Annotated in this window: 65 protein-coding genes and 1 tRNA gene (2 of these 66 running past the window's edge); 32 read left to right on the top strand and 34 right to left on the bottom strand. The window is 61.3% G+C overall.

The window, feature by feature from the left end; all coding sequences use genetic code 11:
- Positions 1-1,130 carry the 3' portion of an acetate--CoA ligase gene (gene acs / locus KBY83_RS00885; RefSeq protein WP_255017843.1) on the top strand. 853 nt of this gene lie to the left of the window's left edge, so only the last 1,130 of its 1,983 coding nucleotides appear in the window; its start codon lies beyond the left edge, outside the window; the stop codon is at positions 1,128-1,130.
- Here the strand turns inward: acs and KBY83_RS00880 are convergent.
- Together KBY83_RS00880 and KBY83_RS00875 are read right to left on the bottom strand one after the other, a co-directional pair.
- The gene (locus KBY83_RS00880; RefSeq protein WP_255017842.1) at positions 1,127-2,857 is read right to left on the bottom strand and encodes a bifunctional diguanylate cyclase/phosphodiesterase; all 1,731 of its coding nucleotides are present in this window, start codon (positions 2,855-2,857) and stop codon (positions 1,127-1,129) included. The two genes, acs and KBY83_RS00880, sit on opposite strands and share 4 nt — an antisense overlap.
- Positions 2,857-3,873, bottom strand: coding sequence for an FIST N-terminal domain-containing protein (locus KBY83_RS00875; protein ID WP_255017903.1), 1,017 nt, complete (start codon positions 3,871-3,873; stop codon positions 2,857-2,859). Before KBY83_RS00875 ends, KBY83_RS00880 begins: the two co-directional genes overlap by 1 nt.
- Here KBY83_RS00875 and KBY83_RS00870 point away from each other — a divergent pair.
- Positions 3,841-3,981 (top strand): hypothetical protein, encoded by a 141-nt coding sequence (locus KBY83_RS00870; RefSeq protein ID WP_255017911.1) that lies wholly within the window; start codon positions 3,841-3,843, stop codon positions 3,979-3,981. The two genes, KBY83_RS00875 and KBY83_RS00870, sit on opposite strands and share 33 nt — an antisense overlap.
- Positions 3,982-4,108: 127 nt before the next feature.
- Here the strand turns inward: KBY83_RS00870 and KBY83_RS00865 are convergent, their stop codons facing one another.
- On the bottom strand, positions 4,109-4,843 hold the full coding sequence (locus KBY83_RS00865) for a DUF1350 family protein (protein ID WP_255017841.1): 735 nt from the start codon (positions 4,841-4,843) through the stop codon (positions 4,109-4,111).
- A 2-nt stretch (positions 4,844-4,845) separates the two neighbouring features.
- Entirely contained in the window at positions 4,846-5,301 is a 456-nt protein-coding gene (locus tag KBY83_RS00860; protein WP_255017840.1) for a peroxiredoxin, read from the bottom strand.
- 124 nt (positions 5,302-5,425) lie between these two features.
- Between KBY83_RS00860 and KBY83_RS00855 the strand changes: the two genes are divergently transcribed.
- Both KBY83_RS00855 and KBY83_RS00850 read left to right on the top strand, forming a co-directional pair.
- Positions 5,426-6,280, top strand: a complete 855-nt coding sequence (locus KBY83_RS00855) for a 3'-5' exonuclease (protein ID WP_255017839.1) — start codon at positions 5,426-5,428, stop codon at positions 6,278-6,280.
- A gap of 118 nt (positions 6,281-6,398) precedes the next feature.
- Entirely contained in the window at positions 6,399-6,623 is a 225-nt protein-coding gene (locus KBY83_RS00850; RefSeq protein ID WP_106501879.1) for a hypothetical protein, read from the top strand.
- 104 nt (positions 6,624-6,727) lie between these two features.
- Here the strand turns inward: KBY83_RS00850 and KBY83_RS00845 are convergent.
- The 7 genes from KBY83_RS00845 to KBY83_RS00815 all read right to left on the bottom strand — a co-directional run bounded on the left by KBY83_RS00845 (position 6,728) and on the right by KBY83_RS00815 (position 10,534).
- Positions 6,728-6,801 (bottom strand) — tRNA-Pro (locus KBY83_RS00845).
- An 11-nt stretch (positions 6,802-6,812) separates the two neighbouring features.
- The gene (locus KBY83_RS00840; RefSeq protein ID WP_254931489.1) at positions 6,813-7,154 is read right to left on the bottom strand and encodes a hypothetical protein; all 342 of its coding nucleotides are present in this window, start codon (positions 7,152-7,154) and stop codon (positions 6,813-6,815) included.
- Positions 7,151-7,345, bottom strand: a complete 195-nt coding sequence (locus tag KBY83_RS00835; RefSeq protein ID WP_106501878.1) for a hypothetical protein — start codon at positions 7,343-7,345, stop codon at positions 7,151-7,153. The genes KBY83_RS00840 and KBY83_RS00835 overlap by 4 nt, the downstream gene beginning before the upstream one ends.
- A gap of 13 nt (positions 7,346-7,358) precedes the next feature.
- The gene (locus KBY83_RS00830; RefSeq protein ID WP_255017838.1) at positions 7,359-7,649 is read right to left on the bottom strand and encodes a hypothetical protein; all 291 of its coding nucleotides are present in this window, start codon (positions 7,647-7,649) and stop codon (positions 7,359-7,361) included.
- 8 nt (positions 7,650-7,657) lie between these two features.
- Entirely contained in the window at positions 7,658-8,356 is a 699-nt protein-coding gene (gene msrA / locus KBY83_RS00825) for a peptide-methionine (S)-S-oxide reductase MsrA (protein ID WP_255017837.1), read from the bottom strand.
- A 26-nt stretch (positions 8,357-8,382) separates the two neighbouring features.
- Entirely contained in the window at positions 8,383-8,661 is a 279-nt protein-coding gene (locus tag KBY83_RS00820; protein ID WP_254961114.1) for a hypothetical protein, read from the bottom strand.
- A 91-nt stretch (positions 8,662-8,752) separates the two neighbouring features.
- A complete protein-coding gene (locus KBY83_RS00815) occupies positions 8,753-10,534 on the bottom strand; it encodes an ABC transporter ATP-binding protein (protein WP_255017836.1) in 1,782 nt (593 codons plus the stop codon).
- 76 nt (positions 10,535-10,610) lie between these two features.
- Here KBY83_RS00815 and KBY83_RS00810 point away from each other — a divergent pair, with 76 nt between their 5' ends.
- From KBY83_RS00810 to KBY83_RS00770, 9 genes are all read left to right on the top strand, one after another.
- Positions 10,611-10,943: a DUF3288 family protein gene (locus KBY83_RS00810; protein WP_255017835.1), complete on the top strand. Its 333-nt coding sequence runs from the start codon at positions 10,611-10,613 to the stop codon at positions 10,941-10,943.
- A 105-nt stretch (positions 10,944-11,048) separates the two neighbouring features.
- Entirely contained in the window at positions 11,049-12,119 is a 1,071-nt protein-coding gene (trpD, locus tag KBY83_RS00805; RefSeq protein ID WP_255017834.1) for an anthranilate phosphoribosyltransferase, read from the top strand.
- Positions 12,116-13,252, top strand: a complete 1,137-nt coding sequence (gene carA / locus KBY83_RS00800; protein ID WP_255017833.1) for a glutamine-hydrolyzing carbamoyl-phosphate synthase small subunit — start codon at positions 12,116-12,118, stop codon at positions 13,250-13,252. Before trpD ends, carA begins: the two co-directional genes overlap by 4 nt.
- Positions 13,253-13,347: 95 nt before the next feature.
- Positions 13,348-13,692, top strand: a complete 345-nt coding sequence (locus tag KBY83_RS00795) for an STAS domain-containing protein (RefSeq protein WP_255017832.1) — start codon at positions 13,348-13,350, stop codon at positions 13,690-13,692.
- A 16-nt stretch (positions 13,693-13,708) separates the two neighbouring features.
- Positions 13,709-14,116 carry a ribonuclease III domain-containing protein gene (locus tag KBY83_RS00790; RefSeq protein WP_255017902.1) on the top strand — a complete coding sequence of 136 codons (408 nt, stop codon included), beginning with the start codon at positions 13,709-13,711 and terminating at the stop codon, positions 14,114-14,116.
- A gap of 15 nt (positions 14,117-14,131) precedes the next feature.
- Complete coding sequence (gene rlmB / locus KBY83_RS00785; RefSeq protein ID WP_255017831.1) at positions 14,132-15,817, top strand: 23S rRNA (guanosine(2251)-2'-O)-methyltransferase RlmB; 1,686 nt, start codon at positions 14,132-14,134, stop codon at positions 15,815-15,817.
- Positions 15,818-15,878: 61 nt separating this feature from the next.
- Positions 15,879-16,118: a DUF1816 domain-containing protein gene (locus tag KBY83_RS00780; RefSeq protein ID WP_106501869.1), complete on the top strand. Its 240-nt coding sequence runs from the start codon at positions 15,879-15,881 to the stop codon at positions 16,116-16,118.
- Positions 16,119-16,175: 57 nt separating this feature from the next.
- Positions 16,176-17,660, top strand: a complete 1,485-nt coding sequence (gatA, locus tag KBY83_RS00775) for an Asp-tRNA(Asn)/Glu-tRNA(Gln) amidotransferase subunit GatA (RefSeq protein ID WP_255017830.1) — start codon at positions 16,176-16,178, stop codon at positions 17,658-17,660.
- Positions 17,661-17,773: 113 nt separating this feature from the next.
- Complete coding sequence (locus KBY83_RS00770; protein WP_255017829.1) at positions 17,774-21,316, top strand: DNA polymerase III subunit alpha; 3,543 nt, start codon at positions 17,774-17,776, stop codon at positions 21,314-21,316.
- Here the strand turns inward: KBY83_RS00770 and KBY83_RS00765 are convergent.
- From KBY83_RS00765 to ruvA, 3 genes are all read right to left on the bottom strand, one after another.
- Positions 21,296-21,727 carry a PAM68 family protein gene (locus tag KBY83_RS00765; protein WP_255017828.1) on the bottom strand — a complete coding sequence of 144 codons (432 nt, stop codon included), beginning with the start codon at positions 21,725-21,727 and terminating at the stop codon, positions 21,296-21,298. The genes KBY83_RS00770 and KBY83_RS00765 overlap by 21 nt on opposite strands.
- 11 nt (positions 21,728-21,738) lie before the next feature.
- Positions 21,739-22,008 carry a 30S ribosomal protein S15 gene (rpsO, locus tag KBY83_RS00760; RefSeq protein WP_106501986.1) on the bottom strand — a complete coding sequence of 90 codons (270 nt, stop codon included), beginning with the start codon at positions 22,006-22,008 and terminating at the stop codon, positions 21,739-21,741.
- A 91-nt stretch (positions 22,009-22,099) separates the two neighbouring features.
- Positions 22,100-22,747: a Holliday junction branch migration protein RuvA gene (gene ruvA / locus KBY83_RS00755; protein WP_106501864.1), complete on the bottom strand. Its 648-nt coding sequence runs from the start codon at positions 22,745-22,747 to the stop codon at positions 22,100-22,102.
- Positions 22,748-22,846: 99 nt separating this feature from the next.
- On the opposite strand from ruvA, the gene KBY83_RS00750 reads away from it, so the two are divergent.
- Together KBY83_RS00750 and KBY83_RS00745 are read left to right on the top strand one after the other, a co-directional pair.
- Complete coding sequence (locus tag KBY83_RS00750; RefSeq protein ID WP_396093159.1) at positions 22,847-23,248, top strand: hypothetical protein; 402 nt, start codon at positions 22,847-22,849, stop codon at positions 23,246-23,248.
- 17 nt (positions 23,249-23,265) lie between these two features.
- Complete coding sequence (locus tag KBY83_RS00745; protein WP_255017826.1) at positions 23,266-23,712, top strand: hypothetical protein; 447 nt, start codon at positions 23,266-23,268, stop codon at positions 23,710-23,712.
- Here KBY83_RS00745 and KBY83_RS00740 read toward each other — a convergent pair.
- Positions 23,681-24,532, bottom strand: a complete 852-nt coding sequence (locus KBY83_RS00740; RefSeq protein WP_315858906.1) for a DMT family transporter — start codon at positions 24,530-24,532, stop codon at positions 23,681-23,683. The two genes, KBY83_RS00745 and KBY83_RS00740, sit on opposite strands and share 32 nt — an antisense overlap.
- A 62-nt stretch (positions 24,533-24,594) precedes the next feature.
- Here KBY83_RS00740 and dnaG point away from each other — a divergent pair, with 62 nt between their 5' ends.
- Together dnaG and KBY83_RS00730 are read left to right on the top strand one after the other, a co-directional pair.
- The gene (dnaG, locus tag KBY83_RS00735; RefSeq protein WP_255017825.1) at positions 24,595-26,688 is read left to right on the top strand and encodes a DNA primase; all 2,094 of its coding nucleotides are present in this window, start codon (positions 24,595-24,597) and stop codon (positions 26,686-26,688) included.
- A gap of 65 nt (positions 26,689-26,753) precedes the next feature.
- Positions 26,754-27,053: a hypothetical protein gene (locus KBY83_RS00730; protein WP_254942457.1), complete on the top strand. Its 300-nt coding sequence runs from the start codon at positions 26,754-26,756 to the stop codon at positions 27,051-27,053.
- 2 nt (positions 27,054-27,055) lie between these two features.
- Here KBY83_RS00730 and KBY83_RS00725 read toward each other — a convergent pair whose 3' ends face one another.
- Positions 27,056-27,688: an isoprenylcysteine carboxylmethyltransferase family protein gene (locus KBY83_RS00725; protein ID WP_255017824.1), complete on the bottom strand. Its 633-nt coding sequence runs from the start codon at positions 27,686-27,688 to the stop codon at positions 27,056-27,058.
- 85 nt (positions 27,689-27,773) lie between these two features.
- Between KBY83_RS00725 and KBY83_RS00720 the strand changes: the two genes are divergently transcribed.
- Complete coding sequence (locus KBY83_RS00720; protein WP_255017823.1) at positions 27,774-28,037, top strand: hypothetical protein; 264 nt, start codon at positions 27,774-27,776, stop codon at positions 28,035-28,037.
- 15 nt (positions 28,038-28,052) lie between these two features.
- On the opposite strand, the gene KBY83_RS00715 is transcribed toward KBY83_RS00720, so the two are convergent.
- From KBY83_RS00715 to KBY83_RS00680, 8 genes are all read right to left on the bottom strand, one after another.
- Positions 28,053-29,357: a Y-family DNA polymerase gene (locus KBY83_RS00715; protein WP_254959913.1), complete on the bottom strand. Its 1,305-nt coding sequence runs from the start codon at positions 29,355-29,357 to the stop codon at positions 28,053-28,055.
- Between the two features lie 6 nt (positions 29,358-29,363).
- Positions 29,364-29,705 (bottom strand): LexA family protein, encoded by a 342-nt coding sequence (locus KBY83_RS00710; protein WP_396093129.1) that lies wholly within the window; start codon positions 29,703-29,705, stop codon positions 29,364-29,366.
- Positions 29,706-29,789: 84 nt separating this feature from the next.
- Positions 29,790-30,023, bottom strand: a complete 234-nt coding sequence (locus KBY83_RS00705; RefSeq protein ID WP_254936852.1) for a hypothetical protein — start codon at positions 30,021-30,023, stop codon at positions 29,790-29,792.
- On the bottom strand, positions 30,020-30,397 hold the full coding sequence (locus KBY83_RS00700; RefSeq protein WP_255017822.1) for a hypothetical protein: 378 nt from the start codon (positions 30,395-30,397) through the stop codon (positions 30,020-30,022). Before KBY83_RS00700 ends, KBY83_RS00705 begins: the two co-directional genes overlap by 4 nt.
- An 86-nt stretch (positions 30,398-30,483) precedes the next feature.
- Positions 30,484-31,485 (bottom strand): type I glyceraldehyde-3-phosphate dehydrogenase, encoded by a 1,002-nt coding sequence (gap, locus tag KBY83_RS00695; RefSeq protein ID WP_255017821.1) that lies wholly within the window; start codon positions 31,483-31,485, stop codon positions 30,484-30,486.
- Between the two features lie 56 nt (positions 31,486-31,541).
- Positions 31,542-32,204, bottom strand: coding sequence for a TMEM165/GDT1 family protein (locus KBY83_RS00690; protein ID WP_255017820.1), 663 nt, complete (start codon positions 32,202-32,204; stop codon positions 31,542-31,544).
- The gene (locus KBY83_RS00685) at positions 32,204-32,620 is read right to left on the bottom strand and encodes a hypothetical protein (protein ID WP_106501854.1); all 417 of its coding nucleotides are present in this window, start codon (positions 32,618-32,620) and stop codon (positions 32,204-32,206) included. Before KBY83_RS00685 ends, KBY83_RS00690 begins: the two co-directional genes overlap by 1 nt.
- A gap of 9 nt (positions 32,621-32,629) precedes the next feature.
- Positions 32,630-33,049, bottom strand: coding sequence for a pentapeptide repeat-containing protein (locus tag KBY83_RS00680; RefSeq protein WP_255017900.1), 420 nt, complete (start codon positions 33,047-33,049; stop codon positions 32,630-32,632).
- 207 nt (positions 33,050-33,256) lie between these two features.
- On the opposite strand from KBY83_RS00680, the gene KBY83_RS00675 reads away from it, so the two are divergent.
- Complete coding sequence (locus KBY83_RS00675) at positions 33,257-33,622, top strand: YraN family protein (RefSeq protein WP_255017819.1); 366 nt, start codon at positions 33,257-33,259, stop codon at positions 33,620-33,622.
- Here KBY83_RS00675 and KBY83_RS00670 read toward each other — a convergent pair.
- The gene (locus KBY83_RS00670; protein ID WP_255017818.1) at positions 33,616-33,903 is read right to left on the bottom strand and encodes a hypothetical protein; all 288 of its coding nucleotides are present in this window, start codon (positions 33,901-33,903) and stop codon (positions 33,616-33,618) included. The genes KBY83_RS00675 and KBY83_RS00670 overlap by 7 nt on opposite strands.
- Positions 33,904-33,926: 23 nt before the next feature.
- Here KBY83_RS00670 and rsmA point away from each other — a divergent pair, with 23 nt between their 5' ends.
- From rsmA to secF, 6 genes are all read left to right on the top strand, one after another.
- Positions 33,927-34,766: a 16S rRNA (adenine(1518)-N(6)/adenine(1519)-N(6))-dimethyltransferase RsmA gene (gene rsmA, locus KBY83_RS00665; RefSeq protein WP_255017817.1), complete on the top strand. Its 840-nt coding sequence runs from the start codon at positions 33,927-33,929 to the stop codon at positions 34,764-34,766.
- A complete protein-coding gene (gene ispE / locus KBY83_RS00660; protein ID WP_255017816.1) occupies positions 34,759-35,694 on the top strand; it encodes a 4-(cytidine 5'-diphospho)-2-C-methyl-D-erythritol kinase in 936 nt (311 codons plus the stop codon). The genes rsmA and ispE overlap by 8 nt, the downstream gene beginning before the upstream one ends.
- Positions 35,691-36,026: a DUF3082 domain-containing protein gene (locus tag KBY83_RS00655; RefSeq protein ID WP_255017815.1), complete on the top strand. Its 336-nt coding sequence runs from the start codon at positions 35,691-35,693 to the stop codon at positions 36,024-36,026. The genes ispE and KBY83_RS00655 overlap by 4 nt, the downstream gene beginning before the upstream one ends.
- A gap of 139 nt (positions 36,027-36,165) precedes the next feature.
- Positions 36,166-37,149 carry a pyruvate dehydrogenase complex E1 component subunit beta gene (locus KBY83_RS00650; RefSeq protein WP_255017814.1) on the top strand — a complete coding sequence of 328 codons (984 nt, stop codon included), beginning with the start codon at positions 36,166-36,168 and terminating at the stop codon, positions 37,147-37,149.
- Between the two features lie 2 nt (positions 37,150-37,151).
- Positions 37,152-38,654, top strand: coding sequence for a protein translocase subunit SecD (gene secD / locus KBY83_RS00645; RefSeq protein ID WP_255017813.1), 1,503 nt, complete (start codon positions 37,152-37,154; stop codon positions 38,652-38,654).
- A complete protein-coding gene (gene secF, locus KBY83_RS00640) occupies positions 38,654-39,631 on the top strand; it encodes a protein translocase subunit SecF (protein WP_255017812.1) in 978 nt (325 codons plus the stop codon). The genes secD and secF overlap by 1 nt, the downstream gene beginning before the upstream one ends.
- A 270-nt stretch (positions 39,632-39,901) precedes the next feature.
- Here secF and KBY83_RS00630 read toward each other — a convergent pair whose 3' ends face one another.
- From KBY83_RS00630 to mnmH, 4 genes are read right to left on the bottom strand one after another with little or no spacing between them, the layout of a single operon-like run.
- Positions 39,902-40,903, bottom strand: coding sequence for an AI-2E family transporter (locus KBY83_RS00630; RefSeq protein ID WP_255017811.1), 1,002 nt, complete (start codon positions 40,901-40,903; stop codon positions 39,902-39,904).
- A gap of 4 nt (positions 40,904-40,907) precedes the next feature.
- Entirely contained in the window at positions 40,908-41,996 is a 1,089-nt protein-coding gene (locus tag KBY83_RS00625; protein WP_255017810.1) for an AI-2E family transporter, read from the bottom strand.
- A gap of 4 nt (positions 41,997-42,000) precedes the next feature.
- The gene (gene psb28, locus KBY83_RS00620; protein WP_106501844.1) at positions 42,001-42,372 is read right to left on the bottom strand and encodes a photosystem II reaction center protein Psb28; all 372 of its coding nucleotides are present in this window, start codon (positions 42,370-42,372) and stop codon (positions 42,001-42,003) included.
- Positions 42,373-42,396: 24 nt separating this feature from the next.
- Positions 42,397-43,464, bottom strand: coding sequence for a tRNA 2-selenouridine(34) synthase MnmH (gene mnmH / locus KBY83_RS00615; RefSeq protein WP_255017809.1), 1,068 nt, complete (start codon positions 43,462-43,464; stop codon positions 42,397-42,399).
- Between the two features lie 68 nt (positions 43,465-43,532).
- Here mnmH and KBY83_RS00610 point away from each other — a divergent pair, with 68 nt between their 5' ends.
- Together KBY83_RS00610 and KBY83_RS00605 are read left to right on the top strand one after the other, a co-directional pair.
- Complete coding sequence (locus KBY83_RS00610) at positions 43,533-44,261, top strand: GUN4 domain-containing protein (protein ID WP_255017808.1); 729 nt, start codon at positions 43,533-43,535, stop codon at positions 44,259-44,261.
- Between the two features lie 55 nt (positions 44,262-44,316).
- Positions 44,317-44,766, top strand: a complete 450-nt coding sequence (locus KBY83_RS00605) for an ATP-binding protein (protein WP_255017807.1) — start codon at positions 44,317-44,319, stop codon at positions 44,764-44,766.
- Here the strand turns inward: KBY83_RS00605 and KBY83_RS00600 are convergent.
- Entirely contained in the window at positions 44,693-44,965 is a 273-nt protein-coding gene (locus tag KBY83_RS00600) for a DUF6439 family protein (protein WP_315858912.1), read from the bottom strand. The genes KBY83_RS00605 and KBY83_RS00600 overlap by 74 nt on opposite strands.
- Before the next feature lie 115 nt (positions 44,966-45,080).
- Here KBY83_RS00600 and KBY83_RS00595 point away from each other — a divergent pair, with 115 nt between their 5' ends.
- Positions 45,081-45,350: a hypothetical protein gene (locus KBY83_RS00595; protein WP_255017805.1), complete on the top strand. Its 270-nt coding sequence runs from the start codon at positions 45,081-45,083 to the stop codon at positions 45,348-45,350.
- On the opposite strand, the gene KBY83_RS00590 is transcribed toward KBY83_RS00595, so the two are convergent.
- A complete protein-coding gene (locus tag KBY83_RS00590) occupies positions 45,347-46,405 on the bottom strand; it encodes a class I SAM-dependent methyltransferase (protein ID WP_255017804.1) in 1,059 nt (352 codons plus the stop codon). The two genes, KBY83_RS00595 and KBY83_RS00590, sit on opposite strands and share 4 nt — an antisense overlap.
- A gap of 139 nt (positions 46,406-46,544) precedes the next feature.
- Between KBY83_RS00590 and KBY83_RS00585 the strand changes: the two genes are divergently transcribed.
- Complete coding sequence (locus KBY83_RS00585; RefSeq protein WP_255017803.1) at positions 46,545-46,787, top strand: hypothetical protein; 243 nt, start codon at positions 46,545-46,547, stop codon at positions 46,785-46,787.
- A gap of 28 nt (positions 46,788-46,815) precedes the next feature.
- On the opposite strand, the gene glnA is transcribed toward KBY83_RS00585, so the two are convergent.
- Entirely contained in the window at positions 46,816-48,234 is a 1,419-nt protein-coding gene (gene glnA, locus KBY83_RS00580; protein ID WP_255017802.1) for a type I glutamate--ammonia ligase, read from the bottom strand.
- 208 nt (positions 48,235-48,442) lie between these two features.
- On the opposite strand from glnA, the gene KBY83_RS00575 reads away from it, so the two are divergent.
- Complete coding sequence (locus tag KBY83_RS00575; RefSeq protein ID WP_255017801.1) at positions 48,443-48,961, top strand: allophycocyanin subunit beta; 519 nt, start codon at positions 48,443-48,445, stop codon at positions 48,959-48,961.
- Positions 48,962-49,008: 47 nt separating this feature from the next.
- The gene (locus tag KBY83_RS00570) at positions 49,009-50,202 is read left to right on the top strand and encodes a pyridoxal-phosphate-dependent aminotransferase family protein (protein ID WP_396093120.1); all 1,194 of its coding nucleotides are present in this window, start codon (positions 49,009-49,011) and stop codon (positions 50,200-50,202) included.
- On the opposite strand, the gene KBY83_RS00565 is transcribed toward KBY83_RS00570, so the two are convergent.
- Positions 50,165-50,653 (bottom strand): nucleoside deaminase, encoded by a 489-nt coding sequence (locus KBY83_RS00565; protein WP_255017800.1) that lies wholly within the window; start codon positions 50,651-50,653, stop codon positions 50,165-50,167. The genes KBY83_RS00570 and KBY83_RS00565 overlap by 38 nt on opposite strands.
- A gap of 94 nt (positions 50,654-50,747) precedes the next feature.
- On the opposite strand from KBY83_RS00565, the gene KBY83_RS00560 reads away from it, so the two are divergent.
- Entirely contained in the window at positions 50,748-52,163 is a 1,416-nt protein-coding gene (locus KBY83_RS00560) for an aminotransferase class V-fold PLP-dependent enzyme (RefSeq protein ID WP_255017799.1), read from the top strand.
- Positions 52,164-52,345: 182 nt separating this feature from the next.
- Here KBY83_RS00560 and KBY83_RS00555 read toward each other — a convergent pair whose 3' ends face one another.
- Positions 52,346-52,653: the 3' end of a DUF697 domain-containing protein gene (locus tag KBY83_RS00555; protein ID WP_396093118.1), read on the bottom strand. The gene runs 1,240 nt beyond the window's last position; the window shows 308 of its 1,548 coding nt (coding positions 1,241-1,548); the start codon falls outside the window, past its right edge; its stop codon occupies positions 52,346-52,348.

Raw genomic sequence — 52,653 nt, 5'->3', positions numbered from 1 at the left:
AGGGGGTGGTGCACACCACTGCCGGCTACAACCTCTGGGCCCACCTCACCTTCCAGTGGATCTTCGACATCCGTGACGACGACATCCACTGGTGCACCGCCGATGTGGGCTGGATCACCGGCCATAGCTACATCGTGTACGGGCCCCTCTCCAATGGCGCCACCACGGTGATGTACGAGGGTGCACCGCGGCCCTCCAAACCCGGCGCCTTCTGGGAGGTGATTCAGAAGCATCGCTGCACGATCTTCTACACCGCCCCCACGGCGATCCGGGCCTTCATGAAGAGCGGCCGCGCCGTGCCCGATCAATACGACATGAGCTCGCTGCGAATCCTCGGCAGCGTTGGTGAGCCGATCAATCCCGAGGCCTGGATGTGGTATCGCGACGTGATCGGCCATAACCGCTGCCCGGTGGTGGACACCTGGTGGCAGACCGAGACCGGCGGCGTGATGATCAGCCCCCTGCCCGGCGCCACCCCCACCAAACCGGGCTCCTGCACCCTGCCCCTGCCGGGAATCGCGGCCGACATCGTTGACATGGACGGCGTTTCCCAGCCGGCTGATGCCGGTGGCTATCTGGCGGTGCGTAGGCCTTGGCCAGGGATGATGCGCACCGTGCATGGCGATCCGGAGCGCTTCCGCAAGAGCTACTGGGAGGAGATCAGACCCGCAGATGGCTCCTACTTGTATTTCGCCGGTGATGGCGCCCGCCGGGACGCCGACGGTTATTTCTGGGTAATGGGCCGCGTTGATGACGTGATCAACGTGAGTGGTCACCGACTCGGCACGATGGAAATTGAGAGTGCTCTTGTGAGCCATCCCGCGGTGGCTGAGGCGGCGGTGGTGGGCCGGCCCGATGATCTCAAGGGTGAGGGGATCGTGGCCTTTGTGACCTTGGAGGCGGGTCGCAGCGGCGACGACGCCCTGATTGCCGATTTGCGGGCCCATGTGGGCAAAGAGATCGGACCGATTGCCAAGCCCGATGAAATTCGTTTCACCGATTCCCTGCCCAAAACCCGTAGCGGCAAAATCATGCGCCGCATCCTGCGGGCCCTGGCCTCTGGCCAGGAAGTGACTGGTGACACCTCCACCTTGGAGGACCGTTCCGTACTCGATGCCCTAAGGGTTTAGGGGGTTAAGGGGGCCAGGCGAAGCGGTTCGATGAAGGCGACGTCCGTTGACTCAATGGTGATGGGACGTCCAAACCAATATCCCTGGCCGTAAGCACAACCCAATTCGCGCATCCGATTCATCTGGGCCTCCCTTTCCACTCCTTCAGCCACTACCTCCAGTTCGAGAGCCTTGGCGAGAGTAAGAATTGTGGTTGCAATCACCTCATCTTCTGGATTCTTTCCCAATCCGCTCACAAATGAGCGATCAATTTTAAGAACCCCTACCGGGAAGCGCTTTAGGTATAGCAATGACGAATACCCCGTGCCGAAATCATCAATTGCCAGTCGTAGGCCAAGATCTTGCAGTGCGTTGATAGTGGCTTTTGTCGATTCAATGTCATCAACAAGGGTTGTTTCTGTAATCTCTAGGTAAACACTAACCGGATTGATTCCTGTTGATTCTAGTATTTCTTTGATGCGTACCTTCACCCGTGGGTCGGCAAGACTGCGGGCAGACAGGTTTGAAGACAGCCTCAGATTAGCTAGGCCGTGAATCTGCTGCCACCTGCCGATAGTAGCGCAGGCACTCGCAAACACACACATGTCGATCTCCTGGATCAGGCCACTTTCCTCGGCTTGTTCCAGAAAGGCGGCGGGCATCAGCAGTCCTAGTTGGGGATGTTCCCAGCGAGCCAGGGCTTCAAAGCCCGTGAGGGTATCGTCAACGAGGCGGAAGATGGGTTGTAAAAAGGGTTTGATTTCCCCGTTTTGCACCGCATTGCCGATGGACTTCTCTAGCGAGAGACGTTGTTGGGCTTGCAGACGCATGGTCGAATGAAAGGTTGAGTGGCGACCACGCCCTAAGGCCTTTGCCTGATACATAGCCATGTCCGCATTTTCCAGCAGAGTTGATGGGCTATCTCCTATTTGGGCAAAGCTGATGCCGATCGACACGGTGTGGCTGAGTTCTGAGCCAGCAACCTTTAGGGGCTGGCGGATTTCCGCGATAATCCGGCTGGCCAATTGACTGGCATCATCTCGGTTGCTTGTATGGGTGATAACGATAAATTCATCTCCCGATAGACGACCGACTAGATCATCATGGCGAACCACTTGTTTTAGGACACGACTGACGTGAATTAGAAGCTGGTCGCCGGCGCTGTGTCCATAGGCATCGTTGATCCACTTGAAGCGATCAATATCGATAAAAAGCACCGCGGTCAAAAGGGAGGCGTCTGCTGACAGATGATCAATCGCCGCCTGCAGGCGGTCCAGCACCATGCGCCGATTGGGCAGTCCAGTAAGGGCGTCATGAGTTGCTTGAAGAAGGGCGTCCTTACGTGCCTCTCTCTCCGATGTAACAGCCCTAAGCATTTTTATACTTAGTTCGATACTACGAGCCATAGCCCGAAGCAGGGAACGTTCCTCCAAGTCAAAGCGTTCGCCAAGGCGGCCCACAAACAGCAGGTCCATCGGCCCCATAGGAGCCCAACAGGTGCGTAAAATACCTGATCGTATAGTGATATCGCTGGGTTGGTTGTTTAATTCCTCCAGAAGTAGTTGCTGGTCATCTTCTGATAGCCCGATGCACCAGTCAATCGATCGATTGCAGATGATTGCAGCCACTTCGGCATCAACGGATTCTGCCACCCGGTTGAGCACATTGCGGAGATTATCTGGATCCTCCGTGGAGAAAGCTGAGAGGATCTCCGAAAGCATGTGCAGGGACCAGGAGGTGGTCTCCATTAGCCGATCGCCAGAGTTACAAGAGTTTGGTTATGAAAACCTCCTGCGCCTTTTGTGCGTGCAATTTCCCCATAGGTATAAAACCCTGCCATCGGTATGGCCCCGCAACTACTGGTGATTAAATCAGTTTCTTCATGTACTCGCTCTTCTGTAAATACTGCCCTTCGTGAGACGCAGTCGAACAGCAGTAAGCCAGCCGGCGGGAACCCGTTTAGGGCATCCACAGCCGTAATGCAGGACTGGGCCGCAGCATTAAGTACCGAGTCGAAATTGCCTTCAGTGAGGAAAGCCAAGGCTCCCTGGGGAACCTCTGCCACCAAGATCAGTTCTCGCCTATCGGGGTTGAAGCCGGTGACGTGACGCATCTCGATTTTATCGCGCCGGCGTATTCCAATGGGGTGAGTTGCGGCAAAATTGGCAAACGCGGTGGGATCGGTCCGAACAATATCTTCCGGATTGAAGAAATCGAGGTATACATCAAGTGCTGGCTTATCTTCCAAAGTCGATAGAATTTTTCCCTTGCTGCCAGTGACCATCATAGGGTCACTGGCTGGGGTCCAGCCGTGGCTTACGCCGATGCCTAAGGGGCGGTCGGAACTAACTGCTGCTGCCACCACTGCCTGAGTCTTAACCCTACGGCCATGGATCTGCCGGGTTCGGCTCATCGCTAGATAGTCGCCGGTGCAGCCTCCCACCAGGGGAACGTCTATTCCAGCTACGTCGTAGGCGCCGCGTACCACATCCATTTGATCACCGCAAAGGCCATCGGAGAGCACGATCAAGACCGTATTGGCCCGTTGCTCAAGATGGTCCAGGCAGTGGGCGGCCTCGGTTGCAGCCTTGCGTAGGCCGTGCGCATCACCCTGGCCGGAACCCGTACTTACCTCGATTGCTGAACCTCCCAGTGCCCACAGCACCAGGGAATTGGCCACCGCACCGTCTGGGGTGATTTCACCAGATGTTGTGCAACCAATCACCTGCGTATGGGGAAAGGTCCCATGGAGCTGCTCGGCTATCGCCGCCAGATCAAAAATTGGCGCAAGCAGAGCCACGATCAGCTTGGGATCCTGGGGGCATTGCAGAGCCTGCAGTGCCTGCTCAAGGGCCTGGCCGGTGTCGTTTAACGAGGAGGCGCCTACCTTGACCCAGCTCTCAGCAACCATCGAAGTGACCATTGAGGCTGGCTCCTGCGTCGGTGCAAATCCCCGACTAACACCCACAATTGTCAAGCCCCGTAGGATCGACTCAAATCTAGGACCCGCTGGCCCAAGCATCAACCGCGGCTGCGATGCCATCTAGGGATCTTTTTTTAGCAGGATCGTCGGCCCACTGGCCCAGCAGGCTCTGTCGCAGCCCCGCACTAGCGGGGGCGAGATGATCGCCCGGGAATTCCTTCAGCAGGCTGGCATCTCCACTACGACCTTGCAGCACCCCCAGCAGCCGCTGGCTTTGGTCGATCTGATCCCGGTTGAAGCGCACCAATAAGTTGCGGGGTTGGAGGTAGGTGCGAGCCACCTGCTGCAATGTTTCCTCCGGTGAGGGGCTGAACTCGCTGCGAAAGTTGAACTGCTGACCGAGCTCCGCCAACAGTGGGATCGAGCGCTCGGCTGAGAAGTTGTTGAAGCTCAAGGCCACTAGGCCGGCGCCCCCCCGCCCCCCATCAGGTGCCAGCAGGTGCAGTTTGCAGCCCAGGCTGTGGCCAAGTCGCAGCATCAGCCTGCTGGAGTCGCCCCCTTCACCATCCGCATCACGCAGCTGACGGAACCGCCGCCAGGCGGTATTGGCCTGATCCTGGTGGTCGAAGCCAGGCACATAGGTCCAGGCCCGAATCCGCCAGCCTCTAGCCGCCAGTGCTTCCAGAAGCCGGCGGTAGCTGAGCTGGGGGGTCGCCGCCAGGTAACTGCCGCCGATGAATTCGACCGTGCCGCGGCTGGGTCGCTCGGCCTCCAGTTGCCAGATATCGCCGCGCTGCCGCCAGAGCGTCATGGTCAGAGGGGAAGGCGTTGCAAGGCCGCCCGCGCTTCGTTGCGATGGGCTGCGCCATCAAGGAGGTTGTTAAACACATGGCGGATTACGCCTTCGCGGTCGATCACGTAGGTGACCCGGCCTGGCAGCAACCCCAGCACATTCGGCACTCCGAAGGCTTTGCGTAGGGCGTTGCCTTGGTCCACCAGAAGCGGGAAGGGCAGGTCGTGACGACTGGCAAAGCGCTGGTGGCTGGCCTGGTCGTCGCCGCTGACACCCCACACCTCAGCTCCCAGGGACTGAAGGTCGGCGTAGCTGTCACGGAAGGCACAGGCTTCAGCGGTGCAGCCTGGGGTGTCGTCCTTTGGATAGAAGAACAGCACCAAAGCCTTGCCGGCTAGCTGATCGCTACGGCGCCCCTCACCGTTTTGATCATTAAGGGCGACGAGGGGGGCTCGATCTCCGGCGGCAAGTGCCATCTAAATCAAATTGGGCAACCGTTTTCACCCTAGGCAGCTGTCCTGGTTGCCGTAGTCGTAGTCCAAGTCGTAGCTGTTTTTCTAGCGGTGGGCTGGGACGATGGGTTGAGCGACGCAGGCAGATGTGACTGGCCCGATTGAGGAACAGCCAAGCCTCTGGCAGCAGAGCGACCTGCTGAGCCTGGTGAGTGCAACCCCGGCCTTGAGCCCAGCGGCCCAGCCCAAGCAGGTTGTGGCTCGTGATCCCAGCCCTTCCAACCGCTATCCACAACCGCGATCAACACCTAGCAACCTGCTGATCCTGGACACGGAGACCACGGGTCTGGAGCCGGTTTCAGCCCAGTGCATCGAGGTAGGAGCAGTTCTGTTTCATGTACCCAGTAGGTCGGTATTGAGCCAGGTTTCCTTTCTTTTGCCAGCTGCTGCCAACCCGGCGGAGCATGTCAATGGCATTGCTGCTGAAGTGACCAGACTCCCCCAGCCCTGGCAGGCGGGCCTCCAGCATTTCCTTGCCCTGCTCGCCGGGGCCGATGCGGTGCTCGCCCACAACGCAGCCTTTGATGCCAAGTGGTTTGGGCTTGGACCGCTGCCGGCTATTGACAAGCCATGGATCTGCTCGATGGACGATATCGAGTGGCCGCCTGAGCGACACCTGAGGACGTCCCCTTCGGTGCGCGATCTGGCCTTGGCCTACGGGGTGCCGGTGTGGGCTGCCCATCGGGCCCTTGCCGATTGCACTTATCTAGTTCAAGTATTGGAGCGTTGCGCCAACCTCGAAGACCTCTTAAAAGCAGCTATGGAGCCGAAGCTGCTCTATCGGGCCAATCTTCCCTATGCCGAACGGCATAAGGCCAAACAGGCAGGCTTTCGCTGGAATGAACCGGTGCGAGGCGCCTGGAGTCGTCGACTAAGCGAGCGCCAGGCCCTAGCCCTGGCTTTTGAGGTGCAGAGGGTGGAGGCCGATTCACAAGTGGCCTGAACTCCCGGAACTGGTGCCCATACGTCATGGTTTTTCTTCCAATCTCCGAAGCCGAACGGCGCGTTATCGCCATTTGGCCGTGGCTGCCACAGGCTGAGTTGGTAGTTGCCATGGATCCATGGCTGGTCGGATGCCGCGGCAGCGGCTGCTCCGCTGGCAGGCCGTGCGCACTTGGGCGCGGCTGATCCGCGAAGCCGAGGGGCTTTGGCGGGTCGATGTGCGCGATCTGCGCAGGGTCGGCGCCCATGAGCTGGGTCAGCTGCTGCAGGAGGTGCCGCCCCGGCTGCGACGTCGCGTCAATCTCTGGTTGGAACGCCTAAAAGTGAGCACCAGGTTGCCCTGATTGCCTGCATGCCCTTATTGGCAAGCGGCGGAGCGGCATAAAAAAACCGGCTGGGGAAGCCGGCATGGAAGAAGGTCACCTTGGCAATCGGTGAATTGTCGAAATCGGAGCGACAGGATTTGAACCTGCGACCCCCACTACCCCAAAGTGGTGCGCTACCAAGCTGCGCTACGCCCCGGCAGTTCGAAGTTACCACAGCGCTTTGCGCTGTTTCAGCCGGCGTATCAGCCGTTCTGTGAGTCGCTCCCGTCCCAAAACTGCATACCCAGGAACCCGCAGGCGACGGGCTAGTTGCCGCAGTTCACCGACCCCCAGGCCTGCCAGCCGCAATTCGGGCAAGCGGCTCCATACGGCTGAGGCCGCAGGCAGGTCCGACCCTTTGCGATTGGCTGAGAAGCTCAGCAGGGCGCCCCCAGCCATCCACTCAGGCACCAGCACAAACAACACGGCCAGCAACCCATAGAGCTCCACAAGCCCCTTAGGCAGAGGATGCAGGGGGCGGTTGCGTGGCCTGGGCTCGAGCTTGCTCACAGCAGGGGGGCCTTGGGGTCGTTCAACCTGCCGGATGGCTGACCGGTCGGCTGACCGGAGGGCCTATCGCGCCATTGCAGCTGGGGTTCGGGCTTCGGGTTCAGTTTGACGCTCCAGAAGATCAGGGCAAAGCAGAGCCCCAGGGTGATAAGCAACCAAAGAATCACCAGGCGATCCGGTAAGGGGTTCACAGCTCTGTCCTGCTCATACCTGGTCCGTGCGCAGGCACTCCAACCTTCTGAATTGCTGCTCCATAGTCAGCACATCGCCCTTGAGCACCAAGGTCAGTTGCTCGTTCCGATAACGGATGCCTGGTAGGTATGAGGCCTCGCGAAACATGGTGGAGCGGAAGCGTCCGGTGAGCAGGGAGGCTTGGGCGTCATTGCGCTCCAGGGTGACCCGGCTCTGATCGGGGCAGATGAATTGTTCGGTGATGCCGTAGTCCTCCCACCAGGGCGACCCCATTGAGAGCAAGGCGAGGGCAAGCAGCGGCATGGACATGCTCAGGCCAGCTGAATTGGGGCATTCTCTCCCCGCAACACGCAGTGGGCCACCGTCCAGTCATAGGAAGACCACACCCGTGGATCGAGCTTGTAGGCCGAGCCCGCAAATTCACCGAGCCTTTGGCCGCTTGGCTGGGCCGAGCAGTAAGGCCGGCTGCCGGGTTTGGCTAGGTATTGCTGGTGATATGGCTCCGCGTACCAAAGGGTTTGGTTGCTGCGCAGCTCAGTGGTGATCTCCCCAAAGCCAGCGCTGCTCAACAGGGCCTGGTAGGCGTCGCGGCTGGCTTCTGCTAGGGCCACCAGACCAGGATCATCCGCATAGATCACCGAGCGGTACTGGCTGCCCCGATCATTGCCCTGGCGATTCCCCTGGGTGGGGTCGTGGCATTCCCAGAACAGCTTCAGCAAATCGCTGAAATCGATCAGGGCCGTATCCCATACCACCCGCAAAACCTCGCTGTGGCCCGTGCGTCCAGAGCAGACCTGGTCGTAGCTGGGTTGCTGGATTGAGCCACCGGCGTAGCCCACGGCTGTTGTAACCACGCCAGGCAGGCGCCAAAAGCCCTTTTCGGCTCCCCAAAAGCAGCCGCAACCGAAAACCACCTCCGACTGGCCGCCCTTTATGGCCGCATCAATTGGGGTGCCCAGTACAACGTGGGGAGCTTGAGCCTGAGGGGTGCCCTGAAACAGGCCGAACACGCTGCTAATTGCAATTAAATCGGAGCCTAGAGAGTCCCTTTAGTTGCCGCGTCGGGCTCAAAGGCAATGTGATTAAGGAGAGTGGTGGTGAAGGCGAACAGCAGGAACGGCAGGGAAAGCACCAGGATCAGGCCCACACCCACAAGGGCAAAGATCGGCTTGCTGGCCCCCATCAAGGCCAAGCCAGCCGCCAGGCTGGCGAAGATCACCAGCATCCAGATCAAAATCTGCCCGTAGATGTCGCCAAAGGTCAGGGTGCAGCGCAGCCGGTAGGGCAAGCCGGTAATCGGGGCAACTGGCTCCATGGATGCTCCTAGGCGTGGTACGCAAAAGGCGACACCATCCACCTAAGCCCCATCTAGGTCACTTGGCTGAACAGCTCAACAAGTATTGAGATCAGCCGGCCGCCCTCAGCTGTTCCGTTGCCTGCTCCCTATCCCAAAGGCGACGGTAGGTGCCGCGCTCAGCCACAAGCTCGCTGTGGTGGCCCTGCTGCACAAGCCGGCCCTCTTCGAGCACCAGCACTCGATCACAGGCGGCAGCCGCCGACAACTGATGGCTGATCATCAATACGGTGCGACCCAGACCTTGGTCATTTGACTGGACATTGGCCTGCTCACTGCGAATCGTGCGCAGGATCTCGGCAGCGGTGGTGTTATCTACGCTGGCTAGGGCGTCATCAAGCACCAATAGGGGGGTGCGAACCAGTAGGGCCCGCCCCAGGGCTGTGCGTTGTCGCTGGCCGCCGCTAAGGGTGATTCCTCTCTCCCCCACCAGGGTCTGGTAGCCGTCGGGAAATCCCTTGATGTCGCCCTCAAGCCTGGCCTGGCGAGCTGCTGCCTCGACCCGCTCAAACGGCGCATCCGGCTCGCCATAACGCAGGTTGTCGGCCAGGCTCGCGGTAAACAGATAGCCCTCTTGGGGTACTAAGCCCACCTGGCCCCGCAGTTCAGCCAAATCCAGAGCGGTGATGTCGACCCCATCGAGCCAAAGTTGACCGGGATCGACCTCGACCATGCGCCCCAGGGCACGGGCCAGGGTGGTTTTGCCGCAGCCCACGGGCCCCACCACTGCCACAAGCTCGCCGGGGTGGAGCTCAAAACTGACGTCCACCAGGGCTGGTCGAGGCGCGTTGGGATACCGCACGGTGAGGCCGCGGGCCACCACAGCCCCCCGAGCGGGCTTGGCTGGGGGAGTTGGTGAAGCTGAAGAAACGATCAAGGGCCGCCGTCGCAGCAGCTCCTCTACCCGCTCCAGGCTCACCTGGCCGGTTTGGAAGGTGTTGAGGGTGAACCCAAGCAGGGCAGTGGGGAACACCAGCCGCTCCACAAACAGAATCAGGGCGACCAGGTCGCCGATGCTGAGGCGGCCACTTTCAAGTTGGCCACTGCCCAAGGCGAGTAGCAGCAGCAGGCTGATGGACGAGATGCCCTCCAGCAGCGGGAACAGGGTGCTGCGGGTGCGGGCCAGATTCAGGGCTGCATCCCGGTAGATGCGGTTGCGACCGGCGAAGGCGGTCTGCTCGGTGCTCTCCTGGCCGTAGATCTTGATGGCGCTGATGCCGGAGAGGTCCTCCTGGATCAGGTCGCTTAAGGAGGCCAAGGCCTCCTGCTGGCGGCGTTGCTGGCGCATCATGCGACCGCCAAACAGGCGCACCACCATCAACATCAGGGGGTAGAGCCCCACCGCCGCCACGGTCAACCAGCCGTCGATGGAAAGCATCGCTGGCAAGGTGAGCGCGTAGGCCAGCACGGTGTTCGTGAGGCTCAGCACGGCGAAGCCCAGGAGCCTGCGCACGTTTTCGACGTCGGAGGTGGCTCGGCTGATCACCTCGCCGCTGCCTGTGGTCTGCACCCAGCCGGGTTCCTGCTTGAGCAGGTGATCAAAAATCTGTTGTTTGAGCTCGGCCTCCACCTGCCGGCCTACCCCGAACACCAGCATGCGTGAGTAGAGCCGCACCGCCCCCATCACCGTTGCCAGGGCGACGATCAGCGCCGCCTGAGCCAGCACGTCTTGAAGAGCGAAACCATCCTGCAGGTCGTCGATTACCCGCCGCACCAAAAGGGGAATGGAGACGCTCAGCAGGTTCACCACCACAAGGGCGGCGACGCCGATTAACACCACCTTGCGATGGGGCCGCAGGTAGCGACGGATCAGATCCAGCCGTATGGCTCCCATCAGGGGCCGTTTTCACAGGTCCCACCAACCTAGGCAGCTGCTTTTCCGGCAGGCTGGCCTCAGCAACAGCTGAGCCATGGCTTCCGATCCTTCCCAATCCGGCAGCAATGATCAAAGCCATCCCCTTTACGCCACGGATCGCGAGGTAGTGGATCGGCTGCTTGCCGCTGAGGTGCCAGCCGACCACCACCTGGTTGATGCCGCCCGTTTGTTGATGCGCTACGAGGCCTTTCCCGGTGCCCGTGATCTCAGCTCAGATTTGGCCAAGACCCTGCGCCTGTGGGGAATTAGCCGTGAAGATCTGCACAGCCGCACCCAGGCAATCTGGGCAAAGGGTTTTCGGCCCGCACCAGCGGCGAGTGAGGCGGTGGGCTCCAGCTTTGACACCGCTGACCAGGAGCAGACCTGACACTTTGCCAAGGCAGTCATCGCCATTTACCCCTTCTTCGGGTGATAGTGGATAGGTCCCCATCACCCGGCCCGGAGTGCTTTGCACCCGGGCTTTTTACTAGCTATGCCCACTGTTCAGTCCTGGCCTGCCCTGTTGGACCAGCTGCTCAATGGCGAGTCGCTGTCGGCCCAACAGGCCACCGCGCTGATGCAGGGCTGGCTAAGCGAACAGATCGATCCAGTGCTTACCGGAGGGTTGCTGGCCGCCTTGCGAGCCAAGGGAGTTAATGGCGAGGAGCTTGCAGCCATGGCTGAGGTCTTGCGAGAAGCTTGTCCCCTGCCGGCTTCCCGCCCTTCTATCGCGCTTGTCGATACCTGTGGCACCGGTGGCGATGGGGCCGACAGCTTCAATATTTCAACGGCTGTGGCGTTTGTGGCTGCCGCCTGTGGCGCCCACGTGGCCAAGCACGGCAACCGCAGTGCCAGTGGTCGGGTGGGATCAGCCGATGTGCTGGAGGCAGTGGGCATTCACTTGCAGGCCCCCCAGGAGCAGGTGATTGGTGCCTTACCAAGTGCGGGGGTGACTTTTTTGTTTGCTCCTGGTTGGCATCCGGCACTGGTGGGGCTGGCCCCCCTGCGCCGCAGCCTGGGGGTGCGGACTGTTTTCAATCTGCTGGGCCCATTGGTAAATCCCCTGCGTCCCGAGGCCCAGGTGCTCGGGGTGGCCCGGCCTGATCTGCTCGATCCGATGGCTGAGGCTCTGGCCCGGCTAGGGCTACGCAGGGCTGTGGTTGTGCATGGTCAGGGCGGCCTTGATGAGGCCTCCCTTGCTGGAGTTAATTCGCTGCGACTGGTGAAATCTGGAGTTGTGAGCAGTGACCAGCTCGACCCTGAGGCCTTGGGCTTGCAGCTTGCCCCGATCGCCGATCTGGCGGGCGGAGATCTCGCCACCAACCAAGCCATCCTCGAAGCCGTGCTCCAGGGCCGAGCTAGCCGCGCCCAGGCTGATGTGGTGGCCCTCAACGCAGCGCTGGTGCTATGGGCCGCTGGTTTGACCGACTCAGTCGCCGCTGGCCTGAGCTTGGCCCAGCAGGCCATTGCCAATGGAGCTGGCTGGCAAGTCCTAGAGCGGCTGCGCGCCGCCCTGCCAGCCCCCCGTTGCGGGATGATCAAAGCAACTGCCCTGAACCCGTGAGCGAGCCCGCTGCCACTGCCTTGCTGGTGTTGGCCGACGGCACCGTGCTGAGGGGTGAGTCCTTCGGGGCCCGGGGCACGGCCATCGGAGAAGTGGTGTTCAACACCGGCATGACCGGCTATCAGGAGGTCATGACCGACCCGAGTTACTCCGGGCAGTTGGTCACCTTTACCTACCCCGAACTGGGCAATACCGGGATCAACGCCGCCGATCAGGAGGCGGATCGCCCCCACGTGCGTGGGGTGATTGCGCGCCAGCTTTCACCTTGTACCAGTAGCTGGCGCTCAGAGGGTGATCTAGATGGCTGGCTTCTACGCCATGGAGTAGTTGGAATTCGAGCAATTGATACGCGAGCTCTGGTGCGTCATTTACGTGATGGCGGCGCGATCAACGGCGCAATTTGCAGTGATGGCACCTCGGCTTCGGCCCTGCTTGATCAAGTCCGCTCGGCCCCTTCGATGCAGGGCCTAAACCTGGCGTCATCAGTTACTACCCCTAATCCTTATCACTGGGATCAACCCTGTGGGGTCGCTTTTGATGCCCGTATGCAATCCCAGCCCGATCGCCCTTACCGGGTGGTGGCCATTGATTTCGGCATCAAGCGGGCGATCCTCGAGCGTCTTGCGGCCCACGGCTGCGAGGTGACCGTGCTTCCAGCCGATGCCAGCTTGGAGCAGGTTCTCAGTTACAAGCCCGAGGGAGTGTTCCTGTCCAATGGGCCCGGCGATCCGGCCGCCGTTAGCTCCGCTATTGAGCTCGCCAAAAGTCTTATCGCCCTGCCCAATCTCCCCCTGCTTGGCATCTGCCTTGGCCACCAGATCCTGGGGCTGGCCCTTGGAGGCACCACTTTTAAACTGGGCTACGGCCATCGCGGTTTAAATCACCCTTGCGGCAGCCCAGGGCAGGTGGAGATCACCAGCCAAAACCATGGTTTTGCCCTCGTGCCCGAATCCCTGCCCGCCGACCGAGTGCGGGTAACCCATCACAACCTCAACGACCAAACCGTGGCTGCTCTGGAGCTGCTTGAGGCACCGGTGTTTGGCGTTCAGTACCACCCGGAGGCCAGTCCCGGTCCCCACGACGCCGACCATCACTTCGCGCGCTTCGCCGCCCTGATGGCCAGCCGCCGCTGACGCATTTTTGTTGAGTCTTCTGCAGCGGCAAAATTGCTCCCTACACTTCGCCCCAGAACGGATCGAGGACTGGAGCCATCAACGACCTGCAGCGATTGACTGTCTCCCTGCGAGGAGGCTTCGAGCAGCAGGCCCACTGCCAGCTGATCCGCTTCACTGGCCAGCTGGATGCCTACTCCGACAAACAGTTCGGCGAATTTGTGGCCTCTCACCGCGGCAATGGTCAGCCTTTGGTGATCGACCTCAGCCACATCGACTTCCTCGACTCGTCCGGTCTTGGCGCCTTGGTCCAGCTTGCTAAGCAGTGCAACGGCGATAAGCAGAAATTTTTGGTGGTGGGTAATGCCCGGGTTGTTCAAACCGTGAAGCTGGTGCGCCTAGAAGAATTTCTGCACCTTCAGCCCGACCTCGAAACAGCCCTTGGCAACCTCGCCGCTTGAGCAGGGAAAGGCTGAGCTGCGGCCCGCTTCGAGCTGGCTAGCTGGCCTTGCCCCCCATCCTCCCCAAGCCGAATTAGGCCCGCTACAGCTTGCTTGGCTGGGTGATGCGGTCTGGGAGCTTCATCACCGCCTGCAGCGCTGTCAGCGTCCAGGCCGCTCCCACACCCTGCACCAGGAGGTTGTGCAGGTAGTGCGTGCCGACGCCCAGGCTCTGGCACTGGAGAAGCTTGATCAACAGCTCACGGATGCGGAGCGAGACCTTGTGCGCCGGGGCCGCAATCGGGCTGGCAGGGGCCCCCGGCGGGGGGATGCGGCGGCCTACGGCCAGGCAACGGGCCTTGAGGCCCTGCTTGGTTGGTTGTTTCTTCATGAGCCTGTCCGGTTAGCCGAGCTGCTAGATCACTTGCAGGAGATCGATCCATAACCTGCAGACAACGCCATGAGCCCACGATTTGAACGCCGTCCCGAGAAGCGGACGGGGGGCGGCGCCCGCGGGGCTGGCCGTCCTCCCCGCTTCAGCGGTCCCAAGCCTGAATGGCGCCGCGATGGAGCCGGTGAAGGCCGTGAGGGCAGTGAGGGAAGAGAAGGCCGTGAGGGCCGTGAAGGCCGTGAAGGGCCAAGAGATCGGGATCCCCGGCGAGAGACCGGTGCACGACCCGCCCCCCGAGGGGTATCCCGCTTCCAGCCCCGCCGCGATGGGCCAGCCGACCGCCCCAGTAGTCGCGGCGAGCGCCGCCCATTTGAACGGCGTGGTGACAGCGAGCGTCCGTCCTTCGACCGTCCGCCTGCTTCCCGTTTTTCCAGCGATCGCACTGGCTCAGACAGCAAGCCCTACGAGCGGCGACCCGGCGGCCGCTTTGAAGGTCGTCCCCAGGGCCGCCGTCCCGACTCAGGTCGCCCAGATAGCCGTCGGTTTGAAGGTGGGGGTCGCTTTGAAGGGGCCGGTCGCCCTGATGGTCGCCCTGTTAGCCGACGTTTTGACACGGGGACCCGCCCAGCGCCTGGCAGGTTTGCTGGCAAGCCGCTGATCGTCGACGCGGATACCCTGCCGCCCAGCGGTGATGCTGAGCGCCACAGCGTCGATCCCAGCGCCGATTTGATCTGGGGCCGGCATCCTGCCCAGGCGGCACTTGAGAGCGGTCGACCGATTCATCGCGTCTGGTGCACTCCAGAAATGCGCTTCAGCCCCAAGTTTCTGCAGCTGCTGCGAGAAGCCAAGGCATCGGGAGTACTGGTTGAGGAGGTCACCTGGGCGCGCCTGGGTCAGCTCACCGGAGGTGCCGTGCACCAGGGCATCACCCTGCAAACAGCGGCAGCTGAGACCCTTGATCTACAGACCCTGATGGAGGGCTGCGCAACCATTGGTGAGCCGGCCTTGCTGATGGCGGTCGACGGTCTTACTGATCCCCAGAACCTCGGCGCAATTGTGCGTAGTGCCGAAGCCCTGGGTGCCCATGGCCTGGTTTTGCCCCAGCGCCGCAGCGCTGGACTTACCGGCTCGGTGGCCAAGGTTGCGGCAGGTGCTCTTGAGCACTTGCCCGTGTCAAGGGTGGTTAACCTCAACCGCGCTCTCGACACCCTCAAGCAGGAGGGTTATCGGGTAGTGGGTCTGGCAGCCGAGGGCACCGTCAGCCTGGAGGAGGCCGATCTAGCTGGGCCTTTGGTCATAGTCACCGGTTCTGAGGGTGATGGTCTCTCCATGCTCACCCGACGCAATTGCGATCAGCTGGTGCGCATCCCCCTGCGTGGCGCCACACCAAGCCTTAACGCCTCTGTGGCTACCGCCCTATTGCTCTATGAGGTGGCACGGCGTGGCTGGATGAAGGGTTTGAGCGGTTCCCAGCCCGCGCCCCGCTTGGTGCGCCCCCAGCTGCCCGCTCCAGCCGCCAGCCCCGAGCCTGAGGAAGAGCCCACAATCCAGCCGGCTGGCTCCCCTGAGCTTCTGCACGAACAAGAGCCTCAGCTGGAGCAAGAGGTAATGCCGGAAATTGAGCCGGAGGATCAGTCAGAGCTACCGGCAGAGCAGCAGATTGCTGCAGCCACCCCAGCCAACCAGGAACCGGTCATTGACCTGGGTACGGAGCCAGCCGCCAAATCTGGTTTCCATGGGGATATTCAACTGTGACTCCCCCATCAGGTCTCGGTACCGGCGCCGGGCAGAATGGCCTACAAGCCGCTCCTGCCTCATGAATCCCCTGCTGTGGCCAGTGCGCAGCTGCGCTAATGGTCTGGGTCTGGCCTGGTGGGCACGGGTAGAAACCCACTCTCCCAACGCTGTTTATTGGTTTGGCCCCTTCGTGCGTCGCGGCACCCTGGAAAGCCATCTGCCGGCTTTCTTGAACGACCTCCGGGCCGAATCTCCGGGTTCTCTGGATCACCAGTTACTGCGCACCCGACGGGGCGAACCGCTCACCGAGCTCGACTGAGGGCTAGTGGCCGTTGCCGCTGGCTGATAGCGTCCAATCCAACTGGCAACAGGGTTGATGGGGATCGCTGATTCGCGCGAACAGGGGATTGCTCAATGGCGTCAGCAGCTGCGCAATGGTGAGGTTTCAGCCCGTGAACTCACCGAACACCATCTGGCCCGCATCCAGGCGGTTGATCCCACCGTTCACGCCTATCTGGAGATAACTGCAGAGCGGGCCAGGGCTGATGCGGACCACATCGACGCCCGCCTCGCTGCTGGAGAAGATTTGCCACCCCTGGCAGGTATTCCTCTGGCAATCAAGGACAACCTCTGCACTAAGGGGGTCCCTACCACCTGCTCCAGTCGCATGCTGGAGCACTTCGTCCCCCCCTACGAGAGCACTGTTACCGACCGCCTCTGGCAGTCGGGAGCTGTCTTGCTTGGCAAGACAAACCTCGATGAGTTCGCCATGGGCAGCTCCACCGAGACCTCAGCCTTCGGACCCAGCCGCAACCCTTGGAATCCAGAGAGGGTGCCTGGTGGTAGCTCCGGTGGCAGCGCCGCCGCGGTGGCTGCAGGCGAGTGCATCGCCGCCCTTGGCTCCGACACTGGCGGATCGATTCGCCAGCCCGCCTCCTTCTGCGGGGTGGTGGGATTGAAGCCCACCTATGGCCGCGTCAGCCGCTACGGCCTGGTCGCCTTTGCCAGCTCACTCGACCAGGTGGGCCCGTTCACCAACTCGGTGGCGGATGCGGCCGAGCTGCTGCAGGTGATCGCCGGTGCGGATCCGCGCGATGCCACCTGCCTGCAGGCCCCCGTGCCCGATTACGTCGCCGCCCTTGACCAACCTGTTGCTGGTTTGAGGGTGGGCATGGTGCGCGAGTGCTTCGAAGCTGAGGGCCTTGATCCCCAGGTGAAGGCTGCTGTGCTGGCCGCTGCCGCCCAGTTGGAGGCCCTGGGCTGCGAGCTGGTGGATGTGAGCTGCCCCCGCTTCAACGACGGCATCGCCACCTACTACGTAATCGCGCCATCAGAGGCCTCTGCAAACCTGGCCCGCTACGACGGTGTCAAATACGGCTACCGGGCCCCGGATGCCACCAGCCTTGCCGAGATGACGGCCCGCAGCCGGGCTGAGGGCTTTGGCGACGAGGTGCAGCGCCGCATCCTGATCGGCACCTACGCCCTCTCGGCCGGATATGTGGACGCCTACTACAAGAAAGCCCAGCAGGTGCGCACCTTGATTCGGCGAGACTTTGACCGAGCCTTCGAGGCAGTGGATGTGCTGCTCACCCCCACCTCGCCCACCACGGCCTTTGGCTTTGGCGCCCACAGCGACGACCCCTTGGCTTTGTACCTCGCCGACCTGCTCACCATCCCGGCGAACATGGCTGGCCTGCCTGCCATCAATGTGCCCTGCGGCTTTGATCTCGAGGGCCTGCCAATTGGTCTGCAGCTGATCACGGGAGTGCTTGAAGAGCCGCGCCTGCTTCAGGTGGCCCACCACTACGAACAGGCCGCTCAGGTGATGCAGGCTCGGCCAGTGGCCCCATTGGTGCCCTAGGGACTGACCCCAGATCTAGTGGTTTTGCGCCGCTCTGGCGCGCAAATGACACCGGATCTTGCGTGGTCGCCTAGCTTGGGGAGGCTTCCGATGCCTTCCGGCTAGACCTGCCCTTGGCCTTCGTTCCGCTCCACAACCACAGCGACTACAGCCTTCTAGACGGGGCGAGCCAGTTGCCTGCGATGGTGGATCGGGCCGTGGAGCTGGGCATGCCAGCCCTTGCACTCACCGATCACGGCGTCATGTATGGCGCCATTGAGCTGCTCAAGCTTTGCGCCAAGGCCGGGATCAAGCCGATCATCGGCAATGAGATGTATGTCATCAATGGCTCCATTGATGATCCTCAGCAGAAAAAGGAGCGCCGCTACCACTTGGTGGTGCTAGCCAAAAATGCGGTCGGCTATCGCAACCTGGTGAAGCTCACCAGCATCAGCCACCTACGCGGCATGCGCGGCCGAGGCATCTTTGCCCGTGCCTGTATCGACAAGCAATTGTTGAGCCAGTACAGCGAAGGTTTGATCGTGGCTACTGCCTGCCTGGGAGGCGAAATTCCTCAGGCGATTTTGCACGGCCGGCCCGATGCGGCGCGGGAGGTTGCCAGCTGGTATCAACAAACTTTTGGCGACGACTTCTACCTGGAAATCCAGGATCATGGCGGCATCGAAGACCGCATCGTTAACACCGGGATTGCCCGCCTCGGTGCCGAGCTGGGTATTGAACTGATCGCCACCAATGATGCCCATTACTTAAGTGCCAACGACGTAGAAGCCCATGACGCGCTGCTCTGCGTACTCACAGGCAAGTTGATCAGCGACGTGAAGCGTCTGCGCTACACGGGTACGGAATACATCAAGGGGGAGGCAGAGATGCTCTCCCTGTTCAATGACCACCTTCCTGCCGAGCTGATTGAGCGGGCTGTTGCGAACACAGCAAAGGTGGCTGAAAAGGTGGAGGCCTACGACATCCTCGGCCGCTATCAGATGCCCCGCTTCCCCATCCCGACTGGTCACACAGCGGTGAGCTATCTCACTGAGGTGGCCGAGCAGGGCCTCCGGCAGCGCCTACGCCTGGCCGATGACGTTTGCTTCGAGCCCCAATATGGCGATCGCCTCGCCTTTGAGCTCCAGGTAATGGAGCAGATGGGTTTTCCCACCTACTTCCTGGTGGTGTGGGACTACATCCGCTTCGCCCGGGACAATGGCATACCTGTGGGGCCGGGTCGTGGTTCAGCTGCGGGTTCCTTGGTGGCCTACGCCCTAGGGATCACCAACATTGACCCGGTTACCAATGGTTTGCTTTTTGAGCGGTTCTTGAACCCTGAGCGCAAGTCGATGCCGGATATTGATACGGACTTCTGTATCGAGCGGCGTGGCGAAGTTATCGACTATGTAACTAAGCGCTATGGCGAAGAAAAGGTGGCCCAGATCATCACCTTCAACCGCATGACATCAAAAGCGGTGCTCAAGGATGTGGCCCGCGTACTTGATATTCCCTATGGCGATGCAGATCGCCTGGCCAAGTTGATCCCTGTGGTGCGGGGTAAACCTGCCAAGCTCAAGGAAATGATCGGAACCGAATCACCGGCTCCAGAATTTCGGGAGAAATATGAAAAGGACCCAGTGGTACAGCGCTGGGTTGATATGGCAATGCGTATTGAGGGCACAAACAAGACCTTTGGTGTGCACGCGGCTGGTGTGGTGATTGCAGCGGAGCCCCTTGATGAATTGGTCCCCCTGCAGCGCAACAACGATGGCCAGGTGATTACTCAATACTTTATGGAAGATGTGGAGTCGATGGGTCTATTGAAAATGGACTTTCTCGGCCTAAAAAACCTGACAATGATCGATAAAACTGTCGATCTTGTGCAGCAATACAGCGGCATCAAGGTTGATCCTGATGATCTGCCTCTTAACGACGCAGGTACCTATGCCCTGCTTGCTCGTGGTGATCTGGAGGGCATCTTCCAGCTTGAATCCAGTGGCATGCGCCAGATTGTTCGCGATCTCAAGCCTTCATCGCTTGAGGATATCTCTTCTATTTTGGCCCTATACCGGCCCGGTCCGCTTGATGCAGGTCTGATCCCTAAATTCATTAATCGCAAGCACGGTAGGGAGGTAATTGATGTAGCCCACGAGAAGCTTGAGCCGATCCTTAAGGAGACTTATGGAATCATGGTTTACCAAGAGCAGATCATGAAGATCGCTCAGGAATTGGCTGGCTACTCCCTTGGCGAAGCAGATCTGCTGCGGCGGGCTATGGGTAAGAAGAAAAAGAGTGAGATGGAGAAACACCAGGGACTTTTTGTTAGTGGCGCCACGGAACGTGGCGTCGAACCGCGAATAGCGGAGGCACTTTTTGAGCAGATGGTTTTGTTTGCTGAATACTGTTTCAACAAGAGCCATTCCACCGCCTACGGCGCGGTGACCTATCAGACGGCTTACCTAAAGGCCCACTACCCAGTTGCCTACATGGCGGCGCTGCTCACAGTCAACGCCGGAGACTCGGCCAAGGTGCAGCGATATATCGCCAACTGCAATGCAATGGGTGTCGAGGTGATGCCCCCTGATGTAAATGCTTCCGGCATCGATTTCACACCCGTTGGTGATCGGATTCTTTTTGGTCTTTCGGCCGTTCGCAATCTCGGTGATGGGGCGATTCGACAGTTGATTGAGGCCCGCTCTGGCGATGGTTGTTTCAACTCCCTAGCTGAGCTATGCGATCGCATTCCTGGTCAGCAGCTCAACCGACGCGCCTTGGAGGCCTTGATCCATTCAGGAGCACTTGATGCCCTCGAGCCTCTGGGCAATCGCGCCCAATTGATGGCGGATCTGGATCTAGTCATCGACTGGGCCAGCTCCCGTGCCAAGGATCGGGCCAGCGGTCAGGGCAACCTCTTTGATTTGTTTGGCGCCACCGCCGCAGCCGACTCTGCTGGGGGTTCCGATGCCACCGGCCTGGGCGATATCAGCACCGCCCCCAAGGCGGCTCCGGTGCGCGACTATCCCCCAACTGAAAAACTCCGCCTGGAAAAGGAGTTGGTGGGTTTCTACCTATCAGACCACCCCCTGAAGCAGCTGGCCCAGCAGGTGAAGTTGCTATCGCCGGTCGCCCTGGGCAATCTCGACGAGATGGCCGACAAGGCCAAGGTGAGCGCAATTGTGATGGTGCCTGAGCTGCGCCAGGTGAACACCCGCAAGGGCGACCGGATGGCCGTGCTTCAGCTTGAGGACCTAACCGGCAGCTGTGAAGCGGTCGTGTTTCCTAAAAGCTATGCCCGTTTAGCCGACCACCTAATGGTGGATGCGCGCTTGCTGGTGTGGGCCTCGGTAGATCGCCGCGATGATCGAGTGCAATTAATTGTCGAAGACTGCCGCTCCATTGACGATCTGCAGTTGTTGATGGTCGATTTGCCTGCCGATCAGGCCGCCGACATCGCCATTCAGCACCGCCTGCGCGAGTGCCTACATCGCCACAAGCCACCCCAGGACGAGGCTGGCCTGCGAGTACCTGTGGTGGCTCTGGTCCGTCAGGCGGGCCAGACCCGCTTCGTGCGGCTTGGCCCCCAATTTTGCGTAGGCGATGTGGGCGCTGCCCTTGATACCCTCACCGCTGCCGATTTTCAGGCCCGAATCAGCTCACCGCTCTTGGCGGCCTGAGCTGGTTGGCTGATTATCTGCACCATTGCGCATCGCCTTAATCGAGCTGCGCAAGCGGCTGATATTTAGCCCGATCTGCTCGGTGCCGAACAAGCTGCCTGGCTTCTCTTCCCAGCTTGCGGAAAGCACACCAAAGCTCAAGCCCAACAGCCCTAGAAAAAAACATCCACCCGATGCCGCCAAGGTGGCACTGGGTGGAACGTCAAAAATTTGGCGGCTGACTAACAGGTAGCTACCAATAAATACGCCCATGCCCATGACGGTGGGAATGCCAGTGCCGATTGCAATTCGGCGCGCCATGCGATTGGCAACCGCGTCAGGGATTACCTGCTGGCTGGGACCGGAACGCCGGGCCGGTTTTGGGTTGCCTTTGCCCGATTGGGCGCGACCTTGCATTCCCTTTCCGGCCATGGCTGCCTCGATCAGCCCCGGATGCCGAGCTTGGCGATCAAAGCGCTGTAGCGCTCCTTGCTGATGCCATTTAGGTAACCAAGCAGGCGCTTACGGCGTCCGATCATCTTGAGCAGGCCTTGGCGCGAAGAAAAATCGTGCTTGTTTTTCTGCAGATGGCCGGTCAGCTGGCTGACCCGCTCACTGAGCATGGCCACCTGGACTTCCACCGATCCGGTGTCTGTGCCATGGGTCTGGTGACCGTTGATCAGTTCCTGCTTTTTGGTGGTGGTGAGCGGCATGGGCTGGGGAATAAAACGCAGGCTGGGCCCGGTTTGGGGACCTACGGTGCAAGTTCCCACCATACCTTCTGACGGACATTGGTATTCCGTCTCAATCCATTGGGCGGGATAGCCAGCGCAAGCACTCTCGGATCCAATCTTCTGCCCCGGCCGACTCCCCCATGCCGACGGCGGCTACCGCGCGCAGGGCGCGATGGATTTCAAGGGCTTCGTAGCCCAGAGCAGCCAGGGTTAGCTGCACTTCATCACGGCCTTCTGCCGGCAGCAGGGGGCCGTCCGCCAGCGAATCCGGATCGCCGTGGTTTTCCAGTTGCCCCAGAAACCGCTGCTGCAGTTTGGTCCGCAGCTCAACAGCCAAGCGCTCGGCTGTGCGCTTTCCCACCCCGGGTGCCTGGCAGAGCCGCCGCAGATCGGTCTGAACGATGGCTTGCACCAACTCCCTGGGATCCATCACTCCCAGTAATCCCAGGCCCATTTGAGGCCCTACGCCGCTTACGGCAACCAATTCCCGAAACAGATCCCTTTCGTGGCGCTCACCAAAGCCGTAGAGAATCCAGGCGTCGTCGCGGATGGCCAAGTGGGTGTGCAGCCCCAGAGCACTGCCCTCCTGCGGCAGCTGCTGCCATTGCCGCTGGCTCACCTGAACCTCATAACCCACCCCCTGACACACCAGCAGCAGGCCATAGCGCTTGTCCTGCTGCCAGGGATGGTTGAGTTGCCCTTGCAGCCAGCCGATCATGGAGTCAGTAATAGGTTCCCCATCGTGCCCGCCGTGTTCAGCCGTGCCCAGCCCCTGCCGCTTCCCCGGTTGAGCGCCTGGTTGCTGCCATTGCTGTTGATGGTCTGCATGGTGCTCACTGGTTGCAGTGCTATCGCTCAGCCGCCGCGATCGGTGTTGTTGCAAGCCCTGGAGTTGCAGATTCAGCTCACCCAGGGCGCCATCGCTGATGCCCTGGCCCTAGATGCCGGCGGCATGCCGGAGGTGAGTCGGGTGCGGGTGGCTCAGCAGCAGCCGATCGGGATCGGCGAGGCCAAGGGGCTGCGGCTGGAGGGCCAGTTCGACTGGCGCCTCGCTGGCGATCCGATCCGGGTGGACAGTCCCTTTGAGCTCTTTCTGCAGCGGGGCGAGCGCGGCCAAAGCTGGCGTTTGGCCCGCCCCGTGGGCCCTGCCCCATCTGCCGGCACTGACGGCCAGCAGACCTGGATCACCGACCCGCTACCACTCAAGCCAAGGGGCTGATCAGCAAGACTTGAAGGATGGATACGAGCCCACCTGCCTGGCTGCCTGAGACAGCCGCCCGCATCTACCCCGGTTGGGTGCAGCGCAAGGCTGTCACCCTGTGCAAGCGGGATCAGAAACGTGGCGGCAGCAGCAACGTGCAGGAATACCGCATCGCCATTCACAACGCCGTGGTTGCATCGGGCGGCCTGGACCACTGGACCGGCGAGCAGCTCGACTGGCATCTGATTGGCACCTACGACAACCGGGAAGCTGAAGCTGGAAAGGGTGCACACAAGAAGCAGTACGCCCTACTTCCCACAATCGATCACCATTCCAATCTTCCCGAGCCAAATTTCGTTATCTGCGCCTGGCGAACCAATGACGCCAAACACGACATGACGCCGGAGGAGCTGGTGGAGTTTTGCCGCCGGGTTCTCGCCCATGACGAGGCTAAGACCGCTTCTGTTGCCGACTGTGGCTAAGGCTCACCAGGGTGGCTGCCAGAACGAGGCCAGCCCCGGCGATGGTCCAGCTGTCAATTGACTCACCAAATAGCAACCAGCCCCAGCCTCCGGCAAACAGCACCTGCACGTAGCTGATCGCCGTTGCTCTCGCCGCCGGCAGGGCAGTGAGGCTGCGGGTCAGATACACCTGACCAAGCTGGGTGAAGACCCCAACCCCGACCAGCCAAAGCAGCTCCGCTGGGGTGGGAAGCACGGGATTGAGGGCCACCAGCGGCAGGCTCAAGGGCAGGGCCACCAAGGGGAAGTAAAAAACGATCACCAGCGGGTGCTCGCTCGCGCCCAGGGAGCGCACGCTTACGTAGGCAAGGGCAGTGAATAGGGCACCGGTAACTGCGATCAGTACGGGAAAAAGCGGCAGGGTCGTGCCGCCCTGCAGCAGGCCGGCCGGCTGGGCGACGAGCAACACCCCGAGCCAGCCCAGGGCCATGGCCGCCAGCACCCGCTTGCCGATTGGCTCACCGAGCATCAGCCAGGCCAGTAGGGCCGTGAACGGCGGGTAGAGGTACTGCAGCACCGTGGCCGCAGCCAAGGGCAAGGCCGCTAGGGCGGCATAAACACACACCAGGGCGGCCGTGCCGATCGCTCCGCGCCAGATCAGTAGCCAGCGCCTTTTGCCCCAAGCTGGAATCCCGGCTCGGTGCAGCAGCCACCAGCTCAGGGCCACGCTAACAATCGCCCGGGCGAACACCACCTCGGCAACGGGAATGCGCCCTCCCACCTGCTTGACGCAGACGCCCATCAGCGAAAAGCTCAGGGCACTGGCAACCATGCCGAGCATGGCTTGCCTTCCCTGGTCAGAATCAGGCTTCGCTTCAGCGCCCACCGCAAATAGCCCCTTCCTTGAGCCTGCCTCGTCTCCACCCCCGCACGATTGAGGCCGTCAAGGAGCGGGCTGACATCGTTGATGTGGTGGGCGAGCACGTAGTACTCAAAAAGAAGGGGCGTGAGTACGTAGGCATCTGTCCCTTCCACGACGACACGTCACCGTCAATGACGGTGTCCCCAGCAAAGCAGTTCTACTACTGCTTCTCCTGTGGTGCCGGCGGCAATGCCATCAAGTTTTTGATGGAGCACCAGCGCCAGAGCTTCAGCGATGTGGTGCTGGAGCTGGCGCGCAAATACCAGCTGCCGATCGAGACCCTCGATGGCCCCCAGCAGGAGCGGCTGCGCAAGCAGCTCTCGCGCCGCGAACAGCTGCACCGGGTACTCACCCTGGCGGCTGGTTGGTTCCGTAGCCAATTGCGCGCCCCTGAGGGTGCCGCCGCTCTCACCTATCTGCGCGAAAGTCGCGGCCTGAATGAAGCCACCCTGGAGGCCTTCGAGCTCGGCTTTGCTCCCGACCGTTGGGATGGCCTGTTAAGCCACCTGCAGCAGGTTGAGGGGCTGGGGCCGGAGCTGCTGGAGGAAGCAGGCCTGGTGGTGCCGCGCAAGGGCGCCAGTTCCCAGGACGGCCGCGGTTTCTACGACCGCTTTCGCGGCCGGGTAATGGTGCCGATTAAGGACCGCCAGGGGCGGGTGATCGGTTTCGGTGGCCGCAGCCTTGATGGCGGCGAGCCCAAGTACCTCAACTCTCCGGAGACTGAGGTGTTCGAAAAGGGCAAGCATCTCTTTGGTCTCGACAAAGCCGCGGCCGCGATCCGCAAGGACGACCGAGCCGTGGTGGTGGAGGGCTACTTCGACGTGATCGCCCTGCACGCCGCCGGGATCACCAATGCGGTGGCGTCCCTTGGCACTGCCCTAAGTAGTCAGCAGATCACCCAGCTCTGCCGCTGCTGCGAGGGGCGGCGGATGGTGCTCAATTTCGATAGCGATGGCGCCGGTGTGCGCGCTGCCCAACGGGCCATTGGCGAAGTGGAGCAGCTGGCCTTGCAGGGCCAGCTGGAGTTGCGGGTGCTGCAACTGCCCTCCGGCAAGGATCCCGATGAGTTCCTCAAGAGCCAGGGTGCCGGCGATTACCGGGCCCTGCTTGACCAGGCGCCGCTCTGGCTCGACTGGCAAATCGAGCAGGTGCTCGAGGGTCGAGATCTAGCCCGTCCCGACCAGTTCCAGCTTGCGGTGACGGCCCTCGTAGCCCTGCTTGGCAAGCTGCCCCAGAGCGCAGTGCGCAGCCACTATCTGCAGCGGGTGGCCGAGCGCCTCAGCGGTGGTCAGGCCCGTCTGGCGATCCAGCTGGAAGACGATCTGCGTCAGCAGGTCAAAGGCCAGCGCTGGCATGGACGTTCCCAGAAGTGGGAGTTGCCGGGTGAGGCTGGGCTGCGGGAGCGGGCTGAAGCGGAGGTGTTGCGGATGTATCTGCACTGCCCCGGCTACCGCAGTGCGATCCGGGTGGAGTTGCGGCAGCGCGAACTCGACGATTTCGCCCTTAAGCACCACCGCCTGCTTTGGGCTGCGATTAGCGGCCTAGAGGAGGTCAACCTCGGTGTGGGCCGGCTTGAGGCGATCAACCGCGGCCACGACTCTGGCTCAGACCTCGCCGATCTTGATTTGCCCCGGTTGCTTGGCGATCAGCTGGTGGTGGAGCAGAGCGCCCTGCTTTCCAGGCTGACGCCGTTGCTGGAGCCTAATGAGTTGCAGCGCATGGCTTTTAGCCAGCCCCTGCTTCAGCTGCGCGGTGCCACGGCATCTCTGGAGCGCCAGAAGAGTGTCAAACGCTGCCGGCATCTGCTGGATGCCTGGAGCAGTCAGCGTCTTGAGACCCTGGAGCGTTGTATTGCCCGGCTGCTGGAGCAGGAAAGGGAGGAGGCCCGGGCCACGGCCTCGGGCCTGGCACCGCTTAGCGATATGGAATCGCGCATCGAGGCCCTCTTCAGCGAACTCAACAGCGACGCCCTGCGCTTTCAGGAGCTCTATTACAACGAACGCAAACATCTCGAACACCTCGACTCCCAGCGCCGCGCTGGCTACGAGGAGGTGATGGCTCAACCGGCGGCTTAATTAGCGGTAAGTACCTCTGTCTTGCCCTAAGACCTTTTCAACACTCTGTTTATCCCCTCGCTTTGATGTTTCTTCCGCGGCTTTCCCTGTTTTTACTGCCATCTTTACTGCTGCCTTTGTGGCTTACCCCTGCCGCGCTTGCCCAGCCCTGCCCCTGCAGCTGTGAGCAACCCAGCCAGGGCGTGATCGGTCCAGATGGTCTGTGTCAGTGCCCCTGTGGGGTGGTGCCGATTCCCGGCATCAATGCCGAAACCCTCTCTGGCCCTCCGAAACCGCCCCAGGCAGGTGGCCCCACTCCTACCTGGACCGTGGAACCTGGCTATGACGACGATTTTGGCGGCCCTTTCTGGGATGACTGGTGGTGATTTCACCAGAGCGTCAGCAGGTGGGGCAGCCAGCCAACGTTGCGCATGCCCTCCACCAGTTCAATGATTGCTGCAATCCATACAAACCAGATGTCGCTGAGGATGTGGCGGCGAAACAGGCGCGGGTTGCTGCTCCAGCTGGCGGGCTCGCAGTAGAGCCCTGGATTGGGCCAGAAGCGTGGCACCCGCTGCCGGTATTGACGGAAGGATTCGCCGAATAGTTCTTCTAGCCGTCTTTCCTCCCTAGCCATGATCCCCGGGTAATAAAGACTAAATATCACCAGAAATAGCAGCGGGTAGGTGAGGGTTTCGGTGCTCAGCCCCACTCCCACCAAACCGATGCTGCTGAACACATACAAGGGGGTGCGACTGATCGAGTAGGGCCCCTCAGTGACCAGCTCTCCGTCCTTGCGGCCGGAGATAAAAAATGAACACCAGATCCGCCCCGTTGCTCCAATGGCAGCCAGGCCAAGGCCGGTGCTGAACAGGAACGTGGCTACATTTTCATGCTGCAGCTCCCAGTGGCTCTGGGTGAGTGCTAACAAGATGAAAGCCAGTACTGCCACCAACTTCGATAGCACGGTGCGCTGGTCTTCCCACCAGGTTTTGCCGGCTGCTTTAGGCAATGGCGTCATGGGCTCGTCACAGTCAGCCTTGGTCTACTCCTTTATTTGCTGATCCCCGCATACGCTGCATACCTGCTGATTCCACCCTGGTTCCATGGGGTTTTTCGAGGTGTTCTGGGACGGTGAAGCCATCGGCGATGGCAGCGATCTTGAGGAAGCTCTCACCGCCTACCTCTCCGTGCAGCCTGAAGACATCAGCTGGGTTGAGGCCTGCGCCGCTGCCAGCGCTCCTCCCTGCATCCGTCGCTATGCCTCGTTTGAGGCCTACCTCGACAATGCCGATGAACAGGAGATGATCACCGTTACTGCCGCCATGATCGAAGCCGCCTTGTTGCCATTGTCATCAGGCCCGCAGTGATCAGGTCGGCAGTGATCAGGCCCGCACCACCGGGATGGCGTCTAGGCGGGTAGTGGCCGCTCCAGATAGTCGTGAGCGCCGCATTCGCCAAGGGGTCTGCAGTCCCGCGGCTGCCCATTGCACGGTGCCGCTGCCGTAGTGGCGGTTAAGCTGGTCGATGGTGGCCATTAGGGCTGTGCGACGGTGTTGTTGCTCCAAGGGCAGTGGCAGCAGCAAGTTGTGCTGGAGGGTCTCCTCTCCCTGCAGTTGCTGCATCAGTACGCCTGCTTTGTGCAGGGGCTTGTGGGGGCTGAACAGCACTGCCACCAGGGGTAGGGCTGCCTGCAGCAGTACGGCGGTGTCATTGCTGGCTAGCGGCAGGCTCACCGTGGCGCTGTTGCTGTAAAAACTGGTGCCGTTGAAGGGGTTGCTGCGCACGAACACCGTGATTGCACCAGCCCGTTGCTGTTGCCGCCGCAATTTCTCCGCTGCCCGGCTCAGGTAGGTAGCAACCGCCTCCCTCAGTTCGCTCTGGCTGGTGATCGGCTGGCTAAAGCTGCGACTCACGCAGGTTTCCCGCTTGGCGGCCGGCAGGGTCTCTAGCGGTAGGCAGGCCATACCCCGCAACTCCTGCTGCAGGCGCAGTCCCACCACGCCGCAGCGGCGGCGCAGTTCGCCACTGGGCATGTCGCGCAGAGCCTTGGCATCGGCGACACCGCGCAGGCGGCACCAGCGGGAGAGCTGGCGGCCCATGCCCCATACATCCTCGATGGCGACCGCTGCTAGGTGGGGATCGGGGTCATCCATGCTGCCGAGGTCGAAGACACCCGTGGCGCTGGCCGTCGTCTTGGCAAGTCGGTTGGCGAGCTTGGCCAGCACCTTGCTGGGGCCGATGCCTACCGCCACCGGCAGGCCGAGCTGGCAGAGCACGTGGTGACGCAGCTGCCGGCCCCAATCGTGCAGGCTGCGCTGGTCAGCGGGCCGGCTTAGCTGGCCGAAAGCTTCATCGATCGAATAGATCTCCAGCGCTTCCACCCAGGGTTCCAGGGTGGCCATCAGCCGCTGGCTCATATCGGCGTATAGGGCGTAGTTGGAGCTGCGCACCACCACGCCCTGGCGCTCCAGCTCGCGCCGCACCTGAAAGTAGGGCTGGCCCATGCGGATGCCGAGGGCTCGGGCCTCGGCGCTGCGCGACACGATGCAACCGTCGTTATTAGAGAGCACCACCAACGGCCGCCCCAGCACGGCGGGATCCAGCACCGCTTCGCAGGAGGCGTAGAAGTTGTTGCCGTCGATCAGCACGATTGCCTGGCGACGGCGGCTCCAGGGTTCGCAGGTCATGGCGCTTTACGGCACACCCCAGCCAGGTTCCAGCGTGCGGATCACGTGCAGGGCCACCGCCCAGATGCGAGCGCCATCAAAGCAATCCAGCTCTAGGGGCGGGTAGGCCGGGTGGGCTGCCTCCAGTCGTAGCCGGCCTTGGTGGGCTACTAGCCGTTTAAGGGTGAAGCAGCCGTCCAGGCAGGCCACCACGATCTGGCCGGGGCGGGGCTCCAGGCCTCGATCGACGATCAGCAGGTCGCCGTGGTCGATTCCGGCTGCCTGCATCGATTCACCACTCACCCGCAGCAACACCGTGCTGGCGCGGCAACGGATCAACTGGGCATCGAGACTGGCGCTTCCCGGCAATGGCGGAAAGACTGGATGGGCTGGGTGTGCCAGGCGCGCGCCGCGGGTCAACCCATGCTAGTTCAGGCGTACTGCCGCGCTGTTTTAGTCCGGCTCGCCGGACTCGGGCGTAGTGGTGGTGAAGCGTCGGTAGAGCCAGGCGCCAGCTGCGCCCCACAGCAAGGTCCACAACACGAAGGTGGTGAGGGTGCCGAGCTGGCCGGTCTCGAGGGAATAGACGCCGGCCTGGATTAGTCCCGCATCGATCAGGGAGCCGCCGATGCCCCAGCCGAGCACCCAGCTGAATAGAAAGCCGATCGCCTGAAGATTGCCGGTCATGGGGTGGAGGTTAGGCGCTGGTTGAAGCGACGAATGAACAGTGCCAGCGGCATCGGACCGCAACGGCGTTGCCAGCCCAGCCCTTCCGGATAGCGCCGCCAGCAGGACAGGCGGCCACCGCGGCGGTCCAGGCAGATCAGGTAGCGGTAGGTAGCAACAGGTGTTGGAGAAAGGTTTTCCGGTGCTGGCAGCGGCGCCAAGGGCAAGAAAACAGCATGCAGCTCCTGCCAGCTGCTGGGCGGCCTGCCGCTGCTGCGCAGGGGCGAGCCAAGCAAGCTGGCGAGCTGCTGGGGGAAGCCGGCGTCTGGCAGCAGCCAGTGGCCCTGGCGGGATTGGCAGGGTTCGAGCAGGGAGATCACGGCGGCACAGGCCATGGGCAGAAAAGGGCAGGACCCTTCTCCAGTGCCCGGCCTGTCCCACGGTCAGCCGCGGTGGGGTAGCTCCCGGATCAGACCCGGCCCTATCCCACGCTGGCCATATGGCGCATTAGGTCGAGGCACTTGCAGCTGTAGCCCCACTCGTTGTCGTACCAAGCCACAACCTTCACGAAGGTGTCGGTGAGGGCGATGCCGGCTCCGGCATCAAAAACCGAGGTGCAGCTCTCACCCAGAAAGTCGGTGCTCACAACCTCGTCTTCGGTGTAGCCAAGAATTCCGGCCATGGGGCCTTCGCTGGCGGCCTTCATGGCGGCCTTGATCTGGTCGTAGCTGGCGGGTTTGGCCAGGTTCACGGTGAGGTCCACCACCGATACATCGGGGGTGGGAACGCGGAAGGCCATGCCGGTGAGCTTGCCGTTGAGCTCGGGGATTACCCGGCCAACCGCCTTAGCGGCACCGGTGGAGCTGGGGATGATGTTTTGGGCTGCGCCGCGGCCACCACGCCAGTCATTCACCGAAGGGCCATCCACGGTTTTCTGAGTGGCGGTGGTGGCATGCACCGTGGTCATCAAGCCATTGACGATGCCGAAGTTGTCGTGGAGCACCTTGGCGACAGGTGCCAGGCAATTGGTGGTGCAGCTGGCATTGGAAACCACGTCCTGGCCCGCGTAGCTGCTGTGGTTCACGCCCATCACGAACATTGGTGTGGCGTCCTTGGAGGGAGCGCTCATCACCACACGCTTGGCGCCGGCATTGATATGGGCGCGGGCGGAGACGTCGGTGAGGAAAAAACCGGTGCTTTCGAGCACGTAGTCGGCGCCAACCTCGCCCCACTTGAGGTTGTTTGGATCTCGCTCGGCGCTGATACGGATCACCTGGCCATTCACCACCAGCTGTCCGTTTTCGACGGCCACCTCACCCTGGAAGCGGCCATGGGTGGAGTCGTAACGGAGCATGTAGGCCAGGTAGTCGACCTCGATCAGGTCGTTAATACCGACGATCTCCACGTCCGCCAGGGTCATGGCACGCCGGAAGGCAAGGCGGCCGATGCGGCCAAAACCGTTAATGCCGATGCGAATGGTCATGGTGGAGCTCCCTAAACCCTGTGGCGAAAGTATGGGGGCACCATACGGGGGATGGATCAGCTCAGGGCCTGGCTCAAGGCCGCCAGACCAAACACCAGAAACAGGCCGCCACTGAGGCGATATAGCAGGCGCTCATTCACCCATTGACCAATCCACTTGCCGGCGCCTACGGCCAGCCAGGTGACCAGGGCATGACCTAACAGGGTGCCGGCGAGGAGGCCGCCAAAGCTGAATACCTGGGCCGGCGCAGTGGCCATAAAAATAGTGGTGAACTGGGTTCGGTCGCCTAGCTCAGCGATAAACACCAGCACGAAGGCCTCCCAGATCACGGCCCAGGCCGTGATCTGGGAGGCCTTGCTGCTTTCCGCCGTATTGATCGCCTGCTCAGCCTCCTCCTTCTCCTCGGTAGCCGCATTGGCAGCCATGCCCTGGGCATCGATCAGCAGCTTGATGCCAAAGCTGAGGAAGAGCACGGCGGCCAGCCAGGGCACCAGGCTTTGGGGTAGCAGCTCCCGCAAGCCGTATCCAAGGGCAAGGGAGATCAGGGTGACCGCGGTTAGGGCGGCAAATGAGCCAATAAATACCCAGCGGGCGCGGTGGCGCACAGCCAGGATCAGCGCCATGAAAAAGGTTTTATCGCCCAGCTCGGCCAGGGTGATGGCGGTGAGGCTGGAGCCGAAGGCAGCCAGGCTGGGATCGCTGGAAAGGGGTGGAGCCATCACTTATCAATAGCCGAGGGGATGTCCTCCTCGTCCTCCAGCAGCAATTGCTGAAAGGCGGTGTATAGATCGCCAAATTCAGCTGCGGTGCGCCGATCGGCCCGCCCAGCGGTGTTGCGACCACGGAGCTTGGTGGGGCTGGCGGCAATGCTTGGCGCCGGCGCAGGGGTAGCGCTTTGGCGGCGGCTCTCCAGCTCGCGCAGCCGCTCCATCAAGTGGGGCGGCACCGTGCCATCGGGGCTGACCTGCATCAGCTCCCTGAACAGGGCCTCCGGGTTTTGCTCCAGCTCCACCTTGTGGCGTCTATCGCTGGCCTTGGTTTGGCTTTGCTGAGGCTGCTCAGGCTTGGGTAGGGGTTGGGGCAGGCTGCGGCCTAGGGCTTGAAGGCGTTCGCGGCTACGGGCGTCGAAGCTCATCGATTCAGCTCAGCTGCAGCCCAGGCTGGCGCGGGTATCGCGGCCGGTCACCGGGTTGGTGCCACTGGCAAGCCCACAAAGGGTTTTGAGCGCATCACCCCGCAAAGGCACATTGGTGAAATCTGCCCCCTCAATCACCACATTTGTGAATTTGGTGTTGAAGGCAAAGGCGTCTTCCAGCACTGCATTGGTGAGGTTGGTGCCATCGAAGATCGCCGAATCGAGCGTTGCCTCCTTCAGGTTGGTGTTGCTTAAGTCAGCGTCCTGGAGCTTGGCGCCAAACAGGCTGGCCCCCTGCAGATCGGAGCCGGCAAAGGTGGCATCTCGCAGGTTTGTGAGGTTGAAGGTGGCACCCCGCAGATCCTGGTCATGAAAATCAGCGCCAATTAGCACCTGTTTGGCCACATCCATGGCCGCCTGGGCGGGCATGGGGGACACCAAGGCCAAGCCGATGGCACTGACCAGGGCGAACAACAGCGCCAGCACCCCGCCGGCCAGGCTGCCCGGAGAACGACCGGAACGGGATCGACCGGAAGATAAAAGAGGCAACATGACGGCTGGGTTGGTATCTCAAGCCTAGGCAGGGCACCTAGCAGCGCACTGCGTGGGAACCCTGGGAGCTGCTGCTACAGGCCTATGGCTCGCACCACTGCACGACGCCAGGGCGACTGGGCCGAGCAGCGGGTGCTGCGCCTACTGCTCGGCAGGGGTTGGCGGTTGCTTTCACGCCAGTGGGCATGTCGCTGGGGAGAGCTGGATCTGGTGCTGGAGAAAGGGGGCCGCCTGTTGCTGGTGGAAGTGAAAGGTCGCAGCAGTTGCGGGCCCGATAATTGGGGTGCCGGCGCCCTGCGCCGCGGCAAGCGTCAGCGGTTGGAGCGAGCCTGGCACTGCTGGCTGGAGGACCATCCGGTTTGGGCGGAGAGCTCGGTGGAGCTGGTCTTTGCCTTGGTGCCCCTGGCACCGGCGCCCGGACCAGTCCGCTGGATCCGCGCCGATTACTGATCGGTAGTAGCCGCCGGCGCTGGCTGGCTGAACTCGACAGTGCATAGGTAGCGATAGTTGCCCATCCCTACCTCCGTCTCCTGGCAGCGCTCAGCGGTAACAACCGCACCAGCTGGAAGCTGCTGCCTAGCCCGTTCAATGGCGTTGCTTTTATCCCAGATCGAGGATGCGGTGACGCTGCCTGCCTGAGCGGGGAGGGTCAGGAACGGCAGTGCGGCAACTATGGCCGCAGCGCAAATTAATGCCTGCGGATGAATGCCTGGATCTGGGGCAACAGCCATTGTGGATACCTGACGAATTCAAGATGACATTTACTGCCCACCGCGCCCGCAAGCGCTTCGGCCAGCACTGGTTGATTGATCAGGGGGTGCTCTCACGCATCGTGGCGGCCGCAGAGCTTGAAGCCAGCGATCGGGTGTTGGAGGTGGGGCCGGGCCGGGGAGCTCTCAGCGAGCGCCTGCTTGCTACACCGGCGGCAGCAGTGGCTGCAGTGGAGCTTGACCGCGATCTGGTGCTGGGCCTGCAAGAGCGCTTTGGCGACCAGCCGCGCTTCCAGCTCACCTCGGGGGATGTGCTGACAGTGGAGCTACCAGCCGCCAACAAGGTTGTGGCAAATATTCCCTACAACATCACTGGCCCCTTACTAGAGCGGCTGGTGGGACGGCTCGATCGACCGGTGGCCCACCCCTACGACCGTCTAGTGCTGCTGGTGCAGCGGGAGGTAGGGGAAAGGATCCGCAGTGAGCCTGGCGCCAGCGCCTTTTCAGCTCTGAGCGTGCGTATGCAGCTGCTGGCCAACTGCCGATCCGTTTGTGCCGTGCCGCCGCGCTGTTTTCAGCCGCCGCCCCAAGTGCACTCGGAGGTGATCCTGCTGGAGCCGCTTCCAGTGGAGCAGCAATTGGCACCCCAACTGGCCCGCACGGTGGAGATGCTTTTGAAGCGCTGTTTCGCCGCTCGCCGCAAAATGGTGCGTAATACCCTGGCAGGTCTGCTGCCAGAAGCTGAACTTGCTGGGTTGGCAGAAGCAGCGGGCATCGGCCTGCAGCAGCGGCCCCAGGAGATCGCGCCAGCAGCCTGGGTGGCGTTGGCGGGCAGCTTGAATCAGGTCATTGCTGCGCCCGCTGCCGCCCCTACCCATGGCTGATCTATGCGTGCGTGCCCCCGCCAAGATCAATTTGCACTTGGAGGTGCTGGGCCTGCGCCCCGATGGCTTCCACGAGCTGGCGATGGTGATGCAGTCGATCGATCTGGCCGACAGCCTGCGGTTGCGGCCCACGGCGGATGGCCAAATCAGCCTCCAGTGCGATCGGGCCGAGCTGCCCACTGACAGCAGCAATTTGGTCGTCAAGGCAGGTGAGATGTTGCGTGCCCGCTCAGGTTTTGCCGAGCTTGGGGCCCAGATCGTGCTCGAGAAACGCATCCCGATCGGCGCTGGCCTTGCGGGCGGCTCCAGTAATGGAGCGGCGGCGCTGATTGGTCTCAACGAGCTGTGGGGACTGGGCTTTAAGAGTCAGGCGCTGCACAGCATGGCGGCTGAGCTTGGTTCAGACATGCCGTTCTGCCTTGATGGCGGCACCCAGCTCTGCTTTGGCCGCGGTGAGCTGTTGGAAGCCTTGGCCTTCAATTCAACCGAGCCTCCGGCGCTACTGCTGCTCAAGCACCCGGGGGTGAGTGTCAGCACGCCCTGGGCCTACGGACGCTGCAAGGAGCTACGCGGCGATTTCTATCTCGAGGCTGAAGCCGACTTTGAGCAGCGCCGTCAGGCCCTACGCCAGGCGCCCTTACTAGGGGCCATGGCGGGGAATGGGAGCTGGCCACCACTGCGCAACGACCTGCAGGCTGTGGTGGAACCAGAGGTGGAAACCGTGCGCCAGGGCCTGGCATTGCTGCGCCAGACCGAGCAACACTTGGCAGTTGCCATGAGTGGTTCTGGCCCAAGTCTTTTCGCCCTGTTCTCCAACCTGGACCAAGCTCGCACAGCCCATGCAGACCTAGCCGAACGATTTGAGCTGTACGGCTTTGAGTCTTGGTGTTGTGGCTTCAGCGATCGAGGTGTCAGCCTGCTTCCGTGACAAAACCCGAATCCCCCATCAAGCCCAGTGATCAAGTGCCCCGTAAAGGGCCGCTGAGTTTCCTCTCTGGCTCGCTCACGGCTGGTTTGCTGGCCTGGCTTGCCTTGGGTCTGAGCCAGAAATTGGTGGCGTACTACGCACTGCATCCACCCAGCTACGGCTCGGCAATTGCCCAGAGCATCGCCACGGCCCTCAAAACGCTGATTGTTGGCATGTCGTTTCTTGCCACCTTCAGCTTTGCCTTCATTGGCATTGGTCTGGCGTTGGTGTTCGTGCGCAGCTTGGTGTCCGGTTCCGGATCGGCCCCTGCCGAGGCGGCCGAAAAGCCCTAACTTCTCTCCATGACTCCGCACGATCTGGGTTTGCTGGTAACGCTGCTGCTCCCCGGCATGCTGCTTTCGGTGTTGCTGCTCTCAACCTTCGCCGCCGGCGGCTGAGATAGGTTGGCAGCTAAATGGTGCAAGCCTAGACGTGGCAGAGACGCTGCTGTTCAATGCCCTTCGGGAAGCCATCGACGAGGAGATGGCTAGAGACCCTTACGTCTGCGTGATGGGTGAGGACGTCGGCCAATACGGCGGCTCTTACAAGGTCACCAAGGATCTCTACGAGAAATATGGTGAGCTGCGGGTGCTGGACACCCCGATCGCCGAAAACTCCTTTGCTGGTATGGCGGTTGGTGCGGCGATGACGGGGCTGCGCCCAATCGTCGAAGGCATGAATATGGGCTTCCTGCTGCTTGCCTTCAACCAAATCTCCAACAACATGGGGATGCTGCGTTACACCAGCGGCGGTAATTACACCATTCCCACTGTCGTGCGGGGGCCTGGCGGGGTTGGTCGCCAGCTGGGCGCTGAGCACAGCCAGCGACTTGAGGCCTATTTCCATGCTGTACCCGGCATTAAAATTGTGGCGGTGAGCACTCCCACCAATGCCAAAGGCCTGATGAAGGCAGCGATCCGCGACAACAACCCCGTGCTCTTTTTCGAGCACGTGCTGCTGTACAACCTTTCGGAAGATATTCCAGAAGGTGATTACATCTGTGCCCTTGACCAGGCCGAGGTTGTGAAGGCTGGATCGGATGTCACGATTCTCACCTACTCACGCATGCGTCATCACTGTCTCAAGGCTGTCGAGCAGTTGGAGCAGGCTGGGGTGAGCGTGGAGCTGATCGATCTAATCAGCCTTAAGCCCTTTGATATGGAGACCATATCCGCCTCGATTCGCAAAACTCACAAGGTAATTGTGGTGGAGGAATGTATGAAGACAGGCGGCATCGGGGCTGAATTGCTCGCCTTAATTACGGAAAATTGTTTTGACGAGCTTGATGCCCGGCCGATTCGGTTGTCTTCTCAGGACATCCCCACTCCCTACAACGGTGCCCTGGAAAACCTGACGATCATTCAGCCCCATCAAATTGTTGATGCGGCCCAGCAGCTCGTCGCAGGAAAGATTTAGATATGGCTCGTCAACAGGGGTGGTTTGCCCTGATTCTTGCCTTGGCAATTGCGGCCGGGGCCTTGCTCTTCAACTTTCCTTTGCAGCTGGGTCTGGATCTGCGCGGCGGCAGCCAGCTCACCCTTGAGGTGCTTCCGGCCGGTGCTGTCAATACAGTTAAGAAAGAACAACTAGAGGCGGTCAAGGAGGTGCTGGAGCGGCGCATCAATGGCCTGGGCGTTGCCGAGTCCACTCTCCAGACCGTTGGTGAAGACCAACTGGTACTTCAGCTCCCAGGAGAACAGGACCCAAGCCGGGCCGCAAAAGTACTAGGAACCACGGCCCTGTTGGAGTTCCGGGCCCAGAAGCCAGGTACTGAGCAGGAGATGCAGGGTTTGTTGCAGCTGAAGCGTCAGGTGCAGTCCGTGCTCAACCAGAAACGTGCTCGAGCAGCGGCGGCCTCAGATCGTCAGAGCCCACCTCCCGAGATTCAACTCAAGGCTGAGGATCTTGCCCAGGCTATGCAGAAGCTAGGCCTCAGCGTGCCCGCCGGCACCAGTGAAAGTGACCAGCTCGATTTGTTGTTGAGCACCGTAAACAGCAAGATCGTCGCCCTCTACGAACCTGCCACACTCACCGGCAAGGATCTCACCACAGCCGGGCGTCAACAGCAACAAACGGGCTCAGGATGGGACGTGACCCTTTCGTTCAACCGGGAGGGAGGTGACAAGTTCGCTGCCCTGACCAAGTCGATCGCCGGCACGAGACGTTTGCTTGGAATTGTCCTGGATGGCCGTTCCATCAGCGAGGCCAGTGTTGGCCCTGAGTTCAAGGTTGCCGGCATCTCTGGCGGATCAGCCAGCATCACCGGCAATTTCAGCGCCGAAGAGTCCCGTGACCTGGAGGTGCAACTGCGGGGTGGCTCCTTGCCCCTTCCGATCAAAGTGGTGGAGGTCCGCACGGTCGGTCCCTCGCTGGGGGCCGAGAACATCCGCACCAGCTTGGTGGCGTCTCTATCCGGTTTGGCCCTGGTAGCGGTGTTCATGGCCGTGACCTACCGGCTGCCGGGCATCGTGGCGGTGGTGGCACTGAGCCTCTACGCACTGTTCAACCTGGCTGTCTATAGCCTGATTCCAGTCACTCTCAGCCTGCCGGGGATTGCTGGGTTCATCCTTTCGATCGGCATGGCTGTTGATGCCAACGTGCTGATCTTCGAGCGCATCAAGGAGGAGCTGCGAGCAGGAAATACCCTAATTCGCTCTATCGATACTGGGTTTTCCCTGGCCTTGTCCTCGATCGTGGATGGCCACGTCACCGGTTTGATCAGCTGTGCAGCGCTGTTCGCGCTTGGCACCGGCCTTGTTAAGGGGTTTGCCGTGACCCTCGCCATCGGTCTGCTGCTAAGCCTCTTCACCTCACTTACTTGCACCCGCAGCTTGATTCGGGTCTTGATGAGCTATCCGGCCCTGCGTCGCACCATCTATTTCCTGCCCCATGCCCAGTTGCCCCTGGGTGCCAAATCCTGATGTCCAGTTCCGTGTCTACAACCACAGCACCAACCCCGCGTTTTCGCATCAGCCGCTATCGCCAGCTGGCCTGGTGGGTCTCGGGCCTGGCCTGTCTATTTAGTCTGCTGGGATTGCTGCTCTGCTTGCTCAACCCGGCAATTGCCTCCCCCTTGAAGCCGGGTCTTGATTTCACTGGCGGCACCCAGATTCAGATCGAACGGCGCTGTCCCGCTCCTGCCTGCTCCGCCATCACCGCTGCACAGGTTCAGTTGCAACTAGCCGGTGTCACCTTGCCACCCCAGGCAGGAGATGCCCCTCCCCGCTTGACTGGGACTGCTGTTCAGGTGCTCGACCAGGGACGCTCCCTGGTGATTCGGCTGCCAGCCCTGAGTCCAACCCAGAGCAACGCCGTGATTGCAGCTATTTCAGTCGCCGTTGGTCCCCTAGACCCCGCAGGCACATCGGTAAACACCATCGGTCCAACGCTCGGGGCTCAGCTTCTGCAGGGCAGCCTGATTTCTCTGCTGGTGAGCTTTGCGGCTATCTCCCTCTACATCGCCGTCCGCTACGACTTGCTATTCGCCTTCCTTGCATTGCTTTGCCTGGCCCATGACGTGTTGATCACTTGCGGGGTGTTTGCCTGGTTGGGACTAGTGGCTGGCATTGAGGTCGATTCTCTGTTTGCTGTTTCCTTGATCACTGTGGCTGGTTATTCGGTCACCGACACCGTGGTGGTATTCGACAGGATTCGCGAGCAGAAGACCAGCCTGGCCCACTTACCGCTTCAGCAGCAGGTGGATGTGGCGGTGGATGCAACCTTGACCCGCTCCCTCTACACCTCTTTGACCACCCTATTGCCCCTGCTGGGTCTGATTTTCTTCGGGGGCAGCAGCTTGTTCTGGTTCTCGGTGGCGTTGGCCATCGGTATTGCCGTGGGCAGCTGGTCCAGCATTGGTGTGGCCCCCACTTTGTTACCGGTATTGTCCCGTCGCTAATCAGACCCCTGCTCATCTTGAAAGGCTGGGCCGCCGCAGCCTGAGAGCCTCCATTGTGCCCATCTTGCTCGCTCTGCTTGCTCTTCTAGATCTGCGAGTCGAGCTGCAGCTACTAGCAGACCACTTCACCTTGTCTTCCTTGGCGGCAGCGGTTCGCAATCATCTCCTGGCTACCGCAGTGCTGTTGTTATTGCCATCGCTATTGGATCACTACCGCCAAAGGCCATAGTAAAAATTTAATTGACGATTTAAATTAATCACTAAGAGTATTTAATTCCAGTGATCCATTACTTCCTTTACCAATACTTCTTCAAAGAGAACTTGCAGTACAACCACTAAGGGCAAGGCAAGTAGCACTCCTGGCAGCCCAAGCAGAGCTCCCAGGCATAGCTGGGCAGTGAGTGCGACGGTGGGCAGCAAATTGACCGTTCGCCTTAGCAGCACAGGCGTAAGCAAAAAGGCTTCAGCGTTCTGCAAAATCAGCCGCAGCACTAGCACCTGCAGCATTTTCGCTGGTGATACCAGCAACCCCACCGCCAGGGGCAGCAAGGTGGCAGCGGTGGGGCCAATCGTGGGCACGAAGGTAAGCAGGCCGCAAACCAGGGAGCTCAATAGGGCAAGCGGGACGCCCAACAGGGCTAGCCCGGCCCAGGTGAGCAGAAACACGCTTACGGCAGAAAGGGTCATGCCAGCTAGCCAGCCACCAAGAGCCTGGCGGGATTCACCCAGCAGATGTTTCATCTGGGGGCGCCAGAAGCTGGGAGTAAGGGAAACAATCACCTTTTGATGACTGCGAGGATCCAGGGCCAGCAGAATCGCCAGTAAGGCCATCAACAGCATCTGGATAGTGGTGTTTGCGGCGCCGCCGGCCAGGCCAAGCAGCTGGCCGCCTAGGGGCTGGAGCCGCTCCCATGTACCAAGCGCCATCAACTGCTGATCCAGATCAGGCAGCCAATCCACCTGGCGGGCCAGGCTGCTCAGCCGCAAAGCCAAGACAGGCAAAAGGGTGGTCAATTGTTTGATCTGCTCCAGCAGCTCAGGCAGCAACAGCTGGCCCAGCACGCCGCCGAGCAACACTAGTGAAACCACCACCACAATTAAGGCGGCTGGGCGGTTCAGAGGCAGGAGGCGTCGAAGCAGGGTGATCGGTACTTCAAGGGCGACAGCCAGCACCACGGCGCCGAACAGCACAAGCAGCACCCAGCGCAATTCCCAGGTGAGCAGCCCGATAACAACCAGGGCTAGTGCTCCAAGCACTGTGCGGCCGTTCATTGCGTCAGCCTGTCAGGCGCAGACGTTTCCATGGGTCCAGGATGTCGTGAATCAGCAGTTCGCGCACCATCACCTGCAGGCAAACGGCTAACGGCAAGGCCAGCAGCAGCCCCAGCGGTCCGAACACAACCGTGAACAGAAGCTGGGCCGTGAGGGTGAAGCCAGGCAGCAGCTTGAGCTGGTGATGCATCACCGAAGGTGTAATTAGATAGCTCTCCAGGTTTTGAACAGCGACATAAAGCGCTAGCACCGCTGCTGCTTTCCAGGGAGCATCTAGTAGGGCCACGGACATCGGAAAGACCGTGCTTAGGGTTGGTCCAATGTTGGGAATGATGTTCAGCAGGCCTGCAAGCAGGGCGTTTGCTGCCACCAACTTCACCCCGAGGAAACTCAAGCCGATAGCCGCCAAGATGCCGACGCAAAGTGAACTGATTAAGACCCCCACCATCCAGGCACTTAGGGCATCTCCGCATTGCACCAAAACCTGTCGGAAGCGGCGTCGGTAAAACGAAGGCACTAGCAGCACACCCACCTCTAAGTATGCAGTTGGCTGCACAGCCACCATCAAAGCAACGGCAACCACAAACAGGATCTGCAGCAGGCCGGTGCCAACTCCACCTGCAAGCCCAAGCAGACGCAGGGCGCCGCCGCCCAAGCTGCTGCTCAGGCGGGGAGAGAGGCCTGGGGCACCACCAGCGTCGCTACTAACCAGCCCATCTCGCAGCCAGGACAGGCCACCATCCCCGCTGCCATAAATCATTTGAGAAACCTGCGCTAGACCATTTCTCAAGAGATCCAGCAGGGTTTCGGCTGCTGCCGGCAACTTGGCGAGCAACTGGCTGAATTGGTCAACGAAAGGGGGGATCACCACGGTGGCAGCCACGGCCAACACCAGAAGTACCGTGCCCAGGCTGAGCAGGAGAGCCAGCGGCCTGGAGCACCCGAGCCGGGACCGGATCGATCCCACCAGGGTGCAAAGGGCCATAGCCAACACCACGGCGGCAAACAGGTAAATCAGGCTCTGACGCAAGCTCCAAAGCAGCACCAGAGATGCCACCAATGCCAACAGGCCTAACCACTGGCCGAATTTCAAGGGCTCAGGCCTCGTCCTGCTCGGGCTGATCATCATCTTTATTACCCGAGAAGCCCAGGTCGTGGCTGTCGGCGTAGCGCTGGGCGAAGCGCATGAAGCGATCGAAATCCTCCGTGCTCTTCCAGGTGAAGGTGCACTCCAAGGCGCTGGCCTTGCCGTTGACGAAGCGGGCCTTCACTTCACGGGTCACCAGCTCGCCTTCCTCATCCACCAGAAACATGCCGGTAATGTCACCCATGCTTTCGGGAGCAAGGGCATCGGGCTCGTCGAAGACGAAAAGGGCCTGGCCGGTACGGCCGTCCCGCGAGCGGGTGAGGCGGATGTCGGGCACGACCGGCTCATCCACCCCACGGAAGAACTGAATGGCGGCGCCCATGGCAAGCGGGGACAAAAATCAATCCTAGGAGCCCGCCTTAACTGACTCCCCACAAACCTGCTCCCACCAGGGAGCTTGTTGCAGCAATTCAGCTGCAGCTGCATCGGGGTCTAGTCCGCCCAAATCGAAGCTGGCCAACAGGGGTTTAGCTCGCCTGCTGAGCTCGTTGTCGTAGCAGCGGTCGTAGTAGTCGAGCATCTGCAGGCAGGCAGTCGCCCAGTCTTGAGAGGCGATCGCCTCCAGAGCTGTTGCCGTGCGCTGGGGGCCAAGCCGCCGGGCGATGCGTTCGGTGGCGAGGCGCAAGGACTCCTCCCCTTGATTGCCATATACCGCAACCAGTTGCTCAACCCGCTCCGCCATAGGACGTTGGATCTCAACAGCCGGCGCCTCACCCATTTGGCGCCACAAGCCCGCGGGAATACGGCAGCGACCGACTTGGGCGCTTTCGGCCTCAAGCCAGATCGGTGCCTGGCCGGCGCTGGCCGTAAGGCTTGCAGCCAGAAGGTTCTCGTAGTGCTCCGTGCTCGGTTGTGGGGGTTGGCCCAAGCCGCCGAAACTGCTGCCTCGGTGATTGGCCAATCCCTCTAGATCAACGACCGCCTGCCCTGTTTGCCGAAGGGCATGCAACAGGTCGGTTTTGCCCGTGCCGGTGCGACCACCGAGCACAAGTAGGGGCCAGGCGGACTCAAAACAGTCCAACACCCAGCGGCGGTAGGCCTTGTAGCCGCCTTCCAACAGCAAAACGGGTAGCTCGAGGGTGCTGGCCAGCCAAGCCATGCTGCCTGAGCGCATCCCACCTCGCCAGCAGTGCAGGCGCAGGGGCTTGTCTGCTTCTGCAAGCTCCAATAGGGCCTGGGCAAGGGATGGCAACTTCAGGCCAACCAGTTCCAGGCCCAGTTGCACAGCAAGCTGCCGTCCCTGTTGCTTGTAGACAGTGCCAACTTGAGCTCGCTCGTCGTTGCTAAACAGAGGCAGGTTGGCCGCTCCGGGCAGATGTCCCTGTTCAAACTCCCCAGGGCTACGCACGTCCACGATCGGCCCCTTAGCCGCCAGGAATGTGCTCACATCTTGGGGAGGGCAGGGGCCCGGCATCACTGTTGAAGATCTCAGCTGACATAGTGGGCCACGCTGGCACTGCTTCAGGCTCGGCTTCCATTTCCATGCTTTCCGGACCTCCGGTCACCGCCACTACCGGCACCAGCCCTGGGGCCCTGCTTGAGCGCTTTCAAGCCGGCAATCCCCGTCAAAGGCGTGCCCTGCAGGCCACTCTGCAGCAGCAGAGCCAAGCTTTGCGCCCCCTAATCCCAGACCATCTGGCCGGTGTTGACGCCACCGGAGATGACTGGGCAGCTGGTTTCTTAATTCAGCTCCTGCTCGATGAACAGGATCAGCTGCGCGAAGAGTTTCTGGCCCGCTACCCAGACGGCTGGCTTGCCACCGTGTCGGCCCGTGGCCTGGACTACGCGCCCCTGCAAAGGGCTCTGATGGCTCAGCAGTTTGAGGAAGCCGATCGAATCACCAGCAGCTTGCTGCGGGAGCTCGCCGGCCCAGAAGCCATCCGCCGCGGGTATGTGTACTACAGCGAGGTGCCGCCGATAGCCTCCGCCGACCTAGACAGCCTCGATCGGCTCTGGGTCTGTTATTCACGTGGCCTTTTTGGCTTCTCGGTGCAGGGCAAGTTGCTACGCAGTTGTAATGGCCGCTGGGAGCTGCTCTGGCCCAAGTTGGCCTGGAAGGATGCAGGCCGCTGGACGCGCTATCCCGGCTCCTTTCAGTGGTCCATTGAGGCCCCTGAGGGCCACATGCCCCTTGTAAATCAACTGCGCGGTGTGCGGCTGATGGATGCCCTGCTCAACCACCCAGCTGTGCAACAGCGGATCAGGCCCTGATCAAGGGTGCAGGCAGCGGCGTATGTTCAAAAGGGCACCTGCGTACCTCAGCCCGATGGCCCTGCGCTGGTCGGACTTCATCACGCCTTCAACGCTGCAGCTAGCACCGCTGTTGGAACTTTTGATTGAGCCCATTCGCTGCCTGCAGCTTCAGGGGCAGGTGCAGCTTGGCCTGCAAGAAGCACTGGTCAATGCGGTCCGCCATGGCAACGGGTGCGATCCAGCCAAATGCTTGAGAGTGCGCCGCATTGAAACCCCCAACTGGCTGGTGTGGCAGGTGCAGGACGAGGGAGCCGGGGTGCCCGCAGCGGCTCGCAGCACCAGCCTGCCTGAGCAGCTAGATGCTGCAGGTGGTCGCGGGTTGTTTTTGATTCATCACTGCTTCGACGACGTGCGCTGGAGTAACCGTGGCAACCGGTTGCAACTGGCAGTCAGTCGGCAGCGAGCTTCGTTGCTGGTGCCGGTCGGTGGCTGGGGCAACCAGGATCGCTCAACTCAGACTTGAGCCAGCCGAGCCCATGCTCAACCAACTCGATGGCCTGGCGGCGGGCGTCTGAGGATTGAGGTGCCCCGGGATCATCACCCCTAAGCAGCAGCACCAGGGCTGCAGCAAGCTGCTCAGCGCCGCGCCGGGGGCGTTGGGACTTGAAGGCGTGCCATTCCCGGTCGCCTATGGCCAGATGTCGCTGCAAAGCGACAGCCACCTCTAAGGAGCCTTCTGGCCAGCTTCGTTTTTGCTTGGACAACGGGGTTTGCACTGGACGGCTACAGGCTCAAGGTTCCATCCTGAAGCCTGTAACGCCTCGTTGGGAGCTGCCCATGCCGACGCGACCATTGGGCCACCACTCGGTGCGCCAACCAATTCGCATACTGCACCTGCTGGATGGGCTGCTCACCCAGGCATCCTTGACAGCTAAAAGCTCCGGGGTCAATCAGCGGCGGCAACGCCAGCGCCTTGAGCTAACCCAGAGATTGCTTGATCCCCTGCCCGAGCAGCTAGCCCCCGCCTATCGCCAGGAGGTGTTGTTTTGGCGTGGGCTGCGCTGGGCCACCGCCGGTCTGCTCCTGGCCTGGATTCTGAAGCGCTAGCGAGGTTTGCGGGCCGTCCAGACCCGAGTCATGAAATGGCTTTGGGCCGCTATGCCCTCAAAGCCAGGCTGGGCAAGACGAGCTCCAATGTCATCGGAGATGTAATCGCGGTAATAGGGCTCATGGAAAACCCGCCGGAAGTTCTCCATTACGGCACTGAATTGGGGTGAATCAGCCAGTTGTACGGAGTCGGCAATGACCACAACCCCTCCAGGCTCCAAAACCCGGTAGGCCTGATTAATCACGTTCTGACGTGCCTCCCCTGGCAACTCGTGGAACAGAAAAACGCAGGTGACGGCTTGAAAGCTTGCGTCGGCAAAGGGCAGTGCCTCAGCGTTGCCTTGGGTTAGCTGGGGAAGTTCACCGGGCAGCTGACTAAGCCATTTATTGGCCTGGCGCAGGTAGGCACTGGAAAGATCCAATCCCACCAGCTGGGCTTTGGGTAAAGCCGCCCTGATCTGACGCAGGGTGCGACCGGTGCCGGTGGCAAGGTCGAGCACGCGCACCTGGCCGGCTGGACGATCCGCGAAGGCTTTGATACCCCGCAGCAAGGGAGCAAGCATCCGCCGCCGCATTGGGTCGGCAGTGCCATTAAACAGAATTTCCACCTGCAGGTCGTAGAGCGCCGCGGAGTGGTCGCTTAGGTAGCCGTCAGTCTGGTGATGAAAATTTTGAAGGTAATAGTCGGGGTAATTATCTAGATCAACACTGCTAGGTAAATCGCGCACATTGCGCTCCCGGCGGCGGGACCAGGTGCTGGGCATATCTAGCCACACCATTGGATACCGACTCGCCCACTCAAGCCAGGGGGCATCGAACAGCAGGGATGGGGGGTAAAGGCCCTGTTCTGCTTCCTGCCAGTCGCGCTCGTGTAATGAATCCATGGCCTGCCTGAGGCTGGCCAGCAACTCAGGCGGCATTGGCACGGTTTTGGGGGTGCCATCTGGAGCAAGCAACCCCATAAGCCTGGTGCTCACCTCCTTATGGGTGACCCCAAGCAGCGCCCTGCCCTGCTGCATGGTTTGGTAGGCCAACTTGGTGAGCTGATCAGGCATGGCTAGGCAATGGCTTGGGTCTATTTCAGCGAATTTCAACTGACACCGCGATTGCTGAAGAGCTGTGAAGCTCTGGCTGTTTAGTAGCAACCGCTACCAAAACAGCTTCAGACTGGATCCGGAGAGAGGGGAGCACGCCATGACCATTGCCAGCCTGCAGAGCCAGCATGCCGATCCTGAATTTCAAACCTGGAGCCTGTTGCACGCCCGCGACAACCGCCTCCATGGAGCCGAACTGGCCCAGATAACCAAGCATCACGATCCCAACCCCGCCAGGGACGCCCTGCATCAGCTCCAGGCCTGGGCTAGGCGCCAGGCCCGCGAAAAGCAAATGCAGGCAAGCGCTATCGCCCACCTGCGCTATTGCCCACCGGCGTCTTAGCCAGCAGGCGTAGTTGCTTGGTGCCTAATCACGCGTCGTAATACATCACGAACTCGTGGGGGTGGGGCCGCTGGCGTAGCTGCTGCACTTCCTCGTATTTAAGGGTTATCCAGTTGTTGATGAAGTCTTCGGTGAAGACGCCACCAGCTAGCAGGTAATCCTTGTCTGCATCGAGGGCCTCAAGGGCACCATTCAGTGAGGCCGGCACAGTGGAGATGCGGGCCAATTCCTCAGGCGAGAGCTCGAACAGATCAACATCGGTGCCATCGCCCGGGTCGATTTGGTTCTTGATGCCATCGATGCCTGCCATCAACATTGCCGCGAAGCCGAGGTAGGGGTTGGACAGGGCATCGCCGGAACGGAATTCCAGGCGCTTGGCCTTGGGGCTCGGCCCCGTGAGCGGAATGCGAACCGCGGCGGAACGATTTCCCTGGGAATAAACCAGGTTCACCGGAGCCTCGAAGCCTGGCACCAATCGCTTGTAGCTGTTGGTGGTGGGATTGGTGAAGGCAAGGAAACTGGGGGCGTGCTTCAGCAGCCCTCCGATGTACCAACGGGCAGTCTGGGAAAGGTTGGCGTAGGTGCCTTCGCCGAAAAACAGGGGATTGCCACCTCTCCAGAGGCTTTGGTGCACGTGCATGCCACTGCCGTTATCGGCGAACACGGGTTTAGGCATGAAGGTGGCCGTCTTGCCGTACTTACGGGCAACGTTGCGCACTACGTATTTGTAGATCATCACGTTGTCGGCTGCGCTGATCAGCTCGGCAAACTTGATACCCAGCTCATGCTGGGCTGTTGCCACCTCGTGGTGCTGCTTCTCGATCGGCACGCCCAGGCTGCCCATGGTGAGCAACATCTCCGTGCGCATGTCTTGAAGGGTGTCGTTGGGAGCGACCGGGAAGTAGCCCTCCTTCAACTGAATCTTGTAGGCAAGGTTGCCACCCTCCTCGAGGCGCGCGCTATTCCAAGGAGCTTCAACTGAATCGACGCTGTAGAAGCTGCTGCCGCTGCCTGAGCTGTAGCGGACGTCGTCGAAGACAAAGAATTCAGGTTCAGGCCCGAAGTAGGCGGTATCGGCGATGCCGGTGGAACCGAGATAGTTGAGGGCTTTCTGGGCCAAGGCCCGGGGGCAACGGCCATAGGGCTTGCCACTGCGGGGCTCCTGGATCGAGCAGATCAGGCTCAGGGTTTTGTGGATGTAAAAGGGATCGATCCAGGCGGTGTTGGGGTCCGGCACCATCGCCATGTCCGATTCGTTGATCGCCTTCCAGCCCCGAATCGAGGAGCCGTCAAAGGCAACGCCATCGCTGAAGGAGGCCTCGTCGATCAGGTCGCGGCAGACCGTCAGGTGCTGCCACTTGCCATGCAAGTCGACAAACTTGAGGTCGATCAGCTCGATTCCGTCCTCATGGATCTGACGGAGTACGTCCTGGGCTGTTTGGGCCATTACGAACAAGAAGAATGGGTGCCGTCCGGATGCGGCGTCGCCGGACCGTACGGATCGGCCAGAAGCTAATTGGTATCGCCGGTAACCAAACTGAAGGCGAGGATTGCGTAACCGTTTCTGTCAACTTCCCCAGAACCCACCCCTGGCCTGGGATTTGGCGGAATGTGAGTGCTAGTTTTCGATGCAGGTGCGTCGATTTGATTCCGCCATGCGCGATGCCATCACTGGTCTAATTGGCCGTTATGACCAGCTCGGCCGCTATTTAGACCGCGATGCGATCGACCGCATCAGCACTTATTACTCCGAATCCAGCGTGCGCCTGGCTGCGGTGGAGCTGATCAACCGAGAGACTGCCACCATCGTGCGCGAGGCGGCCCAGCGTCTCTGGCTTGCTGATCCCGAGCTGATCCTGCCCGGTGGCAACGCTTACACCACAAGGCGCCTTTCGGCTTGCCTGCGGGACATGGATTACTTCCTGCGTTACGTCAGCTATGCCCTGATCGCCGACGACGCATCGATCCTCAACGAGCGGGTGCTGAATGGTCTCGACGACACCTACAAGAGTCTTGGCGTGCCGACCGGCCCCACCGTGCGCAGCATTGCCTTGATGGCTGATGTGGTCTGCGAGATGCTGCTCGACGCCGGTGTGGCATCCGCGATAGTGGTTAGGGCCCCCTTTGACCATCTCTGCCGTGGTCTTGGTGCCACCAATCTGCGGGCCCGCTAGGCCCCGGAATTGCTGCTTAGGCTCGATTTACCCGCTCCATCCTGGTCTTGGTTCCCCTGCCCGTGCTGCCACCAGTTAATTCAGCCCATCGCCGCACGCTGGCCCCAATAGCCACGCCAGATCGTCTGCTGCTCGGTCCTGGCCCCTCCAATGCCCATCCCACCGTGCTTCAGGCCCTGGCCCGAATGCCGATTGGTCACCTCGACCCCCTCTACGTCGAGCTGATGAGTGAGGTGCAGGAGCTGCTCCGCTACGCCTGGCAGACCAACAACCGCCTCACCATTCCAATGAGCGGCACCGGCAGTGCGGCCATGGAAGCCAGCCTGGCCAACACGATTGAGCCTGGAGACACCGTTTTGGTGGCCGTCAAGGGCTATTTCGGCCTACGTCTGGCCGACATGGCCGGTCGCTACCGGGCCAATGTTGTGACGATCGAGAAGCCCTGGGGGGAAGCCTTCAGCCTTGCTGAACTCGAGAACGCCGTAGCCACCCATCGGCCCAAAATTCTGGCCATCGTCCACGCCGAAACATCGACCGGGATCTGCCAGCCCATGGAGGGCATAGGCGATCTCTGCCGTCAGCACGACTGCCTGCTCTTGCTTGATACCGTCACTTCCCTTGGTGCGGTGCCCCTCTACCTCGATGAATGGAAGGTAGATCTGGCCTACAGCTGCAGCCAGAAGGGCCTTAGCTGTCCTCCTGGACTGGGTCCCTTCACCATGGGCCCGCGAGCCGAAGCAAAAATGATGGCCCGGGCCGGCAAGGTCCCCAACTGGTACCTAGACGTCACCCTGCTGAATCAGTACTGGGGCAGCGATCGGGTGTACCACCACACGGCGCCAGTCAATATGAATTTCGGCATGCGCGAAGCCCTGCGCCTGCTGGCCGAGGAGGGGCTGGAGGCAGCCTGGGCCCGTCACCGCAGCAATTCCGAGCTCCTATGGGCTGGTCTCGAAGCCCTGGGGCTCGAGCTTCATGCCCCGGCAGCACTGCGCCTACCCACCCTCACCACGGTGCGCATCCCCGCAGGAGTTGACGGCAAAGCCTTCTCCCAGCACCTGCTCACCAAACATGGCATTGAGGTAGGTGGAGGCTTGGGAGCGCTGGCGGGCAAGGTTTGGCGGATCGGCTTGATGGGTTACAACAGCCAGCCTGAAAACGTCGACCTACTGCTCAACCTGTTTGAAACCGAGCTGCCGGCCTTCAGGCCCGCAGTTGCCCCTGCTGCCGTCGCCGCCTAAACCAGCTCGCCAGCAGACCGCTGGCCTCTTCGCCCAAAACCCCTCCGATCACGGACATGTGGTGATGGGCACTGGGATTGCTGGCTAAGTCAAGGCAACTGCCGAGGGCGCCCCTCTTCGGATCCCTAGCGCCAAAAATGACCGTTCCCATGCGGGCTTGGACCAAGGCACCGGCACACATGGGACAAGGTTCCAGGCTCACCAGCAAGGAGCAGCCATTAAATCGCCAGTCGCCGCGCAAGCGGGCCGCCTGGCCAAGGGCCACCAGTTCGGCGTGTCCAAGGGGATCGCTGTGTTGCTCGCGCCGATTGCTGCCCCAGCCGATGCAGCGTCCCCCTTCATCGAGCACCACAGCGGCCACGGGAATTTCGCCCTGGTTTCCGGCCCGTTCTGCGTGGCGCAGCAGCAGTTGCATCCACTGGCGCTGCAGCTGGGGACCTGGTGGGCCCATGAGTTGGGAAGGATCCACTGCTTGCTGCCCGCAGCACAAACCCACTTGTAGCCCACCTCCACAAGTGAGAATGGCTTGATCCGATCGGTTTTCGTTGGCTAGCGCCCCCCCTGCCCCGCGGGCCAGCCAGCCCCTGCCCTTCGCCAGTCCGGAGCAGCTAGACCCCAGGCTGCAGGATTTTTTAGAGCAGGCTTCACGACAGCTCTGTGTGTGGCTTGGTAGCGCTGCCGAACGCTCGCCACTGCCAGGCTTGAGCATTTTGCCACCGGTGGAGCCTGAAGATCACGGTTTGGCTCCGGAGATGCTGCTGGCCGATCTGCAGCTGGTGATGGATGGGGCCTTCAATCCCAACCACCCCGGTGCCCTTGCCCATCTCGACCCACCGCCCCTGCCGGCCTCGGTGGCTGCAGATTTGATCTGCGCCGGCCTCAACAACAACATGTTGGCTGAGGAATTGTCCCCCAGCTTGAGCCGCCTAGAGCGCAGCCTCACGGCCTGGCTGGCTGAGCAGCTAGGCCTGCCTGCGGGTAGTGGCGGTGTGGCCGCCAGCGGCGGCACCCTTTCCAACTTGATAGCTCTGGTGGCGGCGAGACGCCAGCGGGGTCTGGCCATAGACGGCCGGGCAGTGGTGGTGGCAAGCATTGATGCCCATGTCTCCCTCGCTAAAGCACTGGCGGTGATGGGCCTACCGCCTGAGGCCCTGCGGCCGGTGCCAGTAGATAGCCAGGGCCGACTAGATCCAACCGCTTTGGAGGTGGAGCTTGATCAACTCGAGCGGGCTGGGCTGCCAGTGATCGCGGTAGTTGCCACCGCTGGCACCACTGTTCGGGGGGCAGTCGACCCCCTCAGTGCGATAGCTGGGATTTGCCAGCGGCGGGGCCTGTGGCTGCATGTGGATGGCGCTATCGGGGCCGTGTTCGGCCTGGTGCCTGCCCACCGCCATCGGGTTGCTGGCCTGGAGCAGGCCGATTCGATCACGATCAATCCCCAGAAACTGCTGGGAATCACCAAAACTTCCTCCCTGCTGTTGTTGGCCCGTCCCCAGGCACTGGCGGGGGCGTTTCACACCGGACTGCCCTACATGGAGCCGAGCTGGGGCGGCAGCCACGGCGGTGAAAGTGGCCTACAGGGCACCCGCCCCGCCGAAATTCTCAAGCTTTGGCTCGGTTTGCGGCAGCTTGGCCTAGTGGGCATAGAAGCGGTGCTTGATGGGGCTATTCAGCGTCGCCGCCAGCTTCAGGCCCTACTGACACCCAACGAGCGGCTGCAGCTGGTCGGTGGCTCCTTCCATCTGCTGGCCTTCACCCCCCAGCAACTTGATGCCGCCGGCAGCCAGGCCTGGAGCGATCGCACCCGTCAGCGCCTGCTCCAGGAGCAGCTGATGCTTTCGCGCCCTCACTACGCCGGGCGCCACCATCTCAAGGCCGTGCTTGGTAACCCCCACACCAAGCCAGCCCACCTCGAGAACCTCGCCAGGGTTGTGCATGCCAGCCTCGATGAACAATCCTGATACCCCTCCCCCCTTGAGTGAACCCCCTGTTGTGACAACCACAGGCCGCGGCCGCTGGGTCGCGATCGTGACTGGCGCTATTTCGGTATTAATCGGCGTTCTTTATTTAGCGATGATCGTGGTGCTTGATAGCCGGGGGCCACTGCAGCCACCACCACCGGAGGCCATGGGCGAGCTGCCAGTCAGTCGGACCCAGGCCTTGGCGGCAAACTCCGCTGCTTTGCCTGCAGCGGTTGCACCACCCGGCTGAAGGCGGCCTTAAGGAAGCGACTCATGGCCCCGTCGCGTCGGCTGAGGTCGTATTGCTGCTGCACAACCTCCTGCACACCGCCGTCGCCCCAGTCCTGGTCTCGCTCGAAGTAGGTGATGAAGCTCAGCCCCGCAACCCGGGTGAGCCAGGCAGCGCTGACCGCCTGAATGGCACGGCTCACGACCAGAGCAGGTACGTTCAGACTTAGTGCCGCACTAAGCAAGCTGACGCCCCCCTTCA

It is taken from the genome of Cyanobium sp. WKJ7-Wakatipu, from assembly GCF_024345355.1.
Taxonomy (GTDB): Bacteria; Cyanobacteriota; Cyanobacteriia; order PCC-6307; family Cyanobiaceae; genus Cyanobium_A; species Cyanobium_A usitatum.
Note: the sequence above shows the minus strand (reverse complement) of the source record. Positions and strands in the feature narration are given on the sequence as shown.

What these genes read in the sequence shown, in the direction of transcription:
- KBY83_RS00880 (WP_255017842.1), bottom strand. Translation starts at nt 2,857, where the DNA reads ATGGAGACCACCTCCTGGTCCCTGCACATGCTTTCGGAGATCCTCTCA.
- KBY83_RS00870 (WP_255017911.1), top strand. Translation starts at nt 3,841, where the DNA reads ATGGGGAAAGGTCCCATGGAGCTGCTCGGCTATCGCCGCCAGATCAAA.
- KBY83_RS00865 (WP_255017841.1), bottom strand. Translation starts at nt 4,843, where the DNA reads ATGACGCTCTGGCGGCAGCGCGGCGATATCTGGCAACTGGAGGCCGAG.
- KBY83_RS00860 (WP_255017840.1), bottom strand. Translation starts at nt 5,301, where the DNA reads ATGGCACTTGCCGCCGGAGATCGAGCCCCCCTCGTCGCCCTTAATGAT.
- KBY83_RS00850 (WP_106501879.1), top strand. Translation starts at nt 6,399, where the DNA reads ATGGCTGGTCGGATGCCGCGGCAGCGGCTGCTCCGCTGGCAGGCCGTG.
- KBY83_RS00830 (WP_255017838.1), bottom strand. Translation starts at nt 7,649, where the DNA reads ATGCCGCTGCTTGCCCTCGCCTTGCTCTCAATGGGGTCGCCCTGGTGG.
- KBY83_RS00820 (WP_254961114.1), bottom strand. Translation starts at nt 8,661, where the DNA reads ATGGAGCCAGTTGCCCCGATTACCGGCTTGCCCTACCGGCTGCGCTGC.
- KBY83_RS00815 (WP_255017836.1), bottom strand. Translation starts at nt 10,534, where the DNA reads ATGGGAGCCATACGGCTGGATCTGATCCGTCGCTACCTGCGGCCCCAT.
- KBY83_RS00810 (WP_255017835.1), top strand. Translation starts at nt 10,611, where the DNA reads ATGGCTTCCGATCCTTCCCAATCCGGCAGCAATGATCAAAGCCATCCC.
- trpD (WP_255017834.1), top strand. Translation starts at nt 11,049, where the DNA reads ATGCCCACTGTTCAGTCCTGGCCTGCCCTGTTGGACCAGCTGCTCAAT.
- rlmB (WP_255017831.1), top strand. Translation starts at nt 14,132, where the DNA reads ATGAGCCCACGATTTGAACGCCGTCCCGAGAAGCGGACGGGGGGCGGC.
- KBY83_RS00780 (WP_106501869.1), top strand. Translation starts at nt 15,879, where the DNA reads ATGAATCCCCTGCTGTGGCCAGTGCGCAGCTGCGCTAATGGTCTGGGT.
- gatA (WP_255017830.1), top strand. Translation starts at nt 16,176, where the DNA reads ATGGGGATCGCTGATTCGCGCGAACAGGGGATTGCTCAATGGCGTCAG.
- KBY83_RS00765 (WP_255017828.1), bottom strand. Translation starts at nt 21,727, where the DNA reads ATGGCCGGAAAGGGAATGCAAGGTCGCGCCCAATCGGGCAAAGGCAAC.
- rpsO (WP_106501986.1), bottom strand. Translation starts at nt 22,008, where the DNA reads ATGCCGCTCACCACCACCAAAAAGCAGGAACTGATCAACGGTCACCAG.
- ruvA (WP_106501864.1), bottom strand. Translation starts at nt 22,747, where the DNA reads ATGATCGGCTGGCTGCAAGGGCAACTCAACCATCCCTGGCAGCAGGAC.
- KBY83_RS00750 (WP_396093159.1), top strand. Translation starts at nt 22,847, where the DNA reads ATGGTCTGCATGGTGCTCACTGGTTGCAGTGCTATCGCTCAGCCGCCG.
- KBY83_RS00745 (WP_255017826.1), top strand. Translation starts at nt 23,266, where the DNA reads ATGGATACGAGCCCACCTGCCTGGCTGCCTGAGACAGCCGCCCGCATC.
- KBY83_RS00740 (WP_315858906.1), bottom strand. Translation starts at nt 24,532, where the DNA reads ATGCTCGGCATGGTTGCCAGTGCCCTGAGCTTTTCGCTGATGGGCGTC.
- KBY83_RS00730 (WP_254942457.1), top strand. Translation starts at nt 26,754, where the DNA reads ATGTTTCTTCCGCGGCTTTCCCTGTTTTTACTGCCATCTTTACTGCTG.
- KBY83_RS00725 (WP_255017824.1), bottom strand. Translation starts at nt 27,688, where the DNA reads ATGACGCCATTGCCTAAAGCAGCCGGCAAAACCTGGTGGGAAGACCAG.
- KBY83_RS00720 (WP_255017823.1), top strand. Translation starts at nt 27,774, where the DNA reads ATGGGGTTTTTCGAGGTGTTCTGGGACGGTGAAGCCATCGGCGATGGC.
- KBY83_RS00715 (WP_254959913.1), bottom strand. Translation starts at nt 29,357, where the DNA reads ATGACCTGCGAACCCTGGAGCCGCCGTCGCCAGGCAATCGTGCTGATC.
- KBY83_RS00705 (WP_254936852.1), bottom strand. Translation starts at nt 30,023, where the DNA reads ATGACCGGCAATCTTCAGGCGATCGGCTTTCTATTCAGCTGGGTGCTC.
- KBY83_RS00700 (WP_255017822.1), bottom strand. Translation starts at nt 30,397, where the DNA reads ATGGCCTGTGCCGCCGTGATCTCCCTGCTCGAACCCTGCCAATCCCGC.
- gap (WP_255017821.1), bottom strand. Translation starts at nt 31,485, where the DNA reads ATGACCATTCGCATCGGCATTAACGGTTTTGGCCGCATCGGCCGCCTT.
- KBY83_RS00690 (WP_255017820.1), bottom strand. Translation starts at nt 32,204, where the DNA reads ATGGCTCCACCCCTTTCCAGCGATCCCAGCCTGGCTGCCTTCGGCTCC.
- KBY83_RS00685 (WP_106501854.1), bottom strand. Translation starts at nt 32,620, where the DNA reads ATGAGCTTCGACGCCCGTAGCCGCGAACGCCTTCAAGCCCTAGGCCGC.
- KBY83_RS00680 (WP_255017900.1), bottom strand. Translation starts at nt 33,049, where the DNA reads ATGCCCGCCCAGGCGGCCATGGATGTGGCCAAACAGGTGCTAATTGGC.
- KBY83_RS00675 (WP_255017819.1), top strand. Translation starts at nt 33,257, where the DNA reads ATGGCTCGCACCACTGCACGACGCCAGGGCGACTGGGCCGAGCAGCGG.
- KBY83_RS00670 (WP_255017818.1), bottom strand. Translation starts at nt 33,903, where the DNA reads ATGGCTGTTGCCCCAGATCCAGGCATTCATCCGCAGGCATTAATTTGC.
- rsmA (WP_255017817.1), top strand. Translation starts at nt 33,927, where the DNA reads ATGACATTTACTGCCCACCGCGCCCGCAAGCGCTTCGGCCAGCACTGG.
- ispE (WP_255017816.1), top strand. Translation starts at nt 34,759, where the DNA reads ATGGCTGATCTATGCGTGCGTGCCCCCGCCAAGATCAATTTGCACTTG.
- secD (WP_255017813.1), top strand. Translation starts at nt 37,152, where the DNA reads ATGGCTCGTCAACAGGGGTGGTTTGCCCTGATTCTTGCCTTGGCAATT.
- secF (WP_255017812.1), top strand. Translation starts at nt 38,654, where the DNA reads ATGTCCAGTTCCGTGTCTACAACCACAGCACCAACCCCGCGTTTTCGC.
- KBY83_RS00630 (WP_255017811.1), bottom strand. Translation starts at nt 40,903, where the DNA reads ATGAACGGCCGCACAGTGCTTGGAGCACTAGCCCTGGTTGTTATCGGG.
- psb28 (WP_106501844.1), bottom strand. Translation starts at nt 42,372, where the DNA reads ATGGGCGCCGCCATTCAGTTCTTCCGTGGGGTGGATGAGCCGGTCGTG.
- mnmH (WP_255017809.1), bottom strand. Translation starts at nt 43,464, where the DNA reads ATGCCGGGCCCCTGCCCTCCCCAAGATGTGAGCACATTCCTGGCGGCT.
- KBY83_RS00610 (WP_255017808.1), top strand. Translation starts at nt 43,533, where the DNA reads ATGCTTTCCGGACCTCCGGTCACCGCCACTACCGGCACCAGCCCTGGG.
- KBY83_RS00605 (WP_255017807.1), top strand. Translation starts at nt 44,317, where the DNA reads ATGGCCCTGCGCTGGTCGGACTTCATCACGCCTTCAACGCTGCAGCTA.
- KBY83_RS00595 (WP_255017805.1), top strand. Translation starts at nt 45,081, where the DNA reads ATGCCGACGCGACCATTGGGCCACCACTCGGTGCGCCAACCAATTCGC.
- KBY83_RS00590 (WP_255017804.1), bottom strand. Translation starts at nt 46,405, where the DNA reads ATGCCTGATCAGCTCACCAAGTTGGCCTACCAAACCATGCAGCAGGGC.
- KBY83_RS00585 (WP_255017803.1), top strand. Translation starts at nt 46,545, where the DNA reads ATGACCATTGCCAGCCTGCAGAGCCAGCATGCCGATCCTGAATTTCAA.
- glnA (WP_255017802.1), bottom strand. Translation starts at nt 48,234, where the DNA reads ATGGCCCAAACAGCCCAGGACGTACTCCGTCAGATCCATGAGGACGGA.
- KBY83_RS00575 (WP_255017801.1), top strand. Translation starts at nt 48,443, where the DNA reads ATGCGCGATGCCATCACTGGTCTAATTGGCCGTTATGACCAGCTCGGC.
- KBY83_RS00565 (WP_255017800.1), bottom strand. Translation starts at nt 50,653, where the DNA reads ATGGGCCCACCAGGTCCCCAGCTGCAGCGCCAGTGGATGCAACTGCTG.